Origin of the sequence: Nocardia sputorum (genome assembly GCF_027924405.1) — a bacterium.
GTDB classification, from domain to species: Bacteria; Actinomycetota; Actinomycetes; order Mycobacteriales; family Mycobacteriaceae; genus Nocardia; species Nocardia sputorum.
On the sequence record NZ_AP026978.1, the window covers coordinates 5,716,630 to 5,772,864 of the forward strand.

The 56,235-nt window shown below is 69.1% G+C and carries 56 protein-coding genes and 1 pseudogene (2 of these 57 cut by a window edge); 23 read left to right on the forward strand and 34 right to left on the reverse strand.

Features of this window, described 5'->3' with window-relative positions:
* From QMG86_RS25850 to QMG86_RS25860, 3 genes are all read right to left on the reverse strand, one after another.
* Positions 1-771: the 5' portion of an acyl-CoA dehydrogenase family protein gene (locus QMG86_RS25850; RefSeq protein ID WP_281875254.1), read on the reverse strand. It extends 369 nt beyond the left edge of the window; 771 of the gene's 1,140 nt are visible here — the first part of the coding sequence; its start codon is at positions 769-771; its stop codon lies off the left edge, out of view.
* A 5-nt stretch (positions 772-776) separates the two neighbouring features.
* Positions 777-2,276, reverse strand: a complete 1,500-nt coding sequence (locus QMG86_RS25855) for a CoA-acylating methylmalonate-semialdehyde dehydrogenase (RefSeq protein ID WP_281875255.1) — start codon at positions 2,274-2,276, stop codon at positions 777-779.
* A gap of 267 nt (positions 2,277-2,543) precedes the next feature.
* Complete coding sequence (locus tag QMG86_RS25860; RefSeq protein ID WP_281875256.1) at positions 2,544-3,521, reverse strand: DUF2157 domain-containing protein; 978 nt, start codon at positions 3,519-3,521, stop codon at positions 2,544-2,546.
* Positions 3,522-3,806: 285 nt separating this feature from the next.
* Between QMG86_RS25860 and icmF the strand changes: the two genes are divergently transcribed.
* The 3 genes from icmF (at position 3,807) to QMG86_RS25875 (ending at position 8,707) form a co-directional block, all read left to right on the forward strand.
* The gene (gene icmF / locus QMG86_RS25865; protein WP_281875257.1) at positions 3,807-7,025 is read left to right on the forward strand and encodes a fused isobutyryl-CoA mutase/GTPase IcmF; all 3,219 of its coding nucleotides are present in this window, start codon (positions 3,807-3,809) and stop codon (positions 7,023-7,025) included.
* A gap of 171 nt (positions 7,026-7,196) precedes the next feature.
* The gene (locus tag QMG86_RS25870; RefSeq protein ID WP_281875258.1) at positions 7,197-8,267 is read left to right on the forward strand and encodes an amidohydrolase family protein; all 1,071 of its coding nucleotides are present in this window, start codon (positions 7,197-7,199) and stop codon (positions 8,265-8,267) included.
* 59 nt (positions 8,268-8,326) lie between these two features.
* The gene (locus QMG86_RS25875) at positions 8,327-8,707 is read left to right on the forward strand and encodes a DUF3224 domain-containing protein (RefSeq protein WP_281875259.1); all 381 of its coding nucleotides are present in this window, start codon (positions 8,327-8,329) and stop codon (positions 8,705-8,707) included.
* Here the strand turns inward: QMG86_RS25875 and QMG86_RS25880 are convergent.
* From QMG86_RS25880 to QMG86_RS25890, 3 genes are all read right to left on the reverse strand, one after another.
* Positions 8,695-9,489 (reverse strand): helical backbone metal receptor, encoded by a 795-nt coding sequence (locus QMG86_RS25880; protein ID WP_281875260.1) that lies wholly within the window; start codon positions 9,487-9,489, stop codon positions 8,695-8,697. The two genes, QMG86_RS25875 and QMG86_RS25880, sit on opposite strands and share 13 nt — an antisense overlap.
* 283 nt (positions 9,490-9,772) lie before the next feature.
* Positions 9,773-10,540 (reverse strand): SWIM zinc finger family protein, encoded by a 768-nt coding sequence (locus tag QMG86_RS25885; protein ID WP_281875261.1) that lies wholly within the window; start codon positions 10,538-10,540, stop codon positions 9,773-9,775.
* Positions 10,537-13,353 carry a DEAD/DEAH box helicase gene (locus QMG86_RS25890; RefSeq protein WP_281875262.1) on the reverse strand — a complete coding sequence of 939 codons (2,817 nt, stop codon included), beginning with the start codon at positions 13,351-13,353 and terminating at the stop codon, positions 10,537-10,539. The genes QMG86_RS25885 and QMG86_RS25890 overlap by 4 nt, the downstream gene beginning before the upstream one ends.
* A gap of 148 nt (positions 13,354-13,501) precedes the next feature.
* Between QMG86_RS25890 and QMG86_RS25895 the strand changes: the two genes are divergently transcribed.
* On the forward strand, positions 13,502-13,864 hold the full coding sequence (locus QMG86_RS25895) for a hypothetical protein (RefSeq protein ID WP_159839282.1): 363 nt from the start codon (positions 13,502-13,504) through the stop codon (positions 13,862-13,864).
* 15 nt (positions 13,865-13,879) lie between these two features.
* On the opposite strand, the gene QMG86_RS25900 is transcribed toward QMG86_RS25895, so the two are convergent.
* Entirely contained in the window at positions 13,880-14,686 is an 807-nt protein-coding gene (locus QMG86_RS25900) for a sulfurtransferase (RefSeq protein WP_281881133.1), read from the reverse strand.
* Positions 14,687-14,872: 186 nt separating this feature from the next.
* Between QMG86_RS25900 and QMG86_RS25905 the strand changes: the two genes are divergently transcribed.
* On the forward strand, positions 14,873-16,090 hold the full coding sequence (locus QMG86_RS25905) for a benzoate/H(+) symporter BenE family transporter (RefSeq protein ID WP_281875264.1): 1,218 nt from the start codon (positions 14,873-14,875) through the stop codon (positions 16,088-16,090).
* Between the two features lie 360 nt (positions 16,091-16,450).
* On the opposite strand, the gene QMG86_RS25910 is transcribed toward QMG86_RS25905, so the two are convergent.
* Both QMG86_RS25910 and QMG86_RS25915 read right to left on the reverse strand, forming a co-directional pair.
* On the reverse strand, positions 16,451-17,257 hold the full coding sequence (locus tag QMG86_RS25910) for an SDR family oxidoreductase (RefSeq protein ID WP_281875265.1): 807 nt from the start codon (positions 17,255-17,257) through the stop codon (positions 16,451-16,453).
* 90 nt (positions 17,258-17,347) lie between these two features.
* A complete protein-coding gene (locus QMG86_RS25915) occupies positions 17,348-17,839 on the reverse strand; it encodes an Lrp/AsnC family transcriptional regulator (RefSeq protein ID WP_281875266.1) in 492 nt (163 codons plus the stop codon).
* Between the two features lie 147 nt (positions 17,840-17,986).
* On the opposite strand from QMG86_RS25915, the gene pdhA reads away from it, so the two are divergent.
* Genes pdhA through QMG86_RS25930 form a run of 3 tightly spaced genes read left to right on the forward strand, consistent with a single transcriptional unit; the run spans position 17,987 to position 21,483 of the window.
* On the forward strand, positions 17,987-19,099 hold the full coding sequence (gene pdhA / locus QMG86_RS25920; RefSeq protein ID WP_281875267.1) for a pyruvate dehydrogenase (acetyl-transferring) E1 component subunit alpha: 1,113 nt from the start codon (positions 17,987-17,989) through the stop codon (positions 19,097-19,099).
* Positions 19,096-20,079, forward strand: coding sequence for an alpha-ketoacid dehydrogenase subunit beta (locus QMG86_RS25925; RefSeq protein WP_281875268.1), 984 nt, complete (start codon positions 19,096-19,098; stop codon positions 20,077-20,079). The genes pdhA and QMG86_RS25925 overlap by 4 nt, the downstream gene beginning before the upstream one ends.
* A gap of 30 nt (positions 20,080-20,109) precedes the next feature.
* Positions 20,110-21,483 (forward strand): dihydrolipoamide acetyltransferase family protein, encoded by a 1,374-nt coding sequence (locus tag QMG86_RS25930; RefSeq protein ID WP_281875269.1) that lies wholly within the window; start codon positions 20,110-20,112, stop codon positions 21,481-21,483.
* Between the two features lie 16 nt (positions 21,484-21,499).
* Here QMG86_RS25930 and QMG86_RS25935 read toward each other — a convergent pair whose 3' ends face one another.
* Positions 21,500-21,922 carry an acyl-CoA thioesterase gene (locus QMG86_RS25935; RefSeq protein ID WP_281875270.1) on the reverse strand — a complete coding sequence of 141 codons (423 nt, stop codon included), beginning with the start codon at positions 21,920-21,922 and terminating at the stop codon, positions 21,500-21,502.
* A complete protein-coding gene (locus QMG86_RS25940; RefSeq protein ID WP_281875271.1) occupies positions 21,919-22,872 on the reverse strand; it encodes an AraC family transcriptional regulator in 954 nt (317 codons plus the stop codon). Before QMG86_RS25940 ends, QMG86_RS25935 begins: the two co-directional genes overlap by 4 nt.
* A gap of 296 nt (positions 22,873-23,168) precedes the next feature.
* Here QMG86_RS25940 and QMG86_RS25945 point away from each other — a divergent pair, with 296 nt between their 5' ends.
* On the forward strand, positions 23,169-24,491 hold the full coding sequence (locus QMG86_RS25945; protein WP_281875273.1) for an MFS transporter: 1,323 nt from the start codon (positions 23,169-23,171) through the stop codon (positions 24,489-24,491).
* 5 nt (positions 24,492-24,496) lie between these two features.
* Here QMG86_RS25945 and QMG86_RS25950 read toward each other — a convergent pair whose 3' ends face one another.
* The 6 genes and pseudogenes from QMG86_RS25950 to QMG86_RS25975 all read right to left on the reverse strand — a co-directional run.
* Positions 24,497-24,946 (reverse strand): nitroreductase family deazaflavin-dependent oxidoreductase, encoded by a 450-nt coding sequence (locus QMG86_RS25950; protein ID WP_281875274.1) that lies wholly within the window; start codon positions 24,944-24,946, stop codon positions 24,497-24,499.
* Between the two features lie 21 nt (positions 24,947-24,967).
* Positions 24,968-25,711 carry an LppU/SCO3897 family protein gene (locus tag QMG86_RS25955; protein ID WP_281875275.1) on the reverse strand — a complete coding sequence of 248 codons (744 nt, stop codon included), beginning with the start codon at positions 25,709-25,711 and terminating at the stop codon, positions 24,968-24,970.
* 177 nt (positions 25,712-25,888) lie between these two features.
* The gene (locus tag QMG86_RS25960; protein ID WP_281875276.1) at positions 25,889-27,010 is read right to left on the reverse strand and encodes a DUF5925 domain-containing protein; all 1,122 of its coding nucleotides are present in this window, start codon (positions 27,008-27,010) and stop codon (positions 25,889-25,891) included.
* 127 nt (positions 27,011-27,137) lie between these two features.
* Complete coding sequence (locus QMG86_RS25965) at positions 27,138-28,556, reverse strand: NAD(P)(+) transhydrogenase (Re/Si-specific) subunit beta (protein ID WP_281875277.1); 1,419 nt, start codon at positions 28,554-28,556, stop codon at positions 27,138-27,140.
* 4 nt (positions 28,557-28,560) lie between these two features.
* A complete protein-coding gene (locus QMG86_RS25970; RefSeq protein WP_195088241.1) occupies positions 28,561-28,887 on the reverse strand; it encodes an NAD(P) transhydrogenase subunit alpha part 2 in 327 nt (108 codons plus the stop codon).
* A gap of 14 nt (positions 28,888-28,901) precedes the next feature.
* Positions 28,902-30,098: pseudogene (locus tag QMG86_RS25975) on the reverse strand (Re/Si-specific NAD(P)(+) transhydrogenase subunit alpha); the annotation flags it as partial.
* A gap of 395 nt (positions 30,099-30,493) precedes the next feature.
* Here QMG86_RS25975 and QMG86_RS25980 point away from each other — a divergent pair.
* The 3 genes from QMG86_RS25980 to QMG86_RS25990 are packed head-to-tail and all read left to right on the forward strand — an operon-like array spanning position 30,494 to position 32,445.
* Complete coding sequence (locus QMG86_RS25980) at positions 30,494-30,955, forward strand: HIT family protein (RefSeq protein WP_281875278.1); 462 nt, start codon at positions 30,494-30,496, stop codon at positions 30,953-30,955.
* Complete coding sequence (locus tag QMG86_RS25985; protein WP_281875279.1) at positions 30,952-31,788, forward strand: maleylpyruvate isomerase family mycothiol-dependent enzyme; 837 nt, start codon at positions 30,952-30,954, stop codon at positions 31,786-31,788. The genes QMG86_RS25980 and QMG86_RS25985 overlap by 4 nt, the downstream gene beginning before the upstream one ends.
* A 6-nt stretch (positions 31,789-31,794) precedes the next feature.
* Positions 31,795-32,445 (forward strand): Type 1 glutamine amidotransferase-like domain-containing protein, encoded by a 651-nt coding sequence (locus QMG86_RS25990; protein ID WP_281875280.1) that lies wholly within the window; start codon positions 31,795-31,797, stop codon positions 32,443-32,445.
* A 46-nt stretch (positions 32,446-32,491) separates the two neighbouring features.
* Here the strand turns inward: QMG86_RS25990 and QMG86_RS25995 are convergent, their stop codons facing one another.
* Together QMG86_RS25995 and QMG86_RS26000 are read right to left on the reverse strand one after the other, a co-directional pair.
* Positions 32,492-33,019 carry a GtrA family protein gene (locus tag QMG86_RS25995; RefSeq protein ID WP_434086124.1) on the reverse strand — a complete coding sequence of 176 codons (528 nt, stop codon included), beginning with the start codon at positions 33,017-33,019 and terminating at the stop codon, positions 32,492-32,494.
* A 60-nt stretch (positions 33,020-33,079) separates the two neighbouring features.
* Positions 33,080-33,409 carry a hypothetical protein gene (locus tag QMG86_RS26000; RefSeq protein WP_281875281.1) on the reverse strand — a complete coding sequence of 110 codons (330 nt, stop codon included), beginning with the start codon at positions 33,407-33,409 and terminating at the stop codon, positions 33,080-33,082.
* Positions 33,410-33,622: 213 nt separating this feature from the next.
* Here QMG86_RS26000 and QMG86_RS26005 point away from each other — a divergent pair, with 213 nt between their 5' ends.
* The 4 genes from QMG86_RS26005 (at position 33,623) to QMG86_RS26020 (ending at position 36,628) form a co-directional block, all read left to right on the forward strand.
* Complete coding sequence (locus QMG86_RS26005) at positions 33,623-34,981, forward strand: FAD-binding oxidoreductase (RefSeq protein WP_281875282.1); 1,359 nt, start codon at positions 33,623-33,625, stop codon at positions 34,979-34,981.
* A gap of 43 nt (positions 34,982-35,024) precedes the next feature.
* The gene (locus QMG86_RS26010) at positions 35,025-35,309 is read left to right on the forward strand and encodes a GNAT family N-acetyltransferase (RefSeq protein ID WP_281875283.1); all 285 of its coding nucleotides are present in this window, start codon (positions 35,025-35,027) and stop codon (positions 35,307-35,309) included.
* Between the two features lie 213 nt (positions 35,310-35,522).
* A complete protein-coding gene (locus tag QMG86_RS26015; protein WP_281875284.1) occupies positions 35,523-36,434 on the forward strand; it encodes a hypothetical protein in 912 nt (303 codons plus the stop codon).
* A complete protein-coding gene (locus QMG86_RS26020; protein WP_281875285.1) occupies positions 36,431-36,628 on the forward strand; it encodes a hypothetical protein in 198 nt (65 codons plus the stop codon). The genes QMG86_RS26015 and QMG86_RS26020 overlap by 4 nt, the downstream gene beginning before the upstream one ends.
* Before the next feature lie 115 nt (positions 36,629-36,743).
* Here the strand turns inward: QMG86_RS26020 and QMG86_RS26025 are convergent, their stop codons facing one another.
* Together QMG86_RS26025 and QMG86_RS26030 are read right to left on the reverse strand one after the other, a co-directional pair.
* Complete coding sequence (locus QMG86_RS26025) at positions 36,744-36,950, reverse strand: DUF397 domain-containing protein (protein ID WP_281875286.1); 207 nt, start codon at positions 36,948-36,950, stop codon at positions 36,744-36,746.
* Positions 36,940-37,830 (reverse strand): helix-turn-helix domain-containing protein, encoded by an 891-nt coding sequence (locus tag QMG86_RS26030; RefSeq protein ID WP_350356348.1) that lies wholly within the window; start codon positions 37,828-37,830, stop codon positions 36,940-36,942. Before QMG86_RS26030 ends, QMG86_RS26025 begins: the two co-directional genes overlap by 11 nt.
* Before the next feature lie 278 nt (positions 37,831-38,108).
* Here QMG86_RS26030 and QMG86_RS26035 point away from each other — a divergent pair, with 278 nt between their 5' ends.
* Entirely contained in the window at positions 38,109-38,600 is a 492-nt protein-coding gene (locus QMG86_RS26035) for a DNA-directed RNA polymerase subunit beta (RefSeq protein WP_281875287.1), read from the forward strand.
* A gap of 329 nt (positions 38,601-38,929) precedes the next feature.
* Positions 38,930-40,066: an epoxide hydrolase family protein gene (locus QMG86_RS26040; RefSeq protein WP_281875288.1), complete on the forward strand. Its 1,137-nt coding sequence runs from the start codon at positions 38,930-38,932 to the stop codon at positions 40,064-40,066.
* Between the two features lie 91 nt (positions 40,067-40,157).
* On the opposite strand, the gene QMG86_RS26045 is transcribed toward QMG86_RS26040, so the two are convergent.
* The 6 genes from QMG86_RS26045 to QMG86_RS26070 all read right to left on the reverse strand — a co-directional run bounded on the left by QMG86_RS26045 (position 40,158) and on the right by QMG86_RS26070 (position 46,170).
* The gene (locus QMG86_RS26045) at positions 40,158-40,448 is read right to left on the reverse strand and encodes a barstar family protein (protein WP_281875289.1); all 291 of its coding nucleotides are present in this window, start codon (positions 40,446-40,448) and stop codon (positions 40,158-40,160) included.
* A 171-nt stretch (positions 40,449-40,619) separates the two neighbouring features.
* Positions 40,620-41,777, reverse strand: a complete 1,158-nt coding sequence (locus QMG86_RS26050; RefSeq protein WP_281875290.1) for an acyl-CoA dehydrogenase — start codon at positions 41,775-41,777, stop codon at positions 40,620-40,622.
* 165 nt (positions 41,778-41,942) lie between these two features.
* Positions 41,943-42,629, reverse strand: a complete 687-nt coding sequence (locus tag QMG86_RS26055) for a TetR family transcriptional regulator (protein ID WP_281875291.1) — start codon at positions 42,627-42,629, stop codon at positions 41,943-41,945.
* A 161-nt stretch (positions 42,630-42,790) separates the two neighbouring features.
* Entirely contained in the window at positions 42,791-43,831 is a 1,041-nt protein-coding gene (locus tag QMG86_RS26060; RefSeq protein WP_281875292.1) for an ABC transporter permease family protein, read from the reverse strand.
* 27 nt (positions 43,832-43,858) lie between these two features.
* Complete coding sequence (locus tag QMG86_RS26065; RefSeq protein WP_281875293.1) at positions 43,859-44,818, reverse strand: RNA polymerase sigma-70 factor; 960 nt, start codon at positions 44,816-44,818, stop codon at positions 43,859-43,861.
* A gap of 152 nt (positions 44,819-44,970) precedes the next feature.
* Entirely contained in the window at positions 44,971-46,170 is a 1,200-nt protein-coding gene (locus QMG86_RS26070; RefSeq protein WP_281875294.1) for an NAD(P)/FAD-dependent oxidoreductase, read from the reverse strand.
* A gap of 114 nt (positions 46,171-46,284) precedes the next feature.
* Here QMG86_RS26070 and QMG86_RS26075 point away from each other — a divergent pair, with 114 nt between their 5' ends.
* Entirely contained in the window at positions 46,285-46,803 is a 519-nt protein-coding gene (locus QMG86_RS26075; RefSeq protein WP_281875295.1) for an excisionase family DNA-binding protein, read from the forward strand.
* Positions 46,804-46,820: 17 nt separating this feature from the next.
* Positions 46,821-47,372 carry a VapC50 family PIN domain-containing toxin gene (locus QMG86_RS26080; RefSeq protein ID WP_281875296.1) on the forward strand — a complete coding sequence of 184 codons (552 nt, stop codon included), beginning with the start codon at positions 46,821-46,823 and terminating at the stop codon, positions 47,370-47,372.
* Positions 47,373-47,383: 11 nt separating this feature from the next.
* Here QMG86_RS26080 and purE read toward each other — a convergent pair whose 3' ends face one another.
* Positions 47,384-47,899: a 5-(carboxyamino)imidazole ribonucleotide mutase gene (gene purE, locus QMG86_RS26085; RefSeq protein ID WP_281875297.1), complete on the reverse strand. Its 516-nt coding sequence runs from the start codon at positions 47,897-47,899 to the stop codon at positions 47,384-47,386.
* Positions 47,892-49,112: a 5-(carboxyamino)imidazole ribonucleotide synthase gene (locus QMG86_RS26090; RefSeq protein WP_434085492.1), complete on the reverse strand. Its 1,221-nt coding sequence runs from the start codon at positions 49,110-49,112 to the stop codon at positions 47,892-47,894. The genes purE and QMG86_RS26090 overlap by 8 nt, the downstream gene beginning before the upstream one ends.
* A 39-nt stretch (positions 49,113-49,151) precedes the next feature.
* Between QMG86_RS26090 and QMG86_RS26095 the strand changes: the two genes are divergently transcribed.
* A complete protein-coding gene (locus tag QMG86_RS26095) occupies positions 49,152-49,691 on the forward strand; it encodes a GtrA family protein (protein WP_350356349.1) in 540 nt (179 codons plus the stop codon).
* Position 49,692: 1 nt separating this feature from the next.
* On the opposite strand, the gene QMG86_RS26100 is transcribed toward QMG86_RS26095, so the two are convergent.
* From QMG86_RS26100 to QMG86_RS26110, 3 genes are read right to left on the reverse strand one after another with little or no spacing between them, the layout of a single operon-like run.
* Positions 49,693-50,997 carry a sensor histidine kinase gene (locus QMG86_RS26100; RefSeq protein WP_159839346.1) on the reverse strand — a complete coding sequence of 435 codons (1,305 nt, stop codon included), beginning with the start codon at positions 50,995-50,997 and terminating at the stop codon, positions 49,693-49,695.
* 1 nt (position 50,998) lies between these two features.
* The gene (locus QMG86_RS26105) at positions 50,999-51,676 is read right to left on the reverse strand and encodes a response regulator transcription factor (RefSeq protein ID WP_039796233.1); all 678 of its coding nucleotides are present in this window, start codon (positions 51,674-51,676) and stop codon (positions 50,999-51,001) included.
* 17 nt (positions 51,677-51,693) lie between these two features.
* Positions 51,694-52,239 (reverse strand): PH domain-containing protein, encoded by a 546-nt coding sequence (locus QMG86_RS26110; protein WP_281875298.1) that lies wholly within the window; start codon positions 52,237-52,239, stop codon positions 51,694-51,696.
* A 158-nt stretch (positions 52,240-52,397) separates the two neighbouring features.
* Between QMG86_RS26110 and QMG86_RS26115 the strand changes: the two genes are divergently transcribed.
* A complete protein-coding gene (locus tag QMG86_RS26115) occupies positions 52,398-53,351 on the forward strand; it encodes an acyl-ACP desaturase (RefSeq protein ID WP_281881138.1) in 954 nt (317 codons plus the stop codon).
* Between the two features lie 144 nt (positions 53,352-53,495).
* Here QMG86_RS26115 and QMG86_RS26120 read toward each other — a convergent pair whose 3' ends face one another.
* On the reverse strand, positions 53,496-54,296 hold the full coding sequence (locus QMG86_RS26120) for a biotin--[acetyl-CoA-carboxylase] ligase (RefSeq protein ID WP_281875299.1): 801 nt from the start codon (positions 54,294-54,296) through the stop codon (positions 53,496-53,498).
* Between the two features lie 28 nt (positions 54,297-54,324).
* The gene (locus tag QMG86_RS26125) at positions 54,325-54,516 is read right to left on the reverse strand and encodes a hypothetical protein (protein ID WP_281875300.1); all 192 of its coding nucleotides are present in this window, start codon (positions 54,514-54,516) and stop codon (positions 54,325-54,327) included.
* Between the two features lie 204 nt (positions 54,517-54,720).
* On the opposite strand from QMG86_RS26125, the gene QMG86_RS26130 reads away from it, so the two are divergent.
* Positions 54,721-56,235, forward strand: partial view of an acyl-CoA carboxylase subunit beta gene (locus QMG86_RS26130; RefSeq protein WP_159839352.1) — the 5' portion only. It continues 126 nt past the right edge of the window; the window shows 1,515 of its 1,641 coding nt (coding positions 1-1,515); the start codon lies at positions 54,721-54,723; its stop codon lies beyond the right edge, outside the window.

A 56,235-nucleotide genomic window follows, 5' to 3' on the forward strand; every position in this document is an offset into this window, starting at 1 on the left:
CTTGTCCAGTGCCGCCTGCGCGCCGCCGACCGAGCACGCGGCGATGTTGAGCCGGCCGCCGTTGAGCCCGTTCATCGCGATCCGGAACCCGTCGCCTTCGGCGCCGAGCAGGTTGGCGGCCGGGACCCGGGCATCGGTGAAGATCACCTGACGGGTCGGCTGCGCGTTCCAGCCCATCTTCTTCTCGTTGGCGCCGACGGAGACGCCGGGGGTGTCGGCGGGCACGATGAACGCCGAGATCCCGCGCGCCCCCGCGTCACCGGTCCGCGCCATGACGACGTAGACGTCGGTGGCGCCCGCGCCGGAGATGAACTGCTTGGCGCCGTTGAAGACGTAGTCGTCACCGTCGCGAACGGCCTTGGTGCTCAACGCGGCCGCGTCGGAGCCGACGCTCGGCTCGGTGAGCGCGTAGCTGGCCAGCAGTTCCATCGCGGTCAGCCGGGGCAGCCAGCGGTGGCGCTGCTCGTCGTCGCCGTAGCGGTCGATCATCCACGCCGCCATGTTGTGGATGGAGATGTAGGCGGCGATGGCCGGGCAGCCGGTGGCCAGTTGCTCGAAGATGCGCACGGCGTCGAGCCTGCGCAGCCCGGAACCGCCGACGTCCTCGCGCACGTAGATGCCGCCCAGGCCGAGCGGGCCCGCCTTGCGCAGCACGTCCACCGGGAAATGTTTCTGCTCGTCCCATTCCAGCGCGTTGGGGGCGAGGAATTCGTCGGCGAAGCCGCGCGCGGTGTCGCGGATCGCCTTCTCGTCGTCGTCGAGTGCGAACATCCGCGTCAGTCCATCGTCGGGATGACGAACGCGTTGCTCTCCTTGAGTCCCGCGGGCCAGCGCTGCGTCACCGTCTTGGTCTTGGTGTAGAAGCGGATCGAGTCCGGGCCGTGCTGGTTCAGATCGCCGAAGCCGGAACGCTTCCATCCGCCGAAGGTGTAGTACGCGATCGGCACCGGGATGGGCACGTTGATGCCGACCATGCCGACCTGCACGCGCGCGGCGAAGTCGCGGGCGGTGTCGCCGTCGCGGGTGAAGATCGCGACCCCGTTGCCGTACTCGTGCTCGTTGGCCAGCCGCAGACCCTCTTCGTAGTCCTCGGCGCGGACCACGCTGAGCACCGGACCGAAGATCTCCTCGCGGTAGATCCGCATCTCCGGCGTCACCTTGTCGAACAGCGTCGCGCCGACGAAGTAGCCGTCCTCGGCGCCCTCCACGACCAGGCCGCGACCGTCCACCACCAGTTCGGCGCCCTCATCGACGCCGATCTGGACGTAGTTGTTCACCCGGTCCACACCGTCGCGCCCGACCAGCGGCCCGTAATCGGCGCCCGGGTCGTCGGACCGGCCGACGTTGAGCTTGTGCACCCGCTCGGTCAGCTTGGCCACCAGGCGGTCGGCGGTCTCCTCGCCGACCGGGACGGCCACCGAGATGGCCATGCAACGCTCGCCCGCGGACCCGTAGCCCGCGCCGATCAACTGGTCGGCGACGTCGTCGAGGTCGGCGTCCGGCATGACGATCGCGTGGTTCTTCGCGCCGCCGAAGCACTGGGCGCGCTTGCCGTTCGCTGTCGCGGTCTCGTAGATGTACTGCGCGATCGGGGTGGAGCCGACGAAGCCGACGGCCTTGATCCGCGGATCGTGCAGCAGCGTGTCGACGGCCTCCTTGCCGCCGTTGACCACGTTGAACACACCGGGGGGCAGACCGGCCTCGAGGAACAGCTCGGCCAGCCGCAGCGGCACCGAGGGGTCGCGCTCGGAGGGCTTGAGCACGAACGCGTTGCCGGTGGCCAGCGCGGGACCGGCCTTCCACAGCGGGATCATGGCCGGGAAGTTGAACGGGGTGATGCCCGCGACGACGCCGAGCGGCTGGCGCATCGAATACACGTCGATGCCGGTGCCCGCGCCCTCGGTGTACTCGCCCTTGAGCAGGTGCGGGATGCCGGTGGCGAATTCGATGACCTCCAGGCCGCGCTGGATGTCACCCTTGGCGTCGGCGATGGTCTTGCCGTGCTCGGAGGACAGCAGGGCGGCCAACGAGTCCATCTCGTCCTGCACCAGGGTCAGGAACTTCATCAGCACGCGCGCCCGCTTCTGCGGGTTGAACGCGGCCCACACCGGCTGCGCCGCCTCGGCGTTCGCGATGACCGCCTCGACCTCGGACTTGCTCGCCAGCGGCACCCGCGCCTGGACCTGACCGAGATTGGGATCGAAGACGTCGCCGAAGTTGCCGGACGTGCCCGGCACATGCTGCCCGCCGATGAAATGGGTGAGTTCGCGAACCATGCCAGTCCTGTTCTCGTAGCGATCGGAACACCGCGGTGCGGTATGCGGTCATCCTATAGTTGGACGTCCAAGTATCAGCAATGGCGCAGGGTCGATGTGATTCATCCCACGCCGTCCCCAGGTGAAGGTTCCGATGCGCCTCCGGCCCGCCCAGGCGGCTCAGCGGTACAGCCTCCCCAAGAGGTAGCCGAGCCCGACGTCCCCGATCCGGCGCCACCGCCCGATGGCCGCCTGCGCGGTCGGCGGAGCCATCGGTTCGTTCGCCACCTACGGCTTCGGCACGGGAACGGCCGGATCGCCTTCCTTCTGCCGCCGCGGTCGCGCCAAACGGAACGCGCCCAACGCCAGCGTGATCGCGCCGATCACCACGACCACCGCCGCCGCGCCGAGCGAGTCGCCGGTCCAGTCCGAGACCGCCTCCCCCGCCGCGACCGCGATGGCCACCCCGCCGCCGATGACGAGCACCGCCGACCGCTGGGTCGCGTACAGCGCGAAGCAGACCACGGCGATGAGCGCCGTGATCCCGTAGGCCCAGATCCGGCCGTCGATGTCGAGGGTCTGCGCGGCCGCGACGGACGTGACGATCGCGACCAGGTAGCCCACCCGGACGTCGATCAACGCGCCGACCCGAGTCAGCGCGAACCACGTCCCGCCGAGCACCAGCACCGCCACACTGCCCCAGTTGTCGTCGAGACCGAACACCTCTGTCGCCAGCCCTGCCACGGCAGCGGGCACGAAGCAAGCGCAGACCAGCAGTCCGACCACCGTGGGCAGCGCCAGGTAACCGAGTACGGCGACCACCGCTCCCGCCGCACAGGCGAACACCCACGCGGCGTCGGTGCTCGCATGCTCGAGCGCGGTGCCGACGGACCCGGCGAGCGCGACGGATCCGAGCGCGAAGAGCACGGCCGCCAGCCTCGCCCGGGCACTGCTCGCGCCACCGGTCGGCACCCGTGCCAGCAGAACGCCCCCGAGCAGCAGACCGGCCGACACGACGGCGAGCACTCCCACCCGGACCGGCCGGTCGAGCGCATCCCAGGACGACGCCGCGACCAGGGCGATCCCACCGAACAGCAAACCGGCGCCGACATACGAGGCGATCTCGGCGAGCACCTTCCCGCGCGCCACCGCCGCCGCCCGCTCCACGGCGAGCGCCGCGAGCACCGCGTCGGCTTGGTCGCGGGTCAGCACGCGCTCGGCGACCAGCCGCCCTACCGCGGCATCCGCCCTGTCGTCGCTCACCATGGGCCCAGTATGTCCGAGTCGGCCGCCATGACAACACAATCGGGCGGAGCCCGGTATCGGCACGGACACCTCCGTCTGGTGGTCACATCGAGGCGCGCACACCCAGCTGGGCGCGCGCGTCCCAGGTCGACCGCTACCGAACAGCCGTCCTCCGCTGACCCGGAACCGCACGGCAGCAGTGGCGCGAACCACCCCGCGGCGACGGCTGGCGATGTGATGACAGTCACCGTACGATTAGTTTGACGTCCTAGTATCGGGCGACAATGGAATCCCCGGAGGAGTCCCGTGGCCGACAGCAGCGCGCTCTACACGCCCACCCACCCCGTTCGCTTCGTCACCTCGGCGGCCCTGTTCGACGGGCACGACGCGGCGATCAACATCATGCGCCGCATCCTGCAGAGCCAGGGCGCGGAAGTGATCCACCTCGGCCACAATCGCTCGGTCAGCGAGGTGGTCGACGCCGTGCTCACCGAGGATGCCCAGGGCGTCGCGGTCAGCTCCTATCAGGGCGGCCATGTCGAGTATTTCGAATACCTCGCCGACGCGCTGCGCAAGGCCGGGGCCGGGCACGTGCGGATCTTCGGCGGCGGCGGTGGCGTGATCGTGGCGGAGGAGATCGCGCGACTGGCCGAATCCGGCGTGACCATCTTCTCCCCCGAGGACGGCCAGCGACTCGGCCTGCCCGGCATGATCAACCAGCTGATCCGCGCCTGCGACATCGATCTCGCGGCCGAGCCGCCTGCGGCGGACGCGGTGCTCGCCGGCGAGCGTGCCGCCTTGGCGCGCGTCATCACGTGCCTGCAAGCGGACGCGCTGCCCGAGGCCGACCGGCGGAAGCTGGCCGAGGCCGCGGCGGCGCGAACCGTGCCGGTGCTCGGCATCACCGGCACCGGCGGCTCCGGAAAGTCCTCGCTCACCGACGAATTGGTGCGCAGGTTGCGGTCGGATCAGCAAGACAAAGTGCGCGTCGCGATCCTCGCCGTCGACCCGACCCGGCGGCGCGGGGGCGGCGCGCTGCTCGGCGATCGCATCCGGATGAACGCGCTCGATGGCGAGCACGTCTTCTTCCGTTCGCTGGCCACCCGCGGTGGACACGAATTGCCGGACAACATCGACCTCATCGTGGCCGCCTGCAAGGCAGCGGGATACGACCTGATCATCTTGGAGACGCCCGGCATCGGTCAGGGCGACGCCGCGGTGACCGACCACGTCGACGTGTCGATGTACGTGATGACGCCCGAGTTCGGCGCCGCTTCCCAGCTGGAGAAGATCGACATGCTGGACTACGCGGACGTGGTGGCCATCAACAAGTTCGAGCGCCGGGGGGCCGCGGACGCGCTGCGCGACGTGGCCAGGCAGCTGATCCGCAACCGCGAGGAGTTCCACGCCGCGCCGGAGGACATGCCGGTCTTCGGCACCAGCGCGGCCACCTTCAACGACGACGGGGTGACAGCGCTCTATCAGCACCTGACCGGGTTGCTCGCCGGACACGGCCTGCGGCTGGAGCCCGGCGCGCTGCCACGGGTGGACACCCGCACCTCCACGCGTTTCGCCCAGCTCATTCCGCCCGCGCGGGTGCGCTACCTCGCCGAGATCGCCGAGACCGTGCGCGGCTACCACGCCGAGACCGCCGCCCAGGTCGCCGCCGCGCAACGGCTGCAACGCTTCGAGCAAGTCGCGGCCGAGCTGCCCGCCGACACCGCGGTCGCCGAACTCGCCGAACGTGCCCGCGCCGACCTGACGCCCGCGAACGCCGCGCTGCTGGCCGAGTGGCCCGCGCTCGCCGAGTCCTACCGGGGGAAAGAACAAGTGGTCCGGGTGCGCGACCGGGAGATCCACACCCCACTGCGCCGGGAGACGCTGTCCGGCAACTCCATTCCCCGCGTCGCCCTGCCCCGCTTCACCGATCACGGAGAGCTCCTGCGCTTCCTTCGCGCGGAGCACCTGCCCGGACGGTTCCCCTTCACCGCCGGGGTTTTCCCGTTCAAACGGGACAACGAGGACCCGGCGCGCATGTTCGCCGGCGAGGGCGACCCGTTCCGCACCAATCGCCGGTTCAAAGTGCTCAGCGAGCATTCCGACGCGAAAAGGCTGTCCACGGCGTTCGACTCGGTGACGCTCTACGGCCACGACCCCGCCGAGCGGCCCGACATCTACGGAAAAGTCGGCACCTCCGGCGTATCGATCGCCTCGCTCGACGACATGAAGGTGCTCTACGACGGATTCGATCTGACCGCGCCGAGCACCTCGGTGTCGATGACGATCAACGGCCCCGCGCCGACGATCCTGGCCTACTTCCTGAACACCGCGATCGACCAGGCGCTGGACCGCTTCGCGGCCGAGCAGGGACGGCCGCCGACCGACGCCGAGGCCGCCGACGTGCGCGCCCGCACCCTGGCCACGGTGCGCGGCACGGTGCAGGCCGACATCCTCAAGGAGGACCAGGGCCAGAACACCTGCATCTTCTCCACCGAGTTCAGTCTGCGCATGATGGCCGACATCCAGGAATGGTTCGTGCGCAACGGCGTGCGCAACTTCTACTCGGTGTCGATCTCCGGCTACCACATCGCCGAGGCGGGCGCGAACCCGATCAGCCAGCTTGCCTTCACCCTGGCCAACGGATTCACCTATGTGGAGGCGTATCTCGCGCGGGGTATGCACATCGATGACTTCGCGCCGAACCTGTCGTTCTTCTTCTCCAACGGGATGGATCCGGAGTACTCGGTGATCGGCCGGGTGGCCCGCCGCATCTGGGCGATCGCCATGCGCGACCGCTACGGCGCCAACGAGCGATCGCAGAAGCTGAAGTACCACATCCAGACCTCCGGACGGTCGCTGCACGCGCAGGAGATGAACTTCAACGACATCCGCACCACGCTGCAAGCGCTGATCGCCATCTACGACAACTGCAACAGCCTGCACACGAACGCCTACGACGAGGCGGTCACCACCCCGACCGAGGAATCGGTGCGCCGCGCGCTGGCCATCCAGCTCATCATCAACCGGGAGTGGGGGGTCGCGATGAACGAGAACCCCTTGCAAGGCAGCTTCCTGGTCGACGAACTCACCGATCTGGTCGAGGAGGCGGTGCTGGCCGAGTTCGAGCGGATCAGCGAACGCGGCGGCGTGCTCGGCGCGATGGAGACCGGCTACCAGCGCGGCAAGATCCAGGACGAATCGATGCGCTACGAACAGCGCAAGCACGACGGTTCACTGCCGATCATCGGCGTGAACACCTTCCGCAACTCCCATGACGAGCCGCGCCGGGAGCTGGAGCTGGCGCGCGGCACCGAAGCGGAGAAGCAGTCCCAGCTGCGGCGGGTGCGCGAATTCCAGCAGCGCAACCGGGACGCCGCCCATGCCGCGCTCGCCCGGCTCGAAGCGGTCGCCCGCACCGACGACAACATCTTCGAGGTGCTCATGGAGGCGGCCCGGGTGTGCACGTTGCAGCAGATCACCGACACGTTCTTCACCGTCGGCGGACAGTATCGCCGCAACGTGTGAGCCGTGCGCGTGCAGGCTCGGTCGGTGTCCCGGCACGGCCCGGCTCACGCTCGCGAGCCGGGCCCGCCGCACGCATCGCCGAGCGAGACGGCTGCTGCGGATTCCGGGCCCGCCGCGCGCGGGCATGTGACAATCGCCGAGCAAACCTTCGGCGCGGTTGGGATGGCAGGTATGGACCTCTCGGGTATTCGGATCATCGACGCACACATCCACCAGTGGGACCCGTTCGCCACACCGCGGGATTTCAGCGCGTTGGCGAAACTGTTCCGGCTGCTGCCGGTTCCGGTGGACGCGGCGAAGCGGCTGGCCCCGCGGCGGGACCGCGAGTTCGTCGGAGATCCGGTCGCCTACCTGCGGCCCTACCTGCCGTTCGACTACCGCGCCGATGCCGGGAACGCGCCGATCGAGGTGATCGCGCACATCGAAGTCGAATGGTCGCAGCCGGGACCACTGGGGAAGGCCGGGGAGACAGCCTGGGTGGCCGGGCTGCCGCTGGAGGCGGCGCCACGGCTCGGCGCGATCCTCGCGGGCGGCGACCCGGCGGACCCCGGGTTCGCGGACCTGCTCGACGCACACGCGGCCGCCTCACCGCTGCTGCGGGGTATCCGCACCATGGTCGCGCACCATCCCGATCCCGGCGTGCGATCGTTCACCGACGCCCCCGGCAAGCTCACCACCAAGGAATTCCTCGACGGCTTCGCGCACCTGGCCGAGCGCGGCCTGTCCTTCGAGGCGTGGGTGTACTCGCACGCCATCCCCGACGTCACCGCGCTGGCCGAACGGTATCCCGAGGTGCCGATCGTGCTGAACCACCTCGGCACGCCCGCGGGGATCTTCGGCGCGGTCGGCAAGCACACCGGCAGCAATCCGGGACTACGCAGGCAGCTACTGGTGCGGTGGCGCGACGATCTCGCCGCACTGGCCGCGCGCCCGAACGTGGTCGCGAAGGTCAGTGGGCTGATGATGCCGATCCTCGGCCATCCGATCCCCCCGCGGGGCACGCCGACGCCGGTGCCGCAGCTGCTCGACCGGATCGGCCCGCTGGTCGAGCACGCCGTGGACGTCTTCGGCGCGGACCGTCTCATCTGGGGTTCCAACTTCCCGGTGGACAAGCCCGTCACCAGCATCGCGAACAGCATCGAGGCGATCGCGACCGCCGTCACAGGCCACGGCGGCGGACCCGCCGAACTCGAGCAGATTTTCCGGACCACCGCGCAGCGCGTGTACCGGATCGCGGACTGACCCGGTTGTCGGTGCCCAGGGCTGGCATTCGCCGCGTGAAAGCCACCGGCACGTTCTCCATGAGTTCCTTCGTCCCGACCGAGGTGGTGCCCGATCCCACGATCACCACCGCGTTGCCGGTCGGCGTCGCCCTCATCGCCAAGCAGTTCAGCGGCGCGATCGAAGGCCGCTCGTCCACCGTGTTCACCGCCGCGTTCGACCAGGCCACCGGTGTGGGCAGCTACACCGCGATGGAGTCGTTCGAGGGCACGCTCGACGCAGCCGCGGGCGCCTTCAATTTCCTGCACGTCGCGAGCACGAGCGGCGCCGACCGCACGAACGAATTCTGCGTGATCGTGCCCGGCAGCGGCACCGGCGACCTCGCGGGTATCACGGGTACGGGCGGACTGCATGTGGATGCCGACGGCACACACCACATTTGGTTCGACTACGAATTGTGAGTCGCCCGGGCCAGTTGCGCGGTGAGAGTATCGCGGGCAGTCGCCAGCGACGGCCCGTACCAAGTGAGGGCGCGACCCTCGACCAAGGCGACCGGGATATCCGGAAAGGCTTCCGGCCCATCAGTTTCGGTGAAGGCATAGGGTTCGTCGGGCAGTACCGCGAGCTCGACGCCTTCGATCAGCTCGGCCTCCGTGACGCGCGGATAGCGGTCGGGTCGATCGGCGTGCACCAGCCGCAGGCCCAAGCGGTGTGCGATGTCACCGGTGAACGTGTTCCGTCCGACCACCATCCACGGGTTCCGCCAGACCGGGATGACGGCGGCGCGCGCCGGTTCGGGAGGTGCTGCCGCCCAAGCGGACCGGGCCTCGGTGAGCCAAGCCGGGATGTCGACGCCGAGCGCCTCCGCGCAGAGCCGGGCGAGGGAGACCATGGCCTGCTCGACGGTCTCGATCTCGGTCACCCACACCGGAATTCCCGCCGTACGCAGACGTTCGACGTCGAGGCGACGGTTCTCCTCTTTGTTGCACAGCACCAGGTCGGGGGCGAGTTCGATGATGCGACGGACATCCGGATTCTTTGTGCCACGGACGCGTTCGACCGCCAGATCGCCTGGATGCGTGCACCATTGCGTGGCGGCGACCAAGACTTCCGGACACGTCCGCGCCACCGCCTCGGTCAGTGATGGGACGAGCGACACCACCCGGCGCGGGGGCGTTCGCAGATCCACCGGCGTACCGAGGTCGTCGCGGGGCGGCCGGGCCGCTGGGCTCCTTCCTGCCACGCTGTCAGCCTATAACAGGAGATTTGCGCAGGTGGGCTCGCTTTTCTCGACTCGGCGGCGGTGGGTGCGGCGATCCGGCGATGTGAGGTGACGGTTCGGCAAGTTCGGCGCAAGGGCAGCGTGCGGGCGTTACTGGGGCAGTTCCGCATCGGGTCGCGCGGCGCGAGACTGGATAGCGGCACCCGGCGTCGGGAAGTCTCCGGTCCCTTCGCTCCGCCGGTATCGATCCCGCCCCGACAGACCGGCGGTAACCGACAGCCCCGATGCTGGGTGCCCACCAATTTCACCGGTCGAACAGCCGATACAGCGCCGTGAGTTCGCGCAGGCCGGTCGCGGCGGTGGTCTCGTCGGCCGAGGTCATTCGCAGCGCCCTGCGCAGCAGCATCGGATCCAGGTCTTCCGGCGCGGGACGGAAATCGACGGCGGGCAGATCCGGCAGGACGATGTTCTCGCCGTACGGGTCGTCGTCGACGGCGGGGCTCGGCTCGCGTTCGATGCCGCCGATCAAGGTGTCCAGGTCGAGTCCGCGCAGGGTCAGGATCTCGCGCGGGCGTTCGTCGAGCCGCTCGGCCAGCAGGTAGCAGACCGCCGCCACATGCTTGCACGGCCAACCAGGATCAGGGCAGGTGCAGGTGAAATCCAGATCGGCCGCGGTGCTCGGCAGCAGCAGCGGTCCGAGTCCGGTAGGCAACGCGCCCGAGGCGATCTCGGCGAGCATGCCGGGAGCCGCGCGGATTGTCTCGATGAGCAACTCGAGTTCGTCCTCGCGCAACGGGCGCACGGTGAACACCGCCGTGAAGGGCTTCGGTTGACTGCCTTGCACTTCCGCCGTCACCGCGCCCGGCTCGATCCGGTAGTTCACCACCTGACCGGACCTGGCGTAGTTGCGGCCGCGCGCCAACCGGCCCGGCTCCGCCATCCGCTCGATCGATTCCACCAGCGCCTTGCCCCACCAGGTGCGCCCGAATCCGCCGCGCCTGCTGCGTGCCTCCACACCGCCGCGCACCGGCAGCTTCTTCCCGTACTCCGAGTAGTCGACGAACGGACTCATTCGCCCACCGCCGCCGCTCCGAGGGTGAACAGGTCGCGCAGTTCGTCGGTGCTCAGCTCGGTGATCCAGTTCTCCCCCGCGCCGACGGCCAGATCGGCGAGTTGCCGCTTGCCGTTGATCATCTCGTCGATCCGCTCCTCGATCGTGTCCACGCAGACCAGCTTGCGCACCTGGACGTTGCGCTGCTGGCCGATCCGGAAGGCGCGGTCGGTGGCCTGGTTCTCCACGGCGGGATTCCACCAGCGGTCCAGGTGCACCACGTGATTGGCGGCGGTGAGGTTGAGGCCGGTGCCACCCGCCTTGAGCGACAACAACATCAGTGGCGGACCGTCCGGCGTCTGGAACCGGGTGACCATCGCGTCGCGCTTCTTCTTCGGCACGCCACCGTGCAGGAACGGGATCTCGGCGCCGAACCGCTCGGCGAGGTAGGGCGCCACCAGCTCGCCGAATTCCCGGAACTGCGTGAACAGCAGAGCTTTCTCCCCGTCGGCCAGCACCGCGTCCACGACGTCCTCGACGAGAGCGAGCTTGCCGGAGCGGTGCGCCCCGCGGTGCAGCACGCTCGACCCGTCGCCCAGGAAATGCGCGGGATGGTTGCACACCTGCTTGAGCCGGGTGAGCGCACCGAGCACGGCGCCCTTGCGCGCCATGCCCTTCGCGTCCTTGATTTTCGCCAGCATGTCGTCCACGACCGCCTGATAGAGGGCGGCCTGCTCGACGGTGAGATTGGCCCGCACGGTCATCTCGAGCTTCTCGGGCAGATCGCTGATCACCGTGGGATCCGTCTTCACCCGGCGCAGCACGAACGGCTGGGTGAGCCAGCGCAGCCGGCTGATCGCGTTCTGGTCGCGCTCGCGTTCGATGGGGACCGCGAAACGGGCCCGGAAGGACTGCGCGCTGCCCAGCACCTTCGGCATCGCGAAATCCATGATGGAGCGCAGCTCTTCCAACCGGTTCTCCACCGGGGTGCCGGTGAGCGCCAGCCGATGCCGCGCGGGCAACGACCGCGCCGCCCGCGCCTGCCGCGTACCGGCGTTCTTGATGTGCTGCGCTTCGTCCAGGACGACGCGGTCCCAGTGCTGCCTGCCCAGTTCCTCGGCGTCGCGCGCGAGCAGCGCGTAGGTGGTGATCACCAGGTCCGCGGCGGCGACCGTCTCGTCGAGTTGGGCCCCGGCCCGCCGGCCCGCGCCGTGATGCACCCACACCCGCAGGTCGGGGGCGAACCGTTCCGCCTCGCGCTGCCAGTTGCCGACCACCGACATGGGGCACACCAGCAAGGTCGGGCCCGGCGGCTCGGCCGGCTCCGGCGTCTCGCGTTCGTGTACCAGCAGAGCGAGCACCTGGACGGTCTTGCCGAGTCCCATGTCGTCGGCCAGGATCGCGCCGCACCCCATCCGGCTCATGGTGGCCAGCCAGGCCAGGCCCCGCTGCTGGTAGGGGCGCAGGTCGGCCTTCAGTCCGACGGGCGCGGCGACCGCTTCCGGCTCCCGCGCGCGGTCGAGCAGGTCACCGGCCCACCCGCTGGCGGTGACCTCGGTGATCGGCACCTGCGGCACCCGTGAGACGGCGATCTCGCCGAGCATGTCCGCGAAGGTGACCGGGGTGTCGTCGGCGTGCGCGGCGACATACCGGGCCGCGGCGGCCAGCGCCTTGTGATCGGCCTGCACCCACTGGCCGCGCAACTGCACCAGATCGGACTTACCGCGCACCAGGCGCTCCATCTCGGCCGTGGTCAACACCATGTCGCCGAGCGCCAGCTCCCAGCGATAGGCGACCAGGCCGCGCAGACCGACCGTGCTCTCCGCGGCGGGCGCCGCGCTGTCCACGCGCAGGCGCATGCTCGGTTCGGCGACGCTCCAGGCTCGCGGCAGCAGCAACTGGACCCCGGCGGCGTGCAGGGCGTGCGCGCCGTGCGCGACCAGATCCAGCACCACCTCGGTGGGCAGCAGCAGGTCCATGCTGCGCGGATCGCTCGGCAGATCACGCAACCTCGGATACGCCCGCTGGGCCGCGCCGAGCTTGTCCACCGCGATCCGCACGAGATTCGGATCCTCGTGCAGGGGAACGGTTCTGGGCGCCTCCCCGCTCAGGCGCAAGCACACCTCCAGCCGCCACAGCGCGACGGACTCGTCGGCGAGCCCGAGTTCGCCGTCCGGTTCCAGCAACCGCAGCACCAATTCCGGCTCGTCACCGGTCAGGCTCGCGCGCCAGCGCTCCAGCACCTCGGCGACCTGATAGCTGCCGTTGTCCAGCGGAGTGTCGCCGACCAGGGCGGCCACCAGGGGATGCGGCGAGTCCTGCGGGTCGGCCAGCGACCGCGCGATCGGATCGGTGAGCTCGGTGACCATGTCGTCCAGCACCGCGGCCGGACGCCCGGCCACCCGCAGGGCCTGCGGCATCGCGACCGCGAGTTCGGCCAGCCAGGCCCGCTGCCGCTCCCCGCCGACCAGCCGCCAGCGCACCCACCACTGGCCGTCCTCCCGGCGCAGGTCCGGCACGACACGCCCGGCACGCACCCAGCGTTCGATGCCGCGCGCGACGTGCGCGAGAAAACGCAGATCGCCCGCCACCAGTCCGGCGGGCAGTCGCTGCCGCAGCGCCTCCGCCGCCGCGAGCGGGGCCATCGCGTGCGCGCGCACCCGCTCGGTCGCGGCGACGCCGTTCGCGACGACCAGCACCTCGGCGCGGTGCCGGAACCTCGACGCCCGCAGCACGCTGCTCAGCGGATCCGGCAGCCCGGTGGACGGCGCGGCGACCGGCGAGTCGTGCCAGAGCAGCAACCCGGATCCCGGCGACCACAGTCCGTGCAGCATCAACCCATCCAAGCAGGCGGGTCCGACACGGCGGCGCGCCCAGTGCCCCGACCGTTGTGGATTTCTTCGGGTAACCGGCACATACTGGAATATCCGCAGGTCATCGCAAACAACCGCAGCTTGGTGTCAAGGAAGCGGAGGAAGCAGCATGACGATCCTGCTCCAGGTTCTCGAGCAGAGCTTCACCCCGACGACCGCGTGGGAACGGCGGAAATTCACCTTCGTGCATGCCGACAAGATCGTCGGCATGCGGCTCGACGGGCAGTGCGGCGTGTGGCTGGACCTGTCGAGACCCGGTGAATCGCAGCGGCTGGCCCGCACCACCGACCCGCGCGAGGCGATCACGTTCCTGCTCACCACCTTCGCCAAGATCGCCGAATGCGAGGAGCGCGGCGGCTCGTGGGTGATCGGGCACGACGGAACGCATATCGAGTCGATCGCCGCCACCCGGTTCCCGCCCCGGGCCAGCGAGGTCGCCGACGACGATCTCTTGGCCCGCGCCTGGCTGTAGGTCCGCGGCAGCGGATCAGCTACCCGTCGCGACCGGCCGTTTCGGATCGTTCGACCACTGTGACCACGACCCGGGATACAAGGCCGCCTCCACGCCCGCGACAGCGAGCGCCGCGACCTGGTGCGCCGCTGTCACGCCGGAGCCGCAGTACACGGCCACCGGCCCGGATCCGAACCCGGCGAAGCGGTCGCGCAGTTCCTCCACCGCGCGGAAGCGGCCCTCCGCGTCGAGATTGTCGGCGGTCGGAGCGCTGAGCGCACCGGGGATGTGCCCGGCCCGAGGATCGATCGGCTCCACGTCACCACGGAAGCGCTCGCTCGCCCTGGCGTCCAGCAGCACGCCCTTCCAGCGAGCGGCCGCGTCCGCGTCGATCACGGGCAGCTGTCCGGGGCGCAGTTCGACATCGCCGGGCTCGAAGTCGGGCTCGGCGCCGGTCGCGACCGGGCCGCCCGCGCCGATCCAGGCGGGCAGCCCGCCGTCGAGAATGCGCACGTCCGCGACGCCCGCCCAGCGCAGCAGCCACCAGGCGCGGGCGGCGGCCATGCCGCCGGTGGCGTCGTAGACGACGACCGGATCGCCCTCGCGCAGCCCCCAGCTGCGCGCGCACTTCTCCAGCTGTGCGGGGTCCGGCAGTGGATGCCTGCCGCGCGCGGGTGAAGGCGGCGCGGCCAGTTCGGTTTCCAGGTCGACGAACACCGCGCCGGGAATATGACCGTCGAGGTAGTGCTGCGGCCCGTCCGGGTCGCCCAGCGCCCATCGCACATCCAGTAGGCGAAGCCGCTTGTCCGCCAACGCTTCCCGCAGTTCCTCCGGTGAGATCAGTACCGCGCTCAACTCAGCTCCTCGTCCCGAATCGCGTCCTCGCGCACCGACTCCCCCACCCTACGCACCCGGATGTGCCGATGTCGCCGAACTCTCGTGCCGCGTGCCGCCCGTGCGGCCAAGTCAGGCCAGTTTCGGCGCACTGGCAGGCGACACGCCCTCGTGACCAGCGGCAATATCCGACCGATGTCGAACGCTTCCACTGCCGAAACCACCGCGACCGGGGAACCCGAACGGGCGCGGGCCGGGCTCGTGCCGCCGATCAGCGCGGGCGCGGTGACGGCGCTGGTCGGGTTCACGAGCTCCTTCGCCGTGGTGCTGAGCGGGTTGACCGCGGTGGGCGCGAGTTCCGCGCAAGCCGCGTCGGGCCTGCTCGCGCTGTGCGTCACGCAGGCGATCGGCATGCTGGCCCTGAGTTACCGCTACCGGATGCCGATCACGCTCGCCTGGTCCACGCCGGGCGCGGCGCTGCTGGCGGGGACGGGCGCGGTGGCGGGCGGCTGGCCCGCCGCGATCGGGGCGTTCGTGGTGACGGGCGCGCTGATCGTCGTCACCGGGCTGTGGCAGCGGCTGGGCGCGCTGGTCGCGGCGATCCCGGTGGAGATAGCGCAGGCCATGTTGGCGGGTGTGCTGCTGCCGCTGTGCCTGGCGCCGGTCCGGGCGGTGCAGACGAGTCCGGCGGTGGTGGCGCCGGTGATCCTGGTCTGGCTGGTGCTGCAACGGTACGCGCAGCGCTGGGCCGTGATCGCGGCCTTCGCGACGGCGGCGATCGGGGCCGCGATCAGCATCGCGGTGCAGCACCGGCGCCTCGACGTCGGTGCGATGGCGCCGCGGCTGGAACTGACGGTGCCGCATTGGAGCTGGCAGGCGCTGATCGGCGTGGCGATCCCGCTCTACATCGTCACCATGGCGTCGCAGAACATTCCGGGCACCGCGGTGCTGGCCTCGTTCGACTACCGGGTGCCCTGGCGCGCGGCGATGACCGTCACCGGGCTCGGCACCGTCGTCGGCGCGCCCGCGGGCGGGCACGCGATCAATCTCGCCGCCATCAGCGCCGCGCTGTCGGCCGCGCCCGCCGCGCACCCGGACCCGAAGCGACGCTGGATCGCCGCGTTCACCGCGGGCGGGATATACCTCGTGCTCGCACTGGGCTCGGCCGCGCTGGTCACGCTGATCGCCACCGCTCCGGCGGGCACGCTGGAAACCGTGGCCGGGCTGGCCCTGCTGGCGACCTTGGCGACCGCGCTCGGCGCGGCGCTGCGCTCCGAACACCGCGAGGCGGGCGTCGTCACCTTCGTCATCGCCGCCTCCGGCGTCGGCTTCGCCGGCATCGGCGCGGCCTTCTGGGCGCTGCTCGCCGGGCTCGTCGTGCGGAGCGTGTTGCGTCAGCCGGAACGGAAGTAGTTGAACCGAGGCCGACCACAGCCCGCGCCGGACCGATCAGAGGCTCAGCAGTAGGCGACCTTCGATCACAACGCCCGCCGGGCCGAACAGCCGCCCACCGAGCCGAACACAGCCTCCACAGCCGACCGGCGACAGCAGCCGGACCAGGGCCGCCCCAGCCCGCGCCGGTCCGAGGCGGCCACGAGATGAGCGCGAAGTCCAGACCACTGCCCGCGCCCGGGAGCCGGGAGCCGGGAGCCGGGAGCCGGGAGCCGGGAGCCGGGAGCCGGGAGCCGGGAGCCGGGAGCCGGGAGCCGGGAGCCGGGAGCCGGGAGCCGGGAGCCGGGAGCCGGGAGCCGGGAGCCGGGAGCCGGGAGCAGCCTACGCCCGGAGCGCGGCTTGGAAGCGGCGCATTCCGTCGAGCCAGCGATCGTAGTCGGAGCCCTTGTGGCGGTACATCTTCAGCACTTCCGGATGCGGAAGGATCAAGAAGCGTTCCTCGGCCACCCCGGCGAGCACGATCTCGGCGACGTCCTCCGGGGACAGCACCGCGCCCGCGCTCGTGACCGCCTTCACCGCGAGTTCCGCCTCGGCGGCGTGCTCGGGCGGAACGAGGCCGCCCCGCAGCAACCGCGTGTCCACGCCCATCGGGCACACGCAGCTCACCCGGACCCCCCGGTCGCCGTAGGTGACCGACAGCCACTCCGCGAAACCGACGGCCGCGTGCTTGGACACCGCGTAGGGCGCCGAACCGAGCTGGGTGAGCAGTCCCGCCGCCGACGCCGTGGCGACGAAGTAACCGCCGCCGCGCGCCAGCCATCCGGGCACCAGCAGCCGCGCGGCGCGGACGTGGGCCAGCACGTTGACCTCCAGCGCGGCCGACCACTGCTGGTCGGTGCTGTCCAGACCCGCGCCCCCGCCGATGCCCGCGTTCGCGAAATACAGGTCGACCGGCCCGAACTCCGCCTCGGCGCGATCGATCAACGCGCGGATCACCGTTTCGTCGGCCACATCCCCGCCGACCGCGACCGCCCCCGGCCCGAGAGACTCCGCGACTCGCACCGCGCTCGCCTCGTCGAGGTCGGCGAGCACCACACGCGCACCGGCGTCGACGAGCCGGGCGGCCAGCGCCGCCCCGATCCCCGCGCCCGCCCCCGTGACAATGGCAACTTTGCCCGAAATCTCCATCCCCGCACCCTAGCGGGGCCGCACCGGCCCGCTGCCGACACCGCGTGGGGCTGCGGTGGCGGAGCGGCGGCCGGAATGCCGCGCCGGCGGTCAGCCGGAATTCGCCAGCCGGTCCAGCAGCGGGGCGGTGCGCGGACCGACCAGCTCGCGCATCACCAGCGCCATGTTGGTCCGCTCGACGCCGGGGATCTTGAGGATCTGCCCGGCGATGCGATACAGGTCGTCGGCGTCCTGCGCGACCACCCGCACCGTGAGGTCGGTGAGTCCGGTCATGCCGCACACCTCGGTGACCTCGGGCACCTCGGCGAGTTCGTCCACCACCGAATCCAGCCGGTGCTGGTCGACGACGACCGCGACGAACGCCGCCAGCGGATAGCCGAGCGCGCGCGGCTCGACGCGCCGCTCGAAGCTGCCGAGCACGCCGCCCGCCTCCCAGCGGGACAAGCGGGCCTGCACGGTGTTGCGGGACAGGCCGAGCCGCGTGGCCAGCTCCACACCCGTCGCCCTGGGATTGGCGACCAGTTCCAGCAACAGCCTGGCGTCGGTGGCGTCCAGCCTCACGCCGACGTTTTCTCTGGTCATACCACGCAGTATGACATCACGCCGGGGTGCCGAATTGAGCATTCTGCCCATCCGCTGGTCGGCCACTTGCGCAGTCCGCATTCGGGTGGATGCTGTGAGGTAGACCACATCGTGTGCGTCGACGACCTGGTGAGGAGGTGATCGCCCATGCCGGGCAAGACCGAATTCCCGGTGCAGTTGGTCCAGCCGGACGGTCGCCGCGTCCTCGATCGCGAGCACGCCGCGCTGGTCGCCGACGTCGGGCCGGAGCAGGTGCGAGCGCTGTACGAGGACATGGTGGTCACCCGCCGGATCGATGTCGAGGCCACCGCGCTGCAACGGCAGGGCCAGCTGGGCCTGTGGGCGCCCCTGCTCGGGCAGGAGGCCGCCCAGGTCGGCTCCGCGCACGCGCTGCATCCCGACGACTACGTGTTCTGCAGCTATCGCGAGACGGCGGTCGCCTACTGCCGCGGCGTGCCCCCCACCGATCTCACCCGGCTGTGGCGCGGCGTCGCCCATCATTGCTGGGATCCGCACGCGGTGAACATGACCAATCCCAATATCGTCGTGGGCTCCCAAGGGTTGCACGCGACGGGATACGCCTTCGCCGCCCACTTGGACGGCGCCGAGATCGCCACGATCGCCTATTTCGGCGACGGCGCCAGCAGCCAGGGCGATCTGGCCGAAGCGCTCGGGTTCGCCGCGACCTGGAGCGCGCCCGTCGTGTTCTTCTGCCAGAACAACCAGTGGGCGATCAGCGCGCCGGTGCGGGTACAGAGCGCGACGCCGATCGCCCGCCGCGCGTACGGCTACGGCATGCCGGGCAGGCAGGTCGACGGCAACGACGTGCTCGCCGTGCTCGCCGTGACGAGGCAGGCGATCGCGCGGGCGCGCTCCGGCGGCGGCCCGTCGTTGATCGAGGCGCTCACCTACCGGATGGGTCCGCACACCACGGCGGACGATCCCACCCGCTACCGCTCGGCCGCCGAGACCGAGCAGTGGGCTCGGCGCGATCCGATCGACCGGATCCGCAGGCTGCTCGAGCGCGAGGGCCACTGGGACGACGCGTTCGCACGCCGGGTCGCCGACCGGTCGGACGCGGTGGCCCGCGCGGTGCGCGCCGCGACCGTCGACCTGCCCGATCCCGCGCCGAGTGAGCTGTTCGACCACGTCTACACCACCCCGCACCCGCTGATCACCGAACAGCGGCGGGCGTACGCGGAGTACCTGGCCGGCGATCCCGGCGGCTTCTCCGCACGAGGAGAAGGAGTCCCGCGATGATCACCACCTTCGCCGCCGCGCTCAACACCGGCTTGCGCCGCGCGCTGGAGGACGATCCGAAGGTCCTGCTGATGGGCGAGGACATCGGCCGCCTCGGCGGGGTGTTCCGGGTCACCGACACGCTGCAGAAGGACTTCGGCGACAATCGCGTCATCGACACGCCGCTGGCCGAATCGGGCATCGTCGGAACGGCTTTCGGCATGGCGCTGCGCGGCTACCGGCCGGTGTGCGAGATCCAGTTCGACGGGTTCGTCTATCCCGCGTTCGATCAGATCGTCTCGCACGTGGCCAAGATCAATTACCGAACGCAGGGAAAAGTGCACGCTCCCTTGACTATTCGCATCCCGTTCGGCGGCGGCATCGGCTCGGTCGAGCACCACTCCGAATCGCCCGAGGTCTATTTCGCGCACACCGCCGGGCTGCGCGTGGTCACACCGAGCAACCCCGCGGACGCCTATTCGATGATCCGCGCGGCGATCGCGCTGAACGACCCGGTGATCTTCTTCGAGCCCAAGCGCAGGTACTGGGACAAGGCCGACGTCGACTTCGCCGCGCTCGACCGCGACGGCGGCCTGCCCCTGGATCGCGCGCGCGTGTGCACCACGGGTTCGGACGCGACCGTCGTCGCCTACGGCGGAACCGTCGCGACCGCGCTGTCGGCCGCGCGGATCGCCGCGCGGGAAGGACACGCGCTCGAGGTGATCGACCTGCGCAGCCTCTCGCCGATCGACTTCGGCACCGTCGAGGAGTCGGTCGCGAAGACCGGGCGGCTGATCGTCACACACGAGGCGCCGGTGTTCGCCGGGCTCGGGGCCGAGATCGCCGCGCGGATCACCGAGCGCTGCTTCTATCACCTGGAAGCGCCCGTGCTGCGCGTCGGCGGATTCGACATCCCCTACCCCCCGGCTAAGCTCGAGAAGCACCACCTGCCCGACCCCGACCGCATTCTCGACGCGGTCGACCGTACCCTCGCCGCCTGAGGCGGGTTTCGCCGTAGTGAGAGGTGCCGCGTGGAAAACCATGCCCGCCAGGATCTTCCGGCGTCCGTGCTGGAGTTCCGGCTACCCGACCTCGGGGAGGGCTTGACCGACGCCGAACTGGTGTCGTGGGCGGTGGCGGTCGGCGACACGGTCGAGTTGAACCAGCCCATCGCCGACGTGGAGACGGCCAAAGCGGTCGTCGCGTTGCCGTCGCCGTTCGCGGGCCGAGTGATCGAACTGCTGGCGCGGCCGGGCGACACCGTCGCGGTCGGGGCGCCGCTCATTCGCGTCCAGACGGCCGGAGCCGACGACACGAGCGAGGCGGGCCGCGCTTCGGTCTTGGTCGGCTACGGTCCCGAGGCGGAAACGACGTCCCGGCGGCGTCCTCCTGCCGGGTCCGGCGTTTCGCGGACGGACGGCGGGGAGAGGAAGGGGCCCGGCGTTTCGCGATCCGGCGGCGCGGACAGCCCGACCTCGCAGCCGCGCGAGCGGCAACCGGAGACCGCGCCCGGCGCGGCACGGGCGGCGGCGACGCCCGCCGCGCGGAAACTGGCTCGCGAACTCGGCCTCGACCTGTGGTTCATCGCGGGTTCCGGGCCCGGCGGCGCGGTCACCGTCGAGGACGTGCGCGGCGCGGTACCCGTCTCCCAGCCGCGTCCGGCGGACCAGGCCACCGTGCCCGCCGAAGCGGTCCGCCCGTCCGCGCGCGAGGAGCGCACCCCGATCGGCGGCATCCGCAAACGCACCGCCGCGGCGATGCTGACCAGCGCGCGAACCATCCCGCAGGCCAGCACGTTCGTCACCGCGGACTGCACCGCCGCGATGGAACTACTCGATCATCTGCGCAGCACGAAGCCCTTCGCGGGCCTGTCCCTGACGCCGCTGGCCCTGGTCGGCAAGGCGACGCTGGCCGCGCTCTCCGACTTCCCCGGCATGAACGTCTGCTGGGACGAAGCCGCTCAGGAGATCGTCACCAAGCACTACGTCAATCTGGGCATCGCGGTGGCCACCGAACGCGGGCTGCTGGTCCCGAACATCAAAGACGCGCAGACCCTCAACCTGCGCGACCTGACCCGGGAAATCGGCTGGCTCGCCGACACCGCCCGCACGGGCGACGCGACACCCGCCGACCTGCGCGGCGGCACGTTCACCATCACCAACGTCGGCGTCTTCGGCGTGGACGCCGGAGTCCCGCTGGTCAATCCGGGCGAGGCAGCGATCCTGTGCCTCGGCTCGATCGGCAGGCGACCGTGGGTGGTGCGCGACGAGATCGCGATTCGGTGGGTGACCACCCTCGGCGTGAGCTTCGATCACCGCATGATCGACGGCGAACTCGCGTCCCGCTTCCTGGCCACCGTCGCGGGATTCCTGGAAGACCCGCTCACCCTGCTCAGCCGCGCGTGAGGCGGGCAGGCTGCGGTCAGTCCGTGACGAGCGCCGCCGCGGCCGTGCGGATGACCTCCGGGATCTCGACCGGCTTGCGGGTCTCGGCGTCCACGTAGACGTGCACGAAGACCCCGGTGGCCGCCAGTTCCAGCGCGCCGTCGGCCTCGCGGAAGATGGCCAGATCGTAGGTGATACTGGAGCGCCCGAGCCGCGAGATGCGCAAGCCGACCTGCAACTGGTCCGGGAAGCTGATCGAGCCGAGATACTGGCAGGAGGTCTGCGCCACCACGCCGAGCGCGGGCAGTTCGCGGATGTCGGTTCCGGTGGCGTGCATCAACCACGCGTTCACCGCGGTGTCGAAGTACGAGTAATAGGTCACGTTGTTCACGTGCCCGTAGTGGTCGTTGTCGGCCCACCGGGTCGGCACCGGCCAGAGCACCGGATACTGCTGCGTCACCCGGCCGACGATAGCTCAGTGGAGACGACGCCCAGCCGGTGGTCGCGCGGGGAGACGCCGAAGTGCCGCTTGAACGCGGTGCTCAACGCGAACGCGCTGCCGTAGCCGACTTGCCGCGCGATGGCCTCGATGGTGGCGTCGGACTCCTGCAGCAGATCGGCGGCCAACGCCAGCCGCCATTCGGTGAGGAACGCCATCGGCGGCTCGCCCACCAGATCGGTGAACCGGCGCGCCAGCGCGGCCCGCGACACTCCCACCGCCTCGGCCAGGCCCGCGACCGTCCACCCGTGCGCCGGATTGTGCTGCAACAGGCGCAAAGCCTTGCCGACCAGCGGGTCGCCGTACGCGTGGTACCAGGCGGGCGCGTCGTTGCGCGAGAACCAGGCGCGCAGCGCGGCGATCAGCACCAGATCCAGCAGGCGGTCCAGCACCGCGCTCTGCGCGGGCTCGTCTCTGGTCACCTCGTCGACCAGGATGTCGAGCACCCGGCTGTCGAACTCGCCGCGCCGCAACACCAGCACCGGCGGAAGCGCGCGCAGCAGGCGCAGGCTGGCCGCGCCCGCGGACTCGTAGGTCCCGGTGACCATGAGCGTCGCGCCGTCCGGATCGGTCCCCCACTGCCGGACACCCAGACTCAATGTCTCGCAGAGGATCTCGCCCTCCGGCGTCTTCGTCACCTGACCGGGATGGATGATGATCTGCGGTTCGGTCGCCGGATCGTCGGCCACCGTGTACGGCGCGGGTCCACGGAAGATCGCGACGTCGCCCGCGCCGAGCCGACGCGGCGCGCCCTCGTCGGTGACGATCCACGCGCCGCCGCGGATCATCGACAGCACGGTCAGCGGGGCCTCGTCCTGGATGCGCAGCGACCACGGCGGATCCAGCAGCGAGCACATCAGGAACGCGCCGCGAGCGCGAGGGCCTTCGAGCAGACTGGCGAGCGCATCCACGCTTCCACGGTAGACGATCACGCATGATCACGGGCCGAGTAAGCCATGACCCGTCTCGGCCAGGGCGGATGTACCGGCGCGCGCACGAGCTGGTGCCGCGTCACGGAGACGGCCGGTCACGGAAATCTGGAATGTCCCGCCCCGGCGTGACGTTCGACATAGTGAAAGAGACTCGCTCGCGGACGTGACGCGCAGTGTCGAGCGTCCCGCACGGCCGCACGACCAGGTCGACGATGCCCTGGGCCGGTTCCGCGGGCGAGGCTGGCCGCGGCGGATGTTTCCTCGGTACCGTCGACATGGTGTTGAGCCCGACGGTCGATCGCCCGGTCCGCGTCGCGCGCGCCGCGGTGTTCACGGTCTTCGCATTGAACGGCTTCCTGCTCGCCATGTGGGTGGTGCACATCCCGGTCATCACCGACCGCACGGGCGTCTCGAAATCCACCTTGGGCATGTTCATCCTGCTGATGTCCGGTGCGGGCATCGCCGGGATGCGGCTGGCCGGTCCGCTCGCCGATCGGCTCGGCAGCAGGGCGCTGGTCGGCACGGCCGCGTGCATCGCGTCCGTGGCGGTGGTCGGTCCCGGCCTCGCCACCGGACCGTTCACCTTGGCGCTCGCCCTGGCCTGCTTCGGTTTCGGCAACGGCGCGCTGGACGTGTCGATGAACACCCAAGCGGTGCTGGTGGAACGGGCCTACCGGCGGCCGATCATGGCCGCCTTCCATGCCCTGTTCTCCGGCGGCGGCCTGCTCGGTTCACTGCTCGGGGCCGCCGCGCTCCGGGCGGGCTGGGACATTCGGGTGACCCTGGTTCTCGCGGCGGTGGGCTGTGTCGCGCTGACCCTCGCACTGGTGCCGCGCTTGTTGCGGGAAAGCAGATCCGGCGCGGACGCGCCCCACGACCTCGCGTCCGTGCACGCCACCGACCTCGACGACGCGCCGCCGGACCACGGTGCGACCGCGCCTGAGAGCGCGGCGTCCCGGCACGACGTCAAGCCGAGCTCGGAAGCCGGGCGGCCTCCGCACCTGCCCGCCGGTAAGCCGCCGGATCCGCGCCTCAGCGCCCGCGATCGCGGCCGGAAGGTGTTCGCGCTGGCCGCTATCGCGTTCGCGCTGCTCCTGGCCGAAGGGGTGGCCGCCGACTGGAGCGCCTTGCAGATGCGCGAGCATCTGGGCGCCGACGCGGCGACGGCGGCGCTGGCGTTCGGCGCCTTCTCCACCACGATGACGATCGGGCGTTTCGGCACCGACCGGGTCAGCCACGCCTTCGGCCGGGTCGCGGTGGTGCGCTACGGTTCGCTCATCGCGGCCGTCGGCCTGGGCGTGATCGTCGTCTCGCCGTGGATTCCGCTGACGCTGCTCGGCTGGACGATGGCCGGGCTCGGCCTCGCCGGCGGCATCCCGCAGATCTTCACCGCCGCCGGGAATCTCGGCTCCGCCCGGGCCGCGACCGACATGTCGCGGGTGTTCAGCATCGGCTATCTCGGTCTGCTCGCCGGTCCCACGATCATCGGCTGGCTCACCGCCGTGATGTCGCTGACCACGGCGATGGTCGTGCCGATGATCGCGATACTGCTCTGCTGCCGGTACGCGAACGTCGTCGCCACGCCGCGGGCGGACTGACCGGATCAGAGATCCAACGTCAGTTCGACCATCGGCACGGCATCGATACCCGTGCCGGTGGCTTCCTCGACTATCCGGCCGAGCTTGCGGTACGCCCCCGGATGGATGCGCCGGTAGCCGTCGAGGACGAGGGCGGACTCGTCGGGGCTCAACACCCGGGCCAGCGCCGGGACCCGCACGTGCGCGGCGATACTTACGTGACAGTGCGGATCGGCGGCGAGATTGCGGAACCACTGCGCCTGGGTCCCGAAGCCGGACGCGATCACCACGCGGTCGCGGCTCGGCCGGGCCACGGTCTCCAGCGCCACAAAACGTGCGCGCCCCGAGCGGCGGCCGGTGTGTTCCAGCAGCAGCAGCCGTCCACCGAACAGGAAACCGAGGCGGGCGCGGAACAACGTGATCGGCGCGCGCACGAACCATCTCGTTCGCAGCAACCGCGCGCCGATGCTCGTCATCGTTTCAGTCCGGCCCGGCCGCTACTTGGGCGACACCAAGCACAGGGTGATCGGCTCGGGCTTCGGGTAGACGATCGTGTCGTTCTCGGTCGCCTTCGCTCCGCATGCGGACTTGTCCGCGGTGCCGCGCACGATCCGGCCGATCTTGAAGTCCGCCGTCGAGCCGCAGGCCACCTTGGTGCTGGCGCCGAGGAAACCGCCGTCGATGCAGTCGCCCTCCTTGACGTTCAACCGCAGGCACAACGTGTACTCGTTGCCGCCGGTCTGGTAGTAGCTGGCGTAATCCTTGGTGGGGCAGTCCGCGTTCGAGCCGTCGAGCCGTTGCGCCACCACGTAATTGGCTTCCGGGTCGGAGCATTCCTTGGTCGCGAACTCGGCCTTGATCGTGGTGCCCGACAACTTCGCGCACTGACCGATCTCGATCTTCTCGCCATCCGAGCGGAAGACGGTGCGGGCGCCGACGACCAGCAGGCCGAGCACCACGACGACACCGAGCACGGCCAGGATCTTGCCGACGCCGCCACCGCCGCTCCGATTCTGCTGGGGTGGCGGTCCCGGCGCCGGGAAGCCGCCACCGGGATAGCCCGGCTGCGGCGGGAAACCGCCCTGCGGCGGATAACCGGGCTGCGGCTGGCCGGGCTGGGGGTAACCCTGCGGCTGACCGGGATAGCCCGGCTGGACCGGATAGCCCTGCGGTGCGCCCGCAGGCGGCTGCTGCGGATAGCCGGGCTGTCCTGGATACGGCTGGTTCGGTGGCGTGGTCATGGATCCCCTCCCCGGGTCTCGCTTGAATCCGTGCGCACTGGGGCGACGGGCGAACCCATGGAATCTAGCCGATCGGTGCGCGTACCGCCGTGCGGGATACCAGCCGGTTCGCCGCACCCACTCGCCGGATCGGCCCACGGGCAACGGCTTCGACTCACCGGAGTCCTTCCGGCAGGCTCACAGGTACAGTCCCGGGTTCACCGCGTCCACGGCGACGGCGTCGATCCGTGCCTCGCCGTCGCGCACCGAGACGAGCTCGGCCAAACTCGCGCCGTCCGGAAACGCGGCGGCCGCGCCCCGCTGCTCTCGTTCCAGCCAAGCCGCCGCCTCCCCTGGGGACAGCCGCCCGATCTCGATCCTCGCCAGGCACCGGCCCGGTCGCGTCACCGCGGGGTGCAGGCGCGAGAGGTCCTCGTTGGTGGTGATGGCGACGAGCACGTCCCGGCCCTGGCCGAGCATGCCGTCGGTCAGGTTCAGCAGCCGCGACAGTCCTTGCCCTGCCGCCTCCTTCGCTTCCCCGCGGATCAGCTCGTCGCAGTCCTCCAGTACCAGCATCCGCCAGCGCGGCGCGCCCTCGTCGGCGTTGTCGACACCCGCGGCCACGTCCATCAGATAGCCGGGCTTGCCGAACATCACTTCGGGATCGAGCACGCAATCGAACTGGCACCATGCTCCCCAGGCCCGTGCCAGCGCGCGCAGCGCGGTGGTCTTCCCCGTGCCGGGCGGCCCGTGCAGCAACACCAGCCGTCCGCGGACATCGTCGGCGGTGAGCGACATCAGCCGGTCCATCGCGGCGGCGACGTGCCCCGCGTAATTGCCGCGTATCGATGACCACTCGGGCGCGGAGATCGAGCGCGCGCGGCGCTGCGGGCCGTGCGTGTGCATGTGCCAGAAGCCCATCTCGATCGTCTCGCCCACTTCCGGCGGAGCCGCCGCGTCCCGGATCGCCTCGGCGAGCAACTCGTCGGCGAGCGTGTCGGTGACGGCGGTCACCTCGACCATCGCCGAACCGCCGGACCAGCGCACCGACCGCAGCGACCAGCCGGGGCCGACCACAAGCGTCGCCCCGCTGTCGTTGTCGCGCACCGTGCGCGCCACGCGGCCGCGTCCGGGGCGCAGCGGCGCGTCCGGCCGCACCCGCTCCAGATGCGCGGTGCGCGCGCAGGGCTGGTCGCCGCGCAGGAACGGACCGAGCGCGAGGGCATCGATCGCGTCGCGGATGGAGTACGTGGAATCGACGACGACGGTCCACGGCAGCCGCTCGGCGGGATCGGCCGAGGGCTCCCCGGGACCGATCAACCGAAGAGGCTCATGACGTGCGGACACTCCGAGAATGATCCGGGGCGGCGGCGCACGGTGTCCATCGAATTACGAAAGCGCCCCTCCGCCCGGGCGGGCGGAGGGGCGATTCGCGGGAACGTCCGGCCTACAACGCCTTGAGTTCCTCGGTGACCGCTCCGACGGATTTCTTGGCGTCACCGAACAGCATGGAGGTGTGGTCGGCGTAGAACAGCGGGTTGTCGATGCCGGCGAAGCCGGAGTTCATCGAGCGCTTGAGCACGATCACCGACTTGGCCTGGTCGACGTTGAGCACCGGCATGCCGTAGATCGGACTCGAGGAGTCCTCCCGGGCGGCGGGGTTGGTGACGTCGTTCGCGCCGATCACCAGGGCGACATCGGTGCGGCCGAATTCGCCGTTGATGTCGTCCATTTCCTTGAGCGCGTCGTAGGAGACCTCGGCCTCGGCCAAAAGGACGTTCATGTGACCGGGCATGCGACCGGCGACCGGGTGGATGGCGTATTTGACCTCCACCCCTTTGGCCTCCAGCAGCGAGGCCATCTCCTTGACCGCGTGCTGCGCCTGCGCGACCGCCATGCCGTAACCGGGCACCACGATCACCTGGTTGGCGTACGCCATCTGGATCGCGGCGTCCGCGGCCGAGGTGGCCTTGGCCTGCTTCTGCTCACCACCACCAGCGCCCGGCGCGGTTCCGCCGCCGCCGAAGCCGCCCGCGACGATGGCCGGGATGGACCGGTTCATCGCCTTGGCCATCAGGTTGGTCAGGATGGTGCCGGACGCGCCGACGATCATGCCCGCGACGATCATCGCGGTGTTGTTCAACGCCAGACCCGCGGCCGCGGCCGACAGACCCGTCAGCGCGTTCAGCAGCGAGATGACCACCGGCATGTCGGCACCGCCGATCGGCAGCACGACCATCAACCCGAGCACACCGGCGGCGAGCAGCAGCAGCACCATCCACCACCACGCCGCGCCACCGTCGGCGGCGCGCACACCGATCACCACCGCCGCGGCGACGGCCACTACCAGCAGCAACAGGTTCAACGGTTGCTGGAGCTTCCCGACGCCGACCGGGCGGCCGGGCAGGATCTCCTGCAGCTTGCCGAACGCGATCAGCGAGCCCCAGAACGACACCGAACCGATGATCGCGGCGAACAACGACCCGGCGATGATGTGCACGGTCGGGGATTCCCCGTGCTTGAACGCCGAGAAGCCGGTGGTGTCCAGGAATTCCGCCCACGCGATCAGCGCGACCGTGCCGCCGCCGACGCCGTTGAACGCGGCCACCAGCTGCGGCATCGCGGTCATCTTCGTGTACCGCGCGGGCGGCACGCCCAGCACCACACCGATCACGAGCCCGGCGACGATCAGGATCCAGTTGGTGGTCTCCCGGATGGAGATCAGCGTCGCGACCACCGCGATGCCCATGCCGATCGCGGCGATCCAGTTACCGCGCACTGCGGTCTTCGGCCCGGTCAAACCCATCAGGCCGTAGATGAACAGCGCGAACGCGACGATGTAGAGGATGTTGACGAGGTTGTCCATTGGTCTACTTCCCCGCCTTCTCAGCAGCCTCGGCCGCGACCGGCTTCTTGCCCTTGAACATGCCGAGCATGCGGTCGGTGACCACGAAACCACCGACCACGTTCAGGGTTCCGAACACCAGCGCGACGAACAGGATGATCTGGATGCCGATCGACGGGTCTTCCATCTTGCCCAACGTGACCAGCGCACCCAGCACCACGATGCCGTGAATGGCGTTGGTGCCCGACATCAGCGGCGTGTGCAGCGTGTTCGGGACCTTGGAGATCACTGCGAAACCGACGAACCCGGACAGCACCAGGATCGCGATATTCGCCAGAAGTTCGGTATACATCAGCTATCCACCTTCGCCTCGGTCGCGTCCTTCGCCTCCACCGGCTCCGCCTCCACCGACTCCGCGGCTTGCGCCGCCTCGGGCGCCTCGGCCGCTTCGGTCGCATCACGGGTCACGCAGGAATCCGCCAGCACCTGGTCACCGAAATCCGGGGCGAGCTTGCCGTCGACCAGCATCAGCTCCAGCAGCGCCGCGATGTTCTTCGAATACAGCTCCGAAGCGTGCTCGGGCATGGTGGCGGGCAGATTCAACGGGGAGGCGATGGTCACCTCGTGCTTGACCACGGTCTGCCCCGGCTCGGTCAGCTCGCAGTTGCCGCCGGTCTCCCCGGCCAGGTCCACGATCACGCTGCCGGGCTTCATACCCTCCACCGCCGCGGCCGTCACCAACCTGGGCGCGGGACGCCCCGGCACCAGCGCGGTCGTGATCACCACGTCGAAGCCCTTGATCGCGTCCTCGAGCGCCTGCTGCTGCCTGGCCTTCTCCTCGTCGGTGAGCTCACGGGCGTACCCGCCCTCACCGGCGGCATCGATGCCCAGATCCAGCCACTGCGCACCCACCGACCGCACCTGATCGGCCACCTCGGGCCGCACGTCGTAACCGGTGGTCCGCCCGCCGAGGCGCTTGGCCGTGGCCAGCGCCTGCAAGCCCGCGACACCCACGCCGAGCACCAGCACCGTCGCCGGCTTCACCGTGCCCGCGGCGGTGGTCAGCATCGGGAAGAACCGCGTCGACTCCGACGCCGCCAGCAACACCGCCTTGTATCCCGCGACGTTCGCCTGCGAGGACAGCGCGTCCATCACCTGCGCGCGCGAGATCCGCGGAATCGCCTCCACCGCGAAGGCCTGCACCCCCGCCGCCTTCAGCGCGCCGATCTGATTGTCGGCGTTGCGCGGGGCGAGGAACCCGATCAGCGTCTGCCCCGACGACAGCTTGGCCACCTCGGCGTCACTGGGCGGGGCCACCTTCACCACCACGTCCGCCGACCACGGGTCACCGATCGACGCGCCCGCCTCCACATAGGCTTGGTCGGGAATCAGCGCGCCCTTCCCGGCTCCGGACTCGACGACCACCTCCACGCCTTGCTTCAGCAGGCTCGGGATGATCTTGGGCACCAATGCGACACGTCGTTCGCCCGCGTTGGATTCGCGAACGACACCGACACGCGCGCCGCGCGGCGATGGATCGCCTACGCTCTGCGTTGTCTCCACTTGTCAGACTTCCTTCTCTTACTGAGCTTCAGGCAACGGGTAGACGACCGGACGATGTTACTGTCGAGTAAGTTCGCCCAAATCCTCGCCACTGTACCTGGCCCGCCGTGAGCCTAGCTGAGATGCCCGTCACACACGCCGGGCGAATCCCGCCGGTACGCCGGACGTCACCGAGCGGACCACCAGGCGCCGAGCGGCGGTCCACCTTTTTCTCTTCTCGGTGTGATCGTGGTCGCCGCAGGTGAACACGGCAAGACCGTACGGAGAAGTTCGTTACCAACCTCGAGGTCAGGCACCTGATCGGACGTGCGGCGCACAGCGGCGCAGTGACGTGCGTCATGCCGATCGACGGTCCGGGGTGTTCCGCTCGGCTCGTACGCCGTATGGTCCAGCGTGTGAACGACTGCGTCTTCTGCCGCATCGTGGCAGGCGAAGCACCGGCGGCGAAGGTGTACGAGGACGACGCGCTCTGCGCGTTCCTCGACGTCCGGCCGATCGCCCGTGGGCACACGCTGGTCATACCGAAACGGCACGCCGCCGAGTTGGAGGATCTGGACGCCGAACTCGGCGCGCAAGTCTTCCGGATCGGGCATCGGCTCGCACTGGCCATCCGGCGCAGCAGTCTCGCCGCCGACGGCGCCAACTTGATCCTCAACGACGGAACCGCCGCGTTCCAGACCGTGCCGCACGTCCACCTGCACGTGATCCCGCGCAGCCACGGCGACAAGCTACGGTTCGCCAAGGGATTTCTGCTGCGGCGCCCGCACGATCCGGTCGCCACCGCCGCGGCCATCCGGGAGGGCATCGCGGCATTGGAGAACGAGGGCGAAGGCCCGGAAAAGGAAATCGACGGATGACCGAGACGTTCGATCGGACCGCGCTGATCGAGCTGCTGTCGCAGCAATGGGACGCGATCGACGCTCTGATCGCGCCTTTGGACGAGGAGCGCTGGCGGACTCCGTCGTCGCTGCCCGGCTGGACCGTATTCGACGTCGTCGCCCACGTCGTCGGCACCGAATCCTGGCTGCTGGGCGACCGGCCGCCCGCGCACGACCCGACCAAGCCGAAGACCGACGTCAGCACGCTGCCCTACGTGCGCAACGAGACCGCGGTGCTCAACGAGATCTGGGTGGACCGGCTGCGTCCCCTGTCCGGCGCGCGGCTGCTGGAGTTCTACCGCGGCGTCGTCGACCGCAGGCGCGCCGCGCTCGCCGCGATGGGCGACGCCGAGTGGGAGAAGGAAACGATCTCGCCGATCGGACAGGTGACCTACGGCAGATTCATGCGGGTGCGGTTGTTCGACTGCTGGATGCACGAACTCGACATCGCCGACGCGCTCGGCACGCCGGTGGACGAGGGCGGCCCGCGCGGCCAGCTGGCGTTCCAGGAGTTCGCGGGCAGCATCCCGCGCGTAGTGGTGAAGAAGGGCGAGGCGCCGGACGGTGCGCGGATCGCCTTCGCGCTGACCGGGCCCCTGGCCAGGACCTTGCGCATCCAGGTGGCCGGCCGGGCGAGCTACGTGGACGCCTTCGACGGACCGGCCACCGTCGAAATCGGCTTGGACTCCGGGCTTTTCGTGCGGCTGGGCGGCGGGCGCACGACCGCTGACCAGCACCTGGACGAGATCGCCATCCGAGGCGACGGCGAACTCGGGCAGCGCATCGTCCGCCACCTGGCCTTCACCATCTGAGCCGCGGTGCGACTGTTCCTGTCCAGCTATCGCTTCGGCGCGCACTACGACCGGCTCGCCGCGCTGGCGGGCCCGCCCGGCCGGGTCGCGCTGATCCCGAACGCCTGCGACGCCTGGCCGCAGGCGTGGGCGGGCGCGGTGAGCAGTGACATGTCGCCGCTGCGCAAGCTCGGTTACCGGCCCGAGGTGCTCGACCTGCGCGAGTACGTCGGCCGGGAAGCGGAGCTGGAACGGAAGCTGGCCGAATTCCCGCTGGTGTGGGTGCGCGGTGGCAACACGTTCGTCTTGCGGGCCCAGTTCGCCCGCAGCGGCGCGGACCGCGTCCTTCCCCGGCTGCTCGCCGCCGACGCGCTCGCTTACGCCGGCTACAGCGCCGGGGCCTGCCTGCTGGCCCCCGACCTGCACGGGCTGGAATCGGTGGACGACCCCGACGAGGTCGCGCCCGCGTGTGGCGTCGAACCGCGCTGGGACGGATTGGGATTGGTGGACCGCCGGATCGTGCCGCACGTCGATTCGGCCACCGACCCCGACGGCGACTGCACTCGGCTCGCGGCCCGGTATCGCGCCGAAGGCGTCGCGCACTGGGCGCTGACCGACGACGACGCGATCGTCGTCGACGGCCAGCGCGTCGAAGCGCTGATCGCTCCGGCGTCCTGACACATCCGCGGCCGCTCGAGCACACGGTGGTCACGGGTCGAGCTGGTCAGACCGACTTCGGCTGGGAACTCACGTCGACGTCGGGCGCCGCCTCCGGCTCGACTGATCGGCGGAAGACCACCCAGCGCATCGCGCTGTACATGTAGACCGCTTCGCACGCGCCCGCCAGCATCCGGGACAGGTGGTATTGCAGCCCCAGCGCGGCGAGTCCGCTGCCGACGCCGAGGATGAACGCGAGGTAGTTGAGCACGACCACCACGACGTACACCGCGGCCTGCCTGCCCACCGGCGCGTGCGAATGGAAGTTGAACGTGCGATTGAGCACGAAGCTCAGGCCGAACGCGCACACGTAGGCCACGGTCACCGACAACCACACCGGCAGCGCGAACCACCCGTGCAAGAGGGTGAGCAGCGCCAAGTCGACAGCGAAGGTGCCGCTGTTGATCAGCGCGAAGCCGAGGAAGGTCGGCGGGACGAGACGGTCCAGGCCGAACGGCAGCCGGGCGACGACCGCCGCGCACCAGCGGGTGAACCGATCGGCGATGGTGTCGGCGGTCTCGGACAGCTCGTGCACGCGACCAGGGTGCCAGCGGCAGATGTCCGGCAGATGAGCGGGCGGCGACCGCCCGGTGGCTCAGCTGATCTGCGCCCGGCCGGGACCGTCCGCGTCGTGGTCCAACCCGGCCCAGGCCGCCAGGCACCGTCGCCGCGCGACATCGTCCGCGTCGGCCAGCAGTGCCTCCAGCAACTCGCGGGGCTCGCGGCGCCAGAGGTCGGCCAGCTCGGCGAGGGCTTCCTTGCCGAAGACACCGGAGCGGTCCAGCGCGGTCAGCCACTCCTCGTGCTCGCCCGCGTGCACCCGGCGCAGCGCGTCCGCGTCGATGCCGTCCTCGACGAACTCGCTGGAGAACATCGCGGCGACCAGTTCCCGGCGACTGGGTTGTTCGCCCTGCATCCGTTCCATCCCTCCACGTGGTACGCGGCGAACCGCATGACTGCCGGCGCCGCGACGAGGCGGCCCCGGGAGAACTCGATGCCCCGACAGTCAAGCCTCTGTCGGCATTCTGGTCTCCCGACGGCGGTAATACCACTGTGGCGGGTGACATCACATTCTGGGGCATCCGGCCGCGGGTCGGCCGATCAGCGAATACCCGGCGCGGGAAGCTAGCGTGAAGTGGTGGACCTGCATGAGTTGATCGCCGCTCTCCCCGACGGCACGGTGCTCACCGATCCCGACCTGCTGGCCGGCTACCGGCAGGACTGGGCGCGCGACCCGGGCGCCGGAACCCCGCTGGCCGTGGTGCGGGCCACCGGCACCGACGACGTGGCCGCGACGCTGCGGTGGGCCACCGCGCATCGTGTCCCGGTGATCCCCCGCGGGGCCGGATCCGGGCTGTCCGGGGGCGCCACGGCCGTCGACGGAGCCATCGTGCTCACCACCGAGCGGATGCGCGCGATCACCGTGGACCCGGTGACCCGGACCGCCGTGGTGCAGCCGGGCCTGCTCAACGCCGAGGTCAAGCGCGCGGTCGCGGAGCACGGCCTGTGGTACCCGCCGGACCCGTCGTCGTTCGAGATCTGCTCGATCGGCGGCAACGCCGCCACCAACGCGGGCGGCCTGTGCTGTGTGAAGTACGGCGTCACCACCGATTACGTGCTCGGGATGCAGGTCGTGCTCGCCGACGGCGCGGTGGTCCGGCTCGGCGGTCCGCGCTTGAAGGACTCGGCCGGGCTGTCGCTGACCAAGCTGTTCGTCGGCAGCGAGGGCACGCTGGGGGTGATCACCGAACTGACCTTGCGGCTGCTGCCCGCGCAACCGCCGCAGAGCACGGTCGTCGCGAGCTTCCCGACGCTCACCGCGGCCACGGAGGCGATCCTGACCATCACCGGCGAATTGCGGCCGTCGATGCTCGAGTTCATGGACTCGGTGTCGATCAACGCCGTCGAGGACGAGCTGCGGATGGGATTGGACCGGCAGGCGGCCGCGCTGCTGGTCGCGCGCTCCGACGCACCCGGCGAGTACGCCCGGCGCGAGGCCGAGGTCATGGCGGCGGCCTGCGAGAAGGCAGGGGCCACCGAGGTTTTCCACACCGAGGACCCTGCCGAGGGCGAGGCGTTCGCGGCCGCACGGCGTTTGGCGATTCCGGCCGTGGAGAAACTCGGGCCGCTGCTGCTCGAGGACGTCGGCGTGCCACTGCCCCGGCTCGGCGACCTGGTGACCGGCGTGGCCGAGATCGCCGAGCGCAACGCGGTGACGGTGTCGGTGATCGCGCACGCGGGCGACGGCAACACCCACCCGCTGATCGTGCACGACCCCGCCGACGCGGACCACACCGCGCGAGCGCACCGCGCCTTCGGCGAGATCATGGACCTCGCCATCGCTCTCGGCGGCACCATCACCGGCGAGCACGGCGTCGGCCGTTTGAAGAAGGCATGGCTGCCCGACCAGCTCGGCCCCGACGTGATGGCCCTGACCCGCCGCATCAAGGACGCGCTCGACCCGGACGGCATCCTCAACCCCGGCGCGATCCTGTGACCGAGCCGGAACATTCCGTACCGACAAGGAGTTCTACCCGACTATGACGACAAGGCTCGAACACAACGTCGCCGACACCCGCTACGAGATCTACATCGATGACACCCTCGCCGGGTACGCCGACTACGCCGAACGCGAAGACCTCAAGGTCCGCGACTTCCACCACACGCTGACCTTCCCCGAGTTCCGGGGCCGCGGGGTAGCCGCCCAAGTCGTCGAATTCGCCCTCAACGACTCCCGCACAGCGGGTTTCTCCGTCATCCCCACCTGCTGGTATGTGGAGCAGTTCATCACCGAACACCGCGAATACGCCGACATGGTCTCCTGACCGATCGTCGCGGCACGGCTTCTCCGGCTCAGCACTGCGTCGGCTGCCTCGTCCGCGACACGCCCCGGTGTCCTGAAACCCCGGTGATGTACCCGTCAATCCAGCAAATGTATGGACTGGACCCTCGTCGGAGTCGGAGGTTCGATGCAGAGGCGCGGGTAGAGCACCCCGCCTCGAATCCACAGACGAAAATTTTTCGGGGAGGTTCGATCTGTGTGGATATCTCGACTGGTCCGCGACGCCTCGGGCCGGATCGTCGACAGTTTCCTCGAGTACGCTGAGCACAATAAAGCTGTCACCGGCGACCGAACGGGGAAAGTTCGAGATCTGCTCGAGGAAATGGGCGCACAGGATGAACGTGGCGCAGCACGGATCCGGACGTCCACCGGACATGCGGCGAGCGGATCACAAACGACTTCGTCGACTTCGTCCACGCCGACGCGCACTTCCGGCAGGAAGCTCGAGATCCCCGATCTTTCGTCCATTCCTCCACTCGAAAGATTCATCCGCGGCTCGTCCGCCGACGACGACAAACTCCTGGCGACACTCTCCGCGCTGAATCGAAGGTACGGCCCGTACGATGTGCATATCGCTCAGGCGAATTACCTCGACGACGCCGAAGGATTCAAATACCATGCATCGATCCGTGACCCCGACAAGGGGATGGTCGGCATACTCGAGAGAAAAATATACAAAGACGAGCAGGGGCGGATAGTTGTCGAAAATCGAGTGATGGATCTCGACGACGATGCCACGGGGAAGGGGTTCGCCACCGCGTTCAACTCCGCGATGGAGGGCTATTACCGCAGATCGGGAGTAGATCGACTGAAGGTTTTCGCGACGGACGACGGGGGGTACGCTTGGGCGCGTGCGGGATACGACTTCGACACGAGTCCAGGGCTCATCGAGTCTTCGGTTTCCTCGATCACGGATAAGATCCGCAAAATATACGATCAGTGCTCGCCGGCCGATCGGGTACAACTCGACGACATCCTGCGCAGATTCGGGGGGCGTGTCATCGAATATCCGTCGCCGAACGAACTCGCGAGTTTGACCGGTGACGACCACCAACTCGGCAAGACGTTGATGAAGGGTACAGCATGGTACGGAGTGAGGGTCCTGTGAACGTGACGCCCGCAGAAGAGGAATTCATTCGCGCTCGCAGCAAGGCGATGTCCGACGCATTCATGGACTTCGTGACATCACGCGCGCTGGACATGGACATGGACACCTGGCCGGATGCCGACCGCCGGGAATTCGATATCCGCAACCGTGCCCTGATAGAGGAATGGAAGCGCAAGGCGCGAGAGTTGCCCTAGTCACCAGCGCCCGCCGACCATGCCGCACCTCCGCGAGTGCCACACCACTGTGAGGTCTACTCACGGTTTGCCGCGGCCATGTGCCACTCACGGATGCTCCGGGGTGTTGATTGGTTCAGGGGCGGTTGAAGAGGCCGTCGACTATGCCAGTGGTGAAGGTGTTCCACTCGGCTGAGGTGAACTTCAGGGCCGGGCCGGTCGGGTTCTTGGAGTCACGTACGCCGACTCCGCCTCCGGTGAGGAACGCGACCTCCACGCATTCCTTACCGGCCTGACTACGGCTGCTCTTGAACCACTTTGCCCCGGATAGCTCAACGTCCACGCTGCTCATGCTCCCTCGCTACCTGCCGCAGCAGATTCCTGCTCGAATTGACATCCAAGGCAGCTTCCCTGATGCGGTCGTACCGCTGAGTGTAGAACCGCACGTCGTCGGCATCCTCGAGGTACATATCGCCCACCGCGCCTTCGAGGTAGACGACGGGCGGCTCGATCTGATCCACAGGGCCGCTATCCCCGAAGGAGAGGATGACGAAGGGAGGCATGGACACTCCGCCTGGGAACCCTGCATCGAATGGCAGCACGCGAATAGTGACGTTGTCCCTTGTGGACACATCTGCCAGATAGCGGTTTTGCGTCGCCATGACCGCATGGCTACCGGCCACGCGCCGTAGCGAGGCTTCGCCGATCACCACATCGAGTGTGACCGGCTGTGTCCTGCGGGTGACGATGTTCTGTCGCTGCGCCTTGATCTGTCCACGTTGCTTCCACTGCTCCGGCGTTTCCTCCGGACACGCGAGACGAACAAGCGCCCGGTCGTAGTCGGCAGTTTGGAGCAGACCCGGTATCAGGTCGGGCTGGTATGACACCAGCTTCCCCGCTGCCGCTTCCAGTCCGACGTATACGTCGAAGGTCTTGGGGATGAAGTCGCCGTACTGGTGCCACCAGCTTTTGACATTCGCCTGTTTGGCCAGTCCCACAAGCGCGGCTGCCAGATCCTCCGGCACGCCGTACAAGTCGCACGCTGCTTGGATATCGCGAGTCCGGATTCGCGAGTTCTGCCCTTTCTCCAGCCGCTGCAGACTGCTCGCTCCGATCTCCAGCAGGTTCGCGGCCTTCACCTGGGTCATGCCTGCACGCGTACGCCACTCGGTCAGGTACCTCCCGAGCTGACGACGCGGCAGAGTCGAACCGATTTCTGACAAGTGGACCTCCCCTTACCCCGTCACGGGCACCCCGAATCACCCGTCTCGCGTACATCCTCACACCGTTTGCGGTGCGCGTGCTGGGCTTTCGGGGACCTTTTTTCGGTGTACCCGATTCGGGGTGCCCGCACCTGCGCGCCGTTGTCTGATGACCGTGCGCACCGACCGGGGTTGGGATTGCGGAGTCCGCGGAGCGATCCACTCCAATCCGTCGACATACCAAGCGAGGACAGGGTCGTGCGCACCTCCTACCCGCCGATGCGACCCGAGGTCTTCTGATGGATGCGCCGATAGCTTTCGGAGACACCCCGCTGTCTCGCTGCCACTACTACCGACGAGTGTGCAACCTGCCCGCGACCGTGGACCCGCCCCAGATCGGCCGAATCGTCGTGCGAACCGGGATGGTCTGGGCGATAACCATGCCCGCCGTCCTCGGACAGCACGTGAAGGCGTGGATGCGCAACCACGGCCACGAGTCGGGGCCGATTCTGTCGCATCCGCGATCGAAACGGTGGACGTTCATCATCCGGCCGGATCTGCCGGACGACGTACCCCTGTTCGCCGAGATGTTCCGCTTGAACGTGTCCGTCATCCGCTACGGCGGGACGATCGCCTTGCCCAGCCCCGCCGACCGAGGAACCCAGTTCCGCGCGTGGGTAACACGGCCCGATACGGCATTTCGCCCTTCCGGCCGTGTGGTCGTCGCAGCGATCCGTAACTGCGTAGCCGAAAAGACCGCACGCCGCAGGCGGTTGGCCACGTATGCCTGACCGCCCGCCATCCCCCATCCCCTCCGAGCCGGACGTTCACCTGTCGGTGTTCTGGCACGGCGCCCGCCTCGACTTCGTCGCCTGCCTTACGGCCGCATGCCTGTTCGTCCAGGAATGGCGCGCCCACCACTGGCACGACGCAGTGCAGGTATCCACAGATTGCACCGACAGTTACCCGAGACTGCCGTGCGAACGGCTGTATCTACACCCCTGACATCGACTCCATCGCCGCCCGAGCGAACGTCGCGTTCCTCAAAAGTTGAAACGGAATGATCCGTTCTGTTACTCTTCAAACAGAACGAAGCATTCCGTTTCCGAAGGAGATCGCCATGAGCACCATCAAGCCCTTCCGGGTCGACATTCCGCAGACGCAGCTCGACGATCTGGCCGACCGTCTGCGCCGCTCCCTGTGGCCGAGCGAACTGCCCGGCGTCGGCGACTCCTATGGGGTGCCCGAGGGCCGGGTGCGCGGCCTGGCACAATACTGGCTGGAGACCTTCGACTGGCGGGCGCTCGAGGCGAAGCTGAACGCCTACCCGCAGTTCACCACCGAGATCGATGGCGAGAACATCTACTTTCTGCACATCCGGTCAGCTCGCGCGGACGCGCTGCCGGTGGTCCTGACCCACGGCTGGCCCGGCTCGGTGCTCGAGTTCCTCGACGTCATCGAGTCGCTTACCGCGCCGGAGTCGCCTGCGGAGCCCGCCTTCCACCTGGTGATTCCGGCGCTGCCCGGCATGGGCTTCTCCGGCCCGACGCACAGCACCGGCTGGACCATGCGTCGCGTCGCCAAGGCCTGGATCGAGCTGATGGATCGGCTCGGTTACCAGCGCTTCGGTGCGATCGGCAACGACGGCGGCTCGATGGTCTCCCCGGAGATCGGTCGGCTGGCACCGGACCGGGTGGTGGGTGTCCATGTGACACAGCTGTTTTCGTTCCCGTCCGGCGATCCGGCCGAGTTCGTCGACCTCTCGCCGGAGGATCTGGCGGCGCTCGAACACCTGAAGTGGTTCCAGGACAACAAGATGGCCTTCAACATCCTGTGCAGCCAGCAGCCGCAGACGCTGGCCTACGCGCTCTCCGATTCGCCGATCGGCCTGCTGGGTTGGAACGCACAGCTTTTCGGAGAGAGTCTGGACGCCGATTTCGTCATCGGCAACGTCGCCCTCTACTGGCTGACCGGCACCGCGGCCTCCTCGCTCCGGTACTACTACGAGGAGGCGCACAGCACCGACCGCCCGACCGGCTCGACCACGACCCCCACCGCGCTTGCCATGTTCAAGGGCGACTTCCAGTCGATCCGCCGGTTCGCCGAGCGTGACCACAGCAACATCGTCAGCTGGAACTCCTACGACGCAGGCTCGGCGATCGGCGGTCCGAACGATGCCGCAGGCCACTTCGCCGCACACGAGGCACCCGAACTGCTCGTCGGCGACATCCGGCGGTTCTTCGCCCAAGTCGGCTGAAGTCCGGCCGCGCTCCGAGGGCTGTCACCGGATCGGGTTTGCGTGGTTCCGCGAATCCAGTGAGCCGACTTCGGTTCACTGGATTCGCCCATTAGACGAAACGCACTGTGAGCCTTTTGTCCACCGGGTTCGACTCGTCCTGCTCGGCGGCTCTGATCAGCACGGAAGCGATCGCTTCGAAAGATTCGACGCCCATCAGTTCTCTGCTGATACCGGAGTTCTCCCAGACGATCTCGACCGGGCGTTCGACGTCCGTGGACAGGCGGTCCCACAGAGCGTTCAGGTTGTGCCCGTAGTACGGGCCGAAGTCCAGGGGTGCCCACAGAGCGTGGTGCAGGTCCGCATGGATCCGGATCCGTGTTCCATCGATGGTGACGCGCATGGTGTTGCTTCCAGTTCGACAGTTGGATGAAGGAGCCAGTGCGGCACTCTATGTCGTTTGGATGGCAGCTTCGAGCGGGCGAAAGACAGACGTTCGGGCGGCCCATACACCTCGACGGCCCGAAAAGGGCCTGAGGTGCGTTCCAGGACCGCCCGAACGTCTACCGAAACATCACTTGAGCAGCGCGCGCGACATCACCAGGCGCTGGATCTGGTTGGTGCCCTCGTAGATCTGGGTGATCTTCGCGTCGCGCATCATGCGCTCCACCGGGAAGTCGGTGGTGTAGCCGGCGCCGCCGAACAGCTGGACGGCGTTGGTGGTGACCTCCATGGCGACGTCGGAGGCGAAGCACTTGGCGGCGGCGGAGATGAAGCCGAGGTTCTGCTCGCCGCGCTCGGCGCGGGCGGCCGAGGTGTAGACCATGAGGCGAGCGGCCTCGATCTTCATCGCCATGTCGGCGAGCATGAACTGGGTGTTCTGGAAGTCGGCGATCGACTTGCCGAACTGCTTGCGGTCCTTGGTGTAGGCGATGGCCGCGTCCAGCGCGCCCTGAGCCAGGCCGACGGCCTGCGCGCCGATGGTGGGGCGGGTGTGGTCGAGGGTCTGCAGCGCGGTCTTGAAGCCGGTGCCCGGCGCGCCGATCATGCGGTCACCCGGCACCCGGCAGTTCTCGAAGTACAGCTCGGCGGTGGGCGAGCCCTTGATGCCGAGCTTGTGCTCCAGCGGGCCGACCACGAAGCCCTCGTCGTCCTTGTGCACCATGAACGCCGAGATGCCGTTGGCGCCCTTCTCCGCGTCGGTCACCGCCATCACGGTGTACCAGGACGACTTGCCGCCGTTGGTGATCCAGCATTTGGAGCCGTTGATGATCCAGTCGTCGCCATCCTGCTTGGCCCGGGTGCGCATGCCGGCCGCGTCGGAGCCGGCCTCGCGCTCCGACAGCGCGTAGGAGGCCATCTCACCGTTGACGATGTCCGGCAGCACCTTCTGCTTCAGCTCCTCGGAACCGTTCAGGATCAGGCCCATGGTGCCGAGCTTGTTGACGGCGGGGATCAGCGAAGACGACCCGCAGACGCGCGCGACCTCTTCGATGACGATGCAGGTGGCCACCGAGTCCGCGCCCTGGCCGCTGTAGGCCTCGGGCACGTGCACGGCGTTGAAGCCGGAGGCGTTGAGCGCGGTCAGCGCCTCCTCCGGGAAGCGGGAGTTGCCGTCGACGTCCTTGGCGTGCGGGGCGATCTCCTTCTCCGCGAGAGCGCGGATCGCTTCGCGCAGCTCATCGTGGAAGTCCTCGAGCTTGAACAGGTCGAAATCGGGGTTTCCCGCCATCGGGCTTCACTCCTGGTCGTCGGTGGTCGGCGCCGCTTTCCCTCGAACGAAAGCAGCACATCGGCACTCAGTGCCATCTAACCGTCGAGTATACCCACATGGACGGCAATCACGTGGGGAGATGATGTGGCACTCAGTGTCAGATCGGTCGCACTCCGGGTCAGCTCACAGGGTACCGAGCTTTCGAACCAGCAAGTCCGCGATCTGCCTGGGCGGGGCGTCGCGCGGGAACACCGCGACGACCAGCTCGTCGGGATTCACGGCACGGCCCGCGCCGCGCGGGATCGCGGCCAGCTCCACCCGCAGGTCGGCGGCGCCCGCGTCCGACTCGCCGCGCACCATCCGGCGCAGCAGGTAGTTGTGCGTCGCGGTCACGGCGGCGGCGAACTGCACCCGCGCCAGGTCGGGGGCGTCGGGCAGCCGCTCGCGCAGGTAGTCGGTGAACAACCGCTCGTAGCGGAACACCGTGACGATCTCGCGCTCCCGCAGCGCGGGCACCCGCCGCACCACCTGATACCGCCGCGCCGCGATCTCCCGCCACTGCGTGAAACGCTCGAAGACCTGCACCACCGCCGCGCACACCGCCTCCCACGGGTCGTCGGCCGACGCGGCCAGGAACTCCGCCGCTTGCGCCAGCTGCGACTCGTGGTCGGCGAAGATCACATCCTCTTTCGACCGGAACTGCCGGAAGAACGTCCGCCGGGAGATCCCCGCCGCTTCCGCGATCTCGTCCACCGTCGTCGCCTCGTACCCCTTCTCGGCGAACAACCGCAGCGCCTGATCCACCACCGTCAGTCGAAAGTGCGCGGTGTCGTCGTCTCCCCGCGTCCGAGCGATATCCCCTGTAGTCACGACCTCACACCGTAGTCAGCGGCCGGGAGAGCGAATCCCCCACACCGGGACCTTCTGAGTCCGACGAAGCCGGGACCGTGCGACCGCCGATGCCGGGCAGGGTCGATAGACGCACTTCAGGGCCGTCGATCCGGTATCGGTCAGACGGCCCTCGGAGTGCTTCAGCTGCTCAGCGCTGCCGGGGCGCCATCCGCCGGTGCGGTTCGCAATCCCGCCGAGCCGATGGCGGCGCGACGCGCACGCAGACCGCTGACCAGGCACAATGTGACGCCGAGCGTGAGCCAGGCGAGCAGGACGAGCACGGCGTGGGTTGCCCCGTGGCCGTCGAAGAAGGCGGTCGAGCGCAGCAACCGGCCACCAGCGCCGGGCGGCAGCGCCTGGCCGAGCGCGCCGGACCAGCCCGGCAGCATCTCGGGTGCGGTCGCCGTGCCCGAGAGGGGGTTGCCGATGAGCATCATCACCACGGCGCCGATCCCGATCCCGGCGTAGCCGAGCAGCGCCTCCAGCCCGAGGACGGTCAGCGCGGTGGCCGCGATGGACAGGCCGACGGCGCCGGTGTTGGCGAGGTAGGAACCGCTCAGCGAGCCGAGCCAGAACTGCAGGATCGCGGTCACGGCCAGGCCGCCGGTGAGCGCGAAGGCCAGCGCCCCGATGACCCGGCGGAATGTGCCGCGAACAAGCCGGGTCAGCAGCACCGCGGCCAGCAGACCACCCATGACCAGGGGCAAGGCGCCCGCGGACAAGCCTGCGCCGCGCGGATCGTCGGCGGGCAGAGCGACGAGGTCGCGGACCGCCGTGCCGGACGTCCCCGGCTGCCCCAGGCCGGTCGCGACGCCCTGCAAGGTCTGAGCGACCGCGGGTCCTGCGGCGGAAGCGACGACGACCTGCGGGGCGCCGGAGCTGAGATCGATGGCCCCGTACACCTTCCGGTCGCGGATGAGTCGTTCCGCCGCCGCTGTGTCGGCTACCTCGCTGATCTCGAAGCCGCCAGGGAGGCGTTGATCGAGTGCGGTGCGCAGTTGCGCGACCGCGGGGCTCGGCCCCGCGACCGCGATCGGCACATCGTGGACCGACGACCGCACCGACGGCCAGGCGAAGGCGATGAGCAGCACGCTGACGAGCGCCGTGAGCAGCACGACTGCCCCGGCCACCGTCGGCCGGCGCGACGGAAACGGATCGGCGAGCGGCGCCCGCGTGGTCATGTTCTCTCCTCGAGCAGTGGGGCCGACTCAGCGCAAGGTCAGCGGGGTTTCGGAGTCGACGTGGGTCAGTTTCTGCGGGTTGCGCACGTAGTAGATGCCGGTGATGCGGGTGTCCTCCACGCGCATCGCGAGCACGCCGTCGAGTTCCCCGTCCATGTGCAGCGCCAGCGCGGGGCTGCCGTTGACCGTGGTCGGCTCGACGGTGAGCGCGACGTCGTTCTTGGTGAGGCCGCCGACGATGAACCGGGCCACCTTGTCGGCGCCGGCGACCGGCCGGGGCGTGGCCTGCTTGATGCCGCCGCCGTCACTGATGGCGACGACGTCCGGGGCGAGCACGTCGAGCAAACCCTGCACATCCCGTGTCTCGAGCGCGCGCCGGAACGCCTCGGCCGCCGCCTCGGCCTGGCGCGCGGTGACCGAGCGGCGGGGGCGGCGGGCGTCGACGTGGCGGCGGGCGCGGTGCGCGATCTGGTGGACGGCCGCTGGGGTCTTGTCGACCGCGGCCGCGATCTCGTCGTAGCCGAATCCGAAGGCTTCGCGCAGCACGAACACCGCCCGTTCGGTCGGGGTCAAAGTCTCGAGCACGAGCATCAGCGCCATCGACACGCTCTCGGCGAGTTCGACGTCGGCGGCCACGTCCGGAGTGGTGAGCAGCGGTTCCGGCAGCCAGGAGCCCACGTAGGCCTCCCTGCGGCGCTTCATCGAGCGCAACCGGTTGAGCGCTTGCCGGGTGGCGATCCGGACCAGATAGGCGCGCGGCTCGGTGACGTGCGCCGCGTCGACGCCGACCCAGCGCAACCAGGTTTCCTGCAAGACGTCGTCGGCGTCGGCCGCCGATCCGAGCATCTCGTAGGCGACCGTGAAGAGAAGGTTGCGATGGGCGAGGAACGTCTCGGTCGCCTCGGCCGTGGCATGGTCGCCGCTGTCCCGGCTGTCCGCCTCGCGGTCGGTCGACCGTTGTCCATCGGTGCCACTGGTTGGTTCCATGAGGTCCTCTTCTGTAGACGTTCGATCCGATTCGTGGGCGCACAGCGCACCCCGGACGACATGCGCCCCCGTTCGCGAGATCGCGCGAGTGGGGCAGCGGCACGACGCTGCCCCAGCCTGCGCAGCCGCCGCGACCACTCGAATGGCGGTTTCTACACCACCCGTTCGGCGACGACCGGCGCGCCGACGCCCTGTGCCTGCAACAGCTGCGGCCGGTGCTTGCCGTCCTTGGGCCAGTGGTGCGACCCGGGCTTGCGCGCTTCGTTCACCAGATGCTTGACGCTGGAGGCGCAGGCGAACTCCTTGAGCTTCGTGCCCGCGAGCCCACTGAAATACAGCGGCATCGCGGTGTCGTCCTTGCGGCCGAGCTGGAAGATCCCGGCATCCCGGCCGAAGCTGAGGCACATCGCGGGGAACGACAGGTCGACCGGCGCGGGCTGCGCACCCGCGATCCGGTTCAGCACCGTGTCGGCGGCATGGGCCCCGAGGCAGCCCGCGGCGTAGGCGCTCATCCGGAACGGCAGGTCTGATGGCGCCGCCGAATCTCCCGCCGCGACGATGCGGTCGTCGTCGACGCTGGTCAGGGTTTCGTCGGTGAGCAGGCGCCCGGCGGTGTCGGTGCGCAGCCCGCTGCGGGCGGCCAGATCGGGCACACCGAAACCCGCCGTCCAGATGGTGACCCGACTCGCCAACGTGCGACCGTCACCGAGCTCGACGGCCTCCGGTGTCACCGCCGTGACCGCCGCGTCAGGGCCTTCCACCAGGGTGACCCCCAGTTTGACGAGGTATTTGCGGGCGGTACGCCGGGCCCGGGGGTGCAGGTACGGACCGACGACCGCGCCGCAGACCAACGTGACGGCGCGGCCCTGTTCCGCCAGCTCCGCGGCAGTCTCGATACCGGTGGGCCCACCTCCGACGACCGTCACCGCAGCCGACAGCGGTGTGTCGTCGAGCACCGACCGCAACCGTCGCGCCGCCTCCAAAGTGGCGATGGGGTAAGCGAACTCGTCCGCACCCGGCACCCGCGAAGCCGCGCTGCCGCTGCCCACCGCGTAGATCAGATAGTCGTAGGCGATCGCACCGCCGTCGGCCAGCGTCACGCTGCGCTCCGCCGCGTCGATCCGCGTCACGCTGTCGACCACCAGCCGCACCCCCTCGGCCAGAACTTCCTGATAGTCGACCACCGCGTCATGGGTCCCGCCGACCAGCTGGTGCAGCCGCAGCCGCGGAACGAACGCCGAGCGCGGATTGATCACCGTCACCCGCACGTCCGCACGCTGGGTCAGGCGATTGGCCGCCATCACCCCGGCATATCCGCCGCCGATCACAACCACATCGATCTTCTCGCTCATGGTGTCTCCTTCGCTCCGAAAGGCTCGAGCACAAGACACCGCGGCTACGAACTTCCTGACACGTTGTGACACAGATCACTTTCCCGAGTTGGCTCGCGGAATGCGGACGGCTGCATGCGAGCCTGTTTCGAATATTTCGAATGCTTCGTATACTTCGATAAGGAGGTGATCAGTGTGGCAAACATTCGCGATGCGAAGCGCACCGAACCGGGAGCGATCGATGCAGACGTCGCAGCTCGCGCGATGCGGCGGATCAAGGACTATCTGATGCGGCACCCCGGCGAGCAGACCATTCAGGTCGCCCCCGAGCATCCAGGCGACGACGCTTTGGTGTTGCCCCGACAGGCCGTCAGCTTGTTGGCATTCATCCTGGCGCAGGCGGCGGAAGGACGCGGTGTCACCGTGGTGCCCTCCCATGCCGAACTCACCACGCAGCAGGCGGCGGACATGCTGAACGTATCGCGCCCTTACGTCGTGACACTGTTGGAAACAGGCGAGATTCCCTTTCGTCGAGTAGGCCGTCATCGCCGGATCCGATACGACGACTTGAAGCAATACCAGCGGCGAGCCGAGGTCAAGAGTCGAGCCGCGATGGACGAGTTGGCGCAACTCGGCCAGGACCTCGGCATCTGACCATGGCTCTCGTTGTCGTGTACGACGCCAATGTGCTGTATGGCAATACGCTGCGGGATCTACTCATCCGCCTCGCGCGGTCGGGTGCCGTACAAGCGAAGTGGACTGATCGCATCCTGGACGAGGCACTGAACAACCTGTCGGCGAAACGGCCGGACATTCCGGTCGACCGGCTGGCCCGACTGCGCACGTTGATGAACGATGCCGTGCCGGATTGCCGAGTCTACGGATACGAACCTCTGATCGAAGCGGTGAAGCTGCCGGACCCAGATGATCGGCATGTCCTCGCAGCAGCCATCGCAGCGAAGGCGCAAGTCATCGTGACGTCCAACCTGGCGGACTTCCCGGACGATGCACTGGAACCCTGGAATATCGAGGCGAAGAGCCCCGACGATTTCCTGCTCGACCAGATCGATCTGGACGACCGTGTGGTCTGGGCGTGCATTCAGCAGATCGCCGATTCACGGATCAACCCACCGGAAACCATCGAAGACGTGCTGGACGCTTTGGAGAACGCGGGATTGGTGGAAGCGGTCGCGAACTTGCGTGCAGGCAGGCGCGACCGCTGACCGTCTACCGCTCAGCCCAAGAGCTTGGTGCGCAGGGCGTCGTCCTTTTCCAGGACCATCTGCTCTAGACCGGCCTGGAACTGTTCCATGCGGGTGCGCAGGGCCGGGTCGTGGGCGGCGAGGATGCGGGCGGCGAGCAGGCCCGCGTTGCGGGCGCCGCCGATGGAGACGGTGGCGACCGGCACGCCCGCGGGCATCTGGACGATGGACAGCAGCGAGTCCATGCCGTCGAGGTACTTGAGCGGCACCGGCACGCCGATCACCGGCAGCGGCGTCGCGGAGGCGACCATACCGGGCAGGTGGGCCGCGCCGCCCGCGCCGGCGATGACGACCTTCAATCCGCGACCCGCCGCCGACCGCGCGTAGTCGAGCATGCGCTGCGGGGTGCGGTGCGCCGAGACGACGCCCACCTCGAAGCGGATCCCGAACTCGGCCAGAGCCTCGGCGGCCGCCTCCATCGTCGGCCAGTCGGAGTCGCTGCCCATGATCAGGCCGACAGCCGGGGCGATAGCCAGTTCTTCACTCATGCGGATCCCATCCGTCGGTCCAAATCGCGTGCGACATCCAGTGCGCCGCCCGCTCGGCCTTCTCCCGGACCTCGGCCACGTCGTCGCCGAGGATGTTGACGTGCCCGATCTTGCGGTCGGGTCGTTCTCCCTTGCCGTACAGGTGCACCTTCGCCTCCGGGATCCGGGCGAACAGGTGGTGCAGCCGCTCGTCCATCGACATCGCCGGGGCCTGCGGCGCGCCGAGGATGTTCGCCATCACGGTCACCGGGGCCAGCGGCGCGGTGTCACCGAGCGGGTAGTCGAGCACGGCGCGCAGATGCTGTTCGAACTGCCCGGTACGCGCGCCGTCCATCCCCCAGTGCCCGGAGTTGTGCGGGCGCATGGCCAGCTCGTTCACCAGCAGCTCGCCGTCGGTGGTCTCGAACAGCTCCACCGCCATGACGCCCACCACACCGAGTTCCTTGGCCAGGTTCAACGCCATGGTCTCCGCCGCCGCGGCCGTGTCCTCCGGCAGGCCGGGCGCGGGCGCGATGACCACCGCGCATTGCCCCTTCCGCTGCACCGTCTCCACCACCGGCCAGGTCGCCGCCTGCCCGAACGGCGAACGGGCCACCATCGCCGACAGTTCGCGCCGCAGGTCGATCTTCGCTTCCGCCAGCAACTGGACGCCGCGGCCGAGCTGATCGGTGACGATCGCCGCGGCCGCGTCGGCGGACTCGGGCATCCACACGCCGCGCCCGTCGTAACCGCCGCGCACCGCCTTCAGCACGATCCGCCAGCCGTGCTCGTCGCCGAACCGCACGGCGTCGTCGACCGAGTTCACCGGGATGAACGCGGGCACGGGCAGCCCGAGTCCGCTCAGCTTGGTGCGCATCGCCAGCTTGTCCTGCGCGTAGACCAGCGCCTGCGGCGGCGGCTGCACATTGACGCCCTCGGCGACCAGCGCTTCCAAGTGCTCGGTCGGCACATGCTCGTGGTCGAAGGTCAGCGCGTGCGAGCCGACCGCCGCCTTGCGCAGCGCGGTCAGGTCGGTGTGGCTGCCGAGCACCACCTCGGGACTGACCTGCGCGGCCGGGTCGTCGGGGTTCTCGGCGAGCACGCGCAGCCGCTGGCCCAGCGCGATCGCCGCTTGATGGGTCATGCGCGCCAATTGACCGCCACCGATCATGGTGACGGTGGGCATGGCCGATGGATCGAAGGAACGTGCGCTCACGTCGGACAATATTGTCATGTCCGGCGCGAATGATCGGTACCGGTACACTCCGGTCTTGTGTCATTCGTCGACGACGTGGTCAGCGTCCTCCCCAAGCCGCTGCAAGATATCGCGTACCGGCATCGGGAATTGATCAAGTTCGCGATCGTCGGCGCGACCACGTTCGTGATCGACAGCGGCATCTTCTACATGCTGAAGTGGACGGTGCTCGCGGAGAAACCGGTGACGGCCAAGATCATCTCCGGCGTCATCGCCGTGATCGCGTCCTACATCCTGAACCGGGAATGGTCGTTCAAGAATCGCGGCGGACGAGAACGGCATCACGAAGCGCTGCTGTTCTTCGCAGTCAGCGGCGTCGGCGTCGTGCTGGCCTTCACGCCGCTGTGGATTTCCAGCTATGTCTTCGACCTGCGCCAGCCCAACGTGAGCTTCACGGTCGAGAACATCGCCGACTTCATCAGCGCCTTCATCATCGGCAATCTGCTGCAGATGGCCTTCCGTTTCTGGGCGATGCGCCGCTGGGTCTTCCCGGACGAAATGAGCGAGCTCGAAGCGGAATTCGTGGACCTCGTGGAAGAGGAACTCGGCCGCGGCTGAGTCACCGCGGCTCGGGCGCCACGGTGTTCGCCGGGCGTGCCTTCGAGGACCCGAGGAACACCGCGAACAGCGCCGGCCTGCGCCGCTGCAATTCCAATCGCCCACCGTCCGCCTCGACCAGGGCCCGCGCCAGCGCGAGCCCGACGCCGGTGGAACCGCCCGCGGAGAAGCCCCGGTCGAAGATGTGCGGGGCCAGCTCGTCGCGCACCCCGTGCCCCTCGTCGGCGACCTCGACACAGACCAGCGGCTCGCGGTCGGCCCCCGGCCGCACCGAACGCACCGACACCGTGCAGGTGCCGCCGCCGTGCATGAGCGCATTATCCACCAGCACCGCCACCGCCTCGCGCAGCCGTGAGCCCGTGATCGGGGCGCGCAGCGACTCGTCGCCGGTGAGCGTGAGTGTCCGGCCCGCCTCGGTGAACGGGTGGGTCCATTCGGCGACCACGCCGCGCAACTCGTCCATCACGGGCAGCGGATCGCGATCGGCCGCGTCCTCGTCGCGGGAGGCCCGGACCAGATCGTCGATCGCGTCGGTGAGCCGGTCGACCTGGGCCATGGCCTCCTCGGCCTCGTGCACCACCTCCGGGTCGGGATGCGCGGACAGCTCGTCCAGCCGCAACCGCACGGCGGTCAGCCTGCTGCGCAGCTGATGCGACACGTCCGCCACCAGGGCGTGTTCGCGCTGGAGTCGTCCGGCGATCTCCACGGTCGCCGAGTCGAGCACGTCGGAGACGCGATCCAGTTCCGCGATGCCGTGCCTGCGCGGATCAGCCCGGAAATCCCCCATCGCCAGCCGCGCCGCGCGCGCCGCGACGTCCCGCAGCGGATCGGCCACCCGGCGGGCGGTGACCACCGCGACCGACACCGCCGCGCCGAGCGATGCGAGCACCGCCAGCGCGACCACCGCGACCGCTTGGCGCTGCATGGCGTGCATCGGCGCCGACGGCACCTCCAAGCGCAGCGACGCCGACTTGCCCATCGACAGCGACTCGACCAGCGGATCGGGCACCTCGGCCACACCGACATCGCGCCGGGAGGCGTTGTCCTGTTGGGACGGGTAGACGATGGTGAGCCTGCCGTTCTCGGGCACCAACGGCGCGACCGACCGGATGTCCAGTTCGCCGGACACCGTGCCGTCGCGTTCCTGCGCGATGATCTCCGTGGCGATCCGGTCCAGCCGGTTCTGCAGGTCGTTGCGCGTGATGTCCTCCACCCACAACCACGCCGTGTAGATGAGCGGCACGCCGAGCACCACCGTGGTGAGGGTCAGCACGGTGAGCATGGAACGCAGGATCCGGCGGCGCACGTCAGTCGGTGTTCAGCCGGAATCCGACACCGCGGACGGTGACGATGCGCCGTTCGGCCATGGGGCCCTCGTCACCGATCTTGCGGCGCAGCCAGGACATGTGCATGTCCAGCGTCTTGGAACCGCGCAGCTCCGCGTCGCCCCAGACCTCGCGCAGGATGGTCTCGCGCGGCACCACTTGACCCGCCCGGTCGATCAGCACCTTGAGCAGCTCGTATTCCTTGTTGGCCAAACCGATTTCGACGCCGTTGACCAGCACGCGCCGCGCGGCGGGCTCCAGGCGGATGCCGCCCACCTCCACCGTGTCGTCGCCGATCCCGCTGCGCCGCAACAGCGCTCGCACCCGGGCGAGCAGCTCGGCGAGCCGGAACGGCTTGCCGACGTAGTCGTCGGCGCCCGCGTCCAGTCCCACCACGAAATCCACCTCGTCGGTGCGCGCGGTGAGCATCAGCACGGCCAGGTCCGCCCCGCGGGCGCGCACCTGGCGGCACACCTCCAGCCCGTCCATACCGGGCAGGCCGAGGTCGAGAATGAGCAGGTCATGGCCGCCCTCCAGGGCTCGCTGCAGCACGGCCGGGCCGAAACTCTCTACGGTGACCGAGTAGCCCTCGCGGCCGAGCGCGCGCGACAGCGGGGCGGCGATGGCGTCGTCGTCCTCGGCCAGCAGTACAGCGGTCATACGCCCAGGTTACGGGCTCACCGGTAGCTGGGACGGTCGTCCCGGCGCTCGTCCCGGCCGTCGCGATGGCGCTCGACCTCGAACACCTGGTGGTACAGCAGCGCGTGCACCTGCTGCACCGACGGGATGTCGTCGTACTCCAACGGCTCCGAGGAGGACGACTCGATGATCAACGTCCCGGTGCCCAGCAGCCGGTCGAACAGCCCGTGCCGGAACTGCACACTGGAGATCCGGCTCATCGGGATATCGATGCCGGTGTGGGTGAGCACCCCCTGGCGCACCAGCACTCGCCGGTCGGTGACGATGAAATGGGTCGATTTCCAGCTGACAATCGGTGCGACACAACGCCAAAGCAGAATCGCCGCATACACCACGAGCACCGTGATGAGCAGCGCCGAACCGGTGGTGCCGGTGGCCTTCTGCGAAACGAGTCCCCCGGTGAAACCGGCGAGCGCCGTGGCCACGATGAGCGTCACGATCGGCCAGAAGAGCATTTTCCAATGCGGGTGGCGATGCAGCAGCAACCGTTCGTCGGGTGTCAGCACATCCTCGGGATAACCCATGTCAGGAACACTACCGCGTGAAGATCCCGGAACGACCGACACCGCAGCGCGTCATGCTGCACAATCGGCACCCTGCGTGTGACGATTCCGCGCAGTGGCTCTCTGTATCGCGCAACGCCCGGCTCACCATCACCGCCGATCCGACCGTGGAGGAACGCGTGACCAAAGACCTGACCCCGCTGCAGATCCTGACCGAACTCGAACCCGTCGCCGAGCAGAATGTGCACCGGCACCTCTCCATGGCGAAAGACTGGAATCCGCACGATTACGTCCCGTGGAGCCAAGGCCGCAATTTCGCCGCCCTGGGCGGCGTGGACTGGGAGCCGGAGCAATCGCGCCTCAGCGAAGTCGCCCGGGTCGCCATGATCACCAACCTGCTCACCGAGGACAACCTGCCCTCCTACCACCGAGAGATCGCGCTGAACTTCTCCGAGGACGGCCCGTGGGGTACCTGGGTCGACCGCTGGACCGCCGAGGAGAACCGCCACGGCATCGCCATGCGGGACTACCTGGTCGTCACCCGCGCCGTCGATCCGGTCGCCCTGGAAGAGGCGCGGATGATCCACATGAGCAACGGCGTCCAGTCACCGCAGGGCTGGGGCGGATTCCTGGCGAGCGTCGCCTACGTCACCTTCCAGGAGCTGGCCACCCGTGTCTCGCACCGCAATACGGGCAAGGCGTGCGACGACGCCGTCGCCGATCGCCTGCTCCAGCGCATCGCCGCCGACGAGAACCTGCACATGATCTTCTATCGCTCGGTGTGCGGCGCCGCGCTGGATCTCGTGCCCGACCAGGCCATGCCCGCGATCACCAGGATCATCACGAATTTCCTGATGCCCGGCGCCGGGATGCCCAACTTCCGCCGCTACGGCGTGCTGATGGCCAAGCACGGCATCTACGACCTGCGCCAGCATCTGGAGGAGGTCGTCGAGCCGGTACTCAAGCAGTGGAACGTCTTCGAGCGCTCGGATTTCGGGCCGCGCGGCGAGCAGGCGCGCGACGAACTGGGCGAATTCGTGGAGAAGCTCGGCAAGAACGTGATCAAGTTCGAGGAGCAGCGCGACCGGGCGCTCGCCCGCGAGGCCGCGCGCGGGGTCACCGAGTCCGTCTGAGGCCAGGAACCAAGCCGATCACGACCCTCGGTACCGGCCGAGCATTCCCCTCGGTACCGGCCGAGCATTCCGCTCGGTACCGGCCGAGCATTCCGCTCGGTACCGGGGCCGGGCACGCCGCTCGGTACCGGCCGGGCACGCCGCTCAGTACTGGGCGCGCAGATGCGTGACGTCGCCCGCGGACACCGCCTGGTCGCCGATGAGCAGGCGGCCGTAATCGTCGACGCCCGCGGCGACGCCGGTCAGCGTCCGGCCACCGGGTAGCTCGGCGCGGACCTCGGTGCCGATCGTGGCGCACCGCTCCCGGTAGGCGGCGGCGAGCTCGTCGGTCGCCCAGTCCGCGTCGCGCCACGCGGTGAAGCGACGGACGAACTCGACGAGCAGGGATCGCACGAGCACCGTGCGATCGGTCTCCCGCGCGCCCGCGATGGTCAGCGACGTGGCGTGTGGCACCGGCAGTTCTTCCTCGGTGAGACTCACGTTCAGCCCGAGCCCGATCACCACCGCGGGCGCGCCACCGCTCGACGCGACCTCGGCCAGGATGCCCGCCACCTTGCGGCCCTCGATCAGCACGTCGTTGGGCCATTTGAGTTCCGCGGCCACGCCTGCCGTGGTCCGCAGCGCGTCCACCACGGCGATGCCGGTCAGCAGAGCCAGCCAGGCCAGCGACGCGGGCCCGATCCCCGGCAACCGCACCAACAGCGACATCGCGAGCTGCGCCCGGGGCGGGCTGACCCAGGGTCGCGCGTGCCTGCCCCGGCCCTGCACCTGCGTCTCCGCCAGCAGAACCACGTGGTCGGCGTCCGGATCCGCCGCCCGCGCGATCAGATCCGCGTTCGTGGACCCGGTCGACTCGACCACATCGATCCGCGAGAAGAACGACAGCTCGGGCGTGTCGGCGGCACTGCGCCGCAACTGCTCTGCATCCAACGGTGGCCTCTGCACACCGGCAGGCTACTCGCCGTGCGGGGCGCTACCCGACCAGGTCGTAACCGGAGAAGATCGGGTCACGCGCCGCCGCGCCCATGCGGTCGCCGTCCTCGGGCTCGCCTTCGGCGGTCTCGGCCCAGCACTCCGGCTCGCCGTACTTCGGCTCCGTTTCGGCGGTTCGCGTCCACGCCGCGGCGGCGGCGTATTCGGCGAAGGTTCTACCCCATTCCCACATGACGCGCTCCTCCCCTGAGCCCGGAAATCATTCGCCCTCAGGCTATTCGGACCCCACCAGCGGGCGATACTCATTTTTCGCCTTCCGACCCTGCTACCGACCAGGAAGTTTGCCTAGGAAAATTGATCTAGCTGCGGTTTTTACTCACCGGTAGCCCCCGTCTGGGTTACCGGGAAACACTGGTACTGGTTACACTCCGAAGCCATGACGAGTGTCCAGCAGCAGCCCGCATCAGGTCCGGCGGGCTCCCCCGATATCCACACCACCGCCGGGAAGCTGGCTGACCTGCGGAATCGGCTGGAAGAGGCCAAGCACCCGATGGGTGAGGCCGCGGTCGACAAGGTGCACGCGAAGGGCAAGATGACTGCCCGCGAGCGCATCCTCGCTCTGCTGGACGAAGGCTCTTTCGTCGAGCTCGACGCACTGGCCCGCCACCGCAGCGTCAACTTCGGCCTGGAGAACAACCGGCCGCTCGGCGACGGCGTGGTGACCGGCTACGGCACCATCGACGGCCGCGACGTCTGCATCTTCAGCCAGGACGTCACGGTGTTCGGCGGCAGCCTCGGTGAGGTCTACGGCGAGAAGATCGTCAAGGTGATGGACCTGGCCCTGAAGACCGGCCGCCCGCTGATCGGCATCAACGAGGGCGCGGGCGCGCGTATCCAGGAGGGCGTGGTCTCCCTGGGTCTGTACGGCGAGATCTTCCACCGCAACATCCAGGCCTCGGGTGTGATCCCGCAGATCTCGCTGATCATGGGCCCGGCCGCGGGCGGTCACGTGTACTCCCCCGCGCTCACCGACTTCGTCGTGATGGTCGACGGCACCAGCCAGATGTTCGTCACCGGCCCGGACGTCATCAAGACGGTCACCGGCGAGGACGTCACCATGGAGGACCTGGGCGGCGCGCACACGCACATGACCAAGTCCGGCGTGGCGCACTACGTCGCCTCCGGCGAGCAGGACGCCCTGGACTACGTCAAGGACCTGCTGTCCTACCTGCCGAGCAACAACCGCGCCGAGGCCCCGCGGTTCCCGGCCACCGACCCGATCGACGGCGCCATCGAGGACTCGCTCACCGACGAGGACCTCGAGCTGGACTCGATCATCCCGGACTCGCCGAACCAGCCCTACGACATGCACGAGGTGATCCGTCGCCTGCTCGACGACGACGAGTTCCTCGAGGTGCAGGCCGAGCGCGCGATGAACATCATCGTCGGCTTCGGCCGGATCGACGGCCGCAGCGTGGGCATCGTGGCCAACCAGCCCACCCAGTACGCGGGCTGCCTGGACATCGACGCCTCGGAGAAGGCCGCGCGCTTCGTGCGCACCTGCGACGCGTTCAACATCCCGATCATCACCCTGGTCGACGTGCCCGGCTTCCTGCCCGGCACCGGCCAGGAGTACAACGGCATCATCCGGCGCGGCGCGAAGCTGCTCTACGCCTACGGTGAGGCCACTGTGGGCAAAATCACGATCATCACCCGCAAGGCCTACGGCGGCGCCTACGACGTCATGGGTTCCAAGCACATGGGCGCCGACGTGAACCTCGCCTGGCCCACCGCGCAGATCGCCGTCATGGGCGCGTCCGGCGCCGTCGGGTTCGTCTACCGCAAGCAGCTGCAGCAGGCCGCCAAGGACGGCGGAGACGTCGATGCGCTGCGGCTCGAGCTCCAGAACGAGTACGAGGACACGCTCGTGAACCCGTACGTCGCCGCCGAG

What these genes read in the sequence shown, in the direction of transcription:
- QMG86_RS25985 (WP_281875279.1), top strand. Translation starts at nt 30,952, where the DNA reads ATGACCGAGACGTTCGATCGGACCGCGCTGATCGAGCTGCTGTCGCAG.
- QMG86_RS25905 (WP_281875264.1), top strand. Translation starts at nt 14,873, where the DNA reads ATGTCGAACGCTTCCACTGCCGAAACCACCGCGACCGGGGAACCCGAA.
- QMG86_RS25925 (WP_281875268.1), top strand. Translation starts at nt 19,096, where the DNA reads ATGATCACCACCTTCGCCGCCGCGCTCAACACCGGCTTGCGCCGCGCG.
- QMG86_RS25955 (WP_281875275.1), bottom strand. Translation starts at nt 25,711, where the DNA reads ATGACCACGCCACCGAACCAGCCGTATCCAGGACAGCCCGGCTATCCG.
- QMG86_RS25950 (WP_281875274.1), bottom strand. Translation starts at nt 24,946, where the DNA reads ATGACGAGCATCGGCGCGCGGTTGCTGCGAACGAGATGGTTCGTGCGC.
- purE (WP_281875297.1), bottom strand. Translation starts at nt 47,899, where the DNA reads ATGAGTGAAGAACTGGCTATCGCCCCGGCTGTCGGCCTGATCATGGGC.
- QMG86_RS25855 (WP_281875255.1), bottom strand. Translation starts at nt 2,276, where the DNA reads ATGGTTCGCGAACTCACCCATTTCATCGGCGGGCAGCATGTGCCGGGC.
- QMG86_RS26090 (WP_434085492.1), bottom strand. Translation starts at nt 49,112, where the DNA reads ATGACAATATTGTCCGACGTGAGCGCACGTTCCTTCGATCCATCGGCC.
- QMG86_RS26040 (WP_281875288.1), top strand. Translation starts at nt 38,930, where the DNA reads ATGAGCACCATCAAGCCCTTCCGGGTCGACATTCCGCAGACGCAGCTC.
- QMG86_RS25870 (WP_281875258.1), top strand. Translation starts at nt 7,197, where the DNA reads ATGGACCTCTCGGGTATTCGGATCATCGACGCACACATCCACCAGTGG.
- QMG86_RS25860 (WP_281875256.1), bottom strand. Translation starts at nt 3,521, where the DNA reads ATGGTGAGCGACGACAGGGCGGATGCCGCGGTAGGGCGGCTGGTCGCC.
- QMG86_RS26060 (WP_281875292.1), bottom strand. Translation starts at nt 43,831, where the DNA reads ATGACCACGCGGGCGCCGCTCGCCGATCCGTTTCCGTCGCGCCGGCCG.
- QMG86_RS26045 (WP_281875289.1), bottom strand. Translation starts at nt 40,448, where the DNA reads ATGCGCGTCACCATCGATGGAACACGGATCCGGATCCATGCGGACCTG.
- QMG86_RS25885 (WP_281875261.1), bottom strand. Translation starts at nt 10,540, where the DNA reads ATGAGTCCGTTCGTCGACTACTCGGAGTACGGGAAGAAGCTGCCGGTG.
- QMG86_RS25875 (WP_281875259.1), top strand. Translation starts at nt 8,327, where the DNA reads ATGAGTTCCTTCGTCCCGACCGAGGTGGTGCCCGATCCCACGATCACC.
- QMG86_RS25910 (WP_281875265.1), bottom strand. Translation starts at nt 17,257, where the DNA reads ATGGAGATTTCGGGCAAAGTTGCCATTGTCACGGGGGCGGGCGCGGGG.
- QMG86_RS26075 (WP_281875295.1), top strand. Translation starts at nt 46,285, where the DNA reads ATGCGAGCCTGTTTCGAATATTTCGAATGCTTCGTATACTTCGATAAG.
- QMG86_RS26125 (WP_281875300.1), bottom strand. Translation starts at nt 54,516, where the DNA reads ATGTGGGAATGGGGTAGAACCTTCGCCGAATACGCCGCCGCCGCGGCG.
- QMG86_RS25890 (WP_281875262.1), bottom strand. Translation starts at nt 13,353, where the DNA reads ATGCTGCACGGACTGTGGTCGCCGGGATCCGGGTTGCTGCTCTGGCAC.
- QMG86_RS25970 (WP_195088241.1), bottom strand. Translation starts at nt 28,887, where the DNA reads ATGTATACCGAACTTCTGGCGAATATCGCGATCCTGGTGCTGTCCGGG.
- QMG86_RS25895 (WP_159839282.1), top strand. Translation starts at nt 13,502, where the DNA reads ATGACGATCCTGCTCCAGGTTCTCGAGCAGAGCTTCACCCCGACGACC.
- QMG86_RS26050 (WP_281875290.1), bottom strand. Translation starts at nt 41,777, where the DNA reads ATGGCGGGAAACCCCGATTTCGACCTGTTCAAGCTCGAGGACTTCCAC.
- pdhA (WP_281875267.1), top strand. Translation starts at nt 17,987, where the DNA reads ATGCCGGGCAAGACCGAATTCCCGGTGCAGTTGGTCCAGCCGGACGGT.
- QMG86_RS26110 (WP_281875298.1), bottom strand. Translation starts at nt 52,239, where the DNA reads ATGGGTTATCCCGAGGATGTGCTGACACCCGACGAACGGTTGCTGCTG.
- QMG86_RS26070 (WP_281875294.1), bottom strand. Translation starts at nt 46,170, where the DNA reads ATGAGCGAGAAGATCGATGTGGTTGTGATCGGCGGCGGATATGCCGGG.
- QMG86_RS26010 (WP_281875283.1), top strand. Translation starts at nt 35,025, where the DNA reads ATGACGACAAGGCTCGAACACAACGTCGCCGACACCCGCTACGAGATC.
- QMG86_RS26105 (WP_039796233.1), bottom strand. Translation starts at nt 51,676, where the DNA reads ATGACCGCTGTACTGCTGGCCGAGGACGACGACGCCATCGCCGCCCCG.
- QMG86_RS25945 (WP_281875273.1), top strand. Translation starts at nt 23,169, where the DNA reads ATGGTGTTGAGCCCGACGGTCGATCGCCCGGTCCGCGTCGCGCGCGCC.
- QMG86_RS26000 (WP_281875281.1), bottom strand. Translation starts at nt 33,409, where the DNA reads ATGGAACGGATGCAGGGCGAACAACCCAGTCGCCGGGAACTGGTCGCC.
- QMG86_RS26065 (WP_281875293.1), bottom strand. Translation starts at nt 44,818, where the DNA reads ATGGAACCAACCAGTGGCACCGATGGACAACGGTCGACCGACCGCGAG.
- QMG86_RS25915 (WP_281875266.1), bottom strand. Translation starts at nt 17,839, where the DNA reads ATGACCAGAGAAAACGTCGGCGTGAGGCTGGACGCCACCGACGCCAGG.
- QMG86_RS25965 (WP_281875277.1), bottom strand. Translation starts at nt 28,556, where the DNA reads ATGGACAACCTCGTCAACATCCTCTACATCGTCGCGTTCGCGCTGTTC.
- QMG86_RS26035 (WP_281875287.1), top strand. Translation starts at nt 38,109, where the DNA reads ATGGATGCGCCGATAGCTTTCGGAGACACCCCGCTGTCTCGCTGCCAC.